This is a genomic window from Salirhabdus sp. Marseille-P4669, from assembly GCF_900240405.1.
Taxonomy (GTDB): domain Bacteria; phylum Bacillota; class Bacilli; order Bacillales; family Alkalibacillaceae; genus OEQK01.
On sequence record NZ_OEQK01000003.1, the window covers coordinates 57,672 to 115,342 of the forward strand.

A 57,671-nucleotide genomic window follows, 5' to 3' on the forward strand; every position below is an offset into this window, starting at 1 on the left:
ATAAATGCTATTTGCACCATTTACCATAATTTCAGATACATTGGGATCTTTTAAGAATGGTGTTATCGGCCCATAACCCGTTAATTCGTTTGCAATATCCTCAATAAATGATTTTTTTGTTTCAAACGTTAGACGTTCCCCTTCTTGATTTAAAAACGCAGTTGCTTCTTGTTGTAAGTAGTTCATTTGCTCATCATCATCAAGATGATTATTCTTTTTCAGCTCCGTAATTAAATGATCTCGAAGCAGTGTCTTTAACTCATGCTCTGGTTTACGTGTACTTTCCTTTTGATTAGAAGACCCTTTGGTATTCGATGCACTCATAGTATAATTTGAATTTTTGTCATTTAGCCTTTGTAGCAATGACATGAAGTACACCTTCTTTTCTATAATTTATTGTTTTTCTTTCGTCTAAAGGCAAATCGTTTTTTGTCTTTTTTCTTTTTTGGTTCCTTTTCTGTCATTAGTTGATTTATTAATTTTTCCACTCCTTTAGCGACAGCGGTTTTCGATGCTCCCAACACAAAGGGAACCCCTAAGTTAATTGAACTAATGACTGTTTTATAATCACTAGGAATACTTGCTTCCATTTTTTGTCCTAAAATGCTTTCAACTGTTTCAGCGTCCATTCCATCCATTGGAGTCTCTCGGTTTAATATAATTTTTACTTTATCTTTAAATTCGAGAAGCTTAAACGTATCCATTGCTAACTTCCCATTTTTAAGGGATGGTAAGTCTAAAGATGTAATGAGTAAAATATCATCGGCATTTTCTAGGGCAACTAGGCTTGTCTCTACAAATGATGGGGGTGTATCGACTATAATCACATCAAAGTCCTTTTGAAGTTGATTAAAAATGTTGGTAATGTGCTCGCCAGTAATTAATTCTGCAAACTCTGGTAATGTTGGTGCAGATAGGATGGTAATATTGGATTTTTTATCCGATGTTAAATAAGGAGTTACCTTACCATCTCCATTTTCATATGATTCTTTTAACCATTCATATATTGTTTGTTTTGGTTGAAGATCTAAAAGTAATGGCACATCGCCAAATTGTAAATCTAAGTCTACAATTACGACCTTTACATTTCTTTGTGCTAGTGAAACACCTAGATTTACGCTTAAGGTTGTTTTACCGATCCCGCCTTTTGTGCTTGCAACCGTAATGATGCGACCTTGCTTTTTATCACTCTTTTTTTCAAAGTCTTCCATTTTCATTTCAATAATACTTTCCGCTTTTACTAATGCTTGCTTCCATTCTTCTTCACTGAAGTCAACATTAATAATATCTGTAGCTCCTACATACATTGCCTTTTTATAATCAATGTTTTCTAATTTATCAATTAAGATCACTTTTAAGTTAGGGTATTCAAGAGATATGTCCCCACTTACTTCATATAAATCGTAACTGTTACTTTCCACAATATACAATACACCATAATCATCGACAGATATAAAATCCCGTAATTCTTCTATGTGATAAAAAGTTTTTGCGAATTTACGTTCATAATACAGTAATTTTTTGATGCTTTCCGTTACGTTTTGGTTCCCTGAAATAATAAAGTAGTTGATCAATTTGGAATCACTCCTTTATTTAAATTCTCTTTCGTTACATGAATATGAGGAGAATCGCCTTTATCCTCCTTATCCCTTAACATTAGTGTGTAATAGCCCGTGTTGGATGCATAGGCTAATGCTGCTCCTTCTTCTGGTAAAACCTCTAATGTAATTAATTGATACGTATTATTGGACACTGATTCCCCTGTAGAGTTTTGTATAGCGTTCCCTGTTGCTAATACTTTAATTTTTTGCATTAAAATTTGAGCATTTTCCACTTCCCCTTTAATAGGAGGAATTATTGCGACTATGTCCACGTAATCGCCTGGTCGAATATACCCACTTACATTTTGAATTTCGTTTACTGGAATGGACATCGCCCGTTTCCCTTCCTCTATTGAAAAATCGCTAGCATTAAGCTCGGAATTCCCTTGTCCTTCATTTGACTCACCTGGATTTAATCCTTCCTCGACAACTGGTTCTTCCGTTTTCGGTTTTGAACTCAAAACACTATCCGTTGGCGTATGATTAGAAGCTCTTTGTTCCGTATCCACTGATTGTTCTACCACATTGTTTCTAGGTTGTAATAGAACAAACATAAAAGTTGCCAATATAAAACCTAAGACCAAGGAGGTAATCCACAATTTTTTTACACTTTTCATCTTTCACCATCCGTTCTTTACTGAGTTAATTTGTATCCAAATGCTCCGTAACTTTTAAGATTACGGTTGATATCGCCTTTTTGCGTAGATTCAATAAACCGCCCTATTACAACAGAGTCGTCGTTTGGTGAGGTTCCTTCTAAAAAGAACGATGCAAAACCAACGACCTCCACTTTTGTAAGTTTATCTATACCAGTGTTAACAGGTTTATATACTGGAACCATCAATACACGAGCACAATCGGACTGATAATTTGTAAAGGTTGCTTCTGGGCAATGGGATACTCTGTAATCAACCGCTCTCTTTGTTGCCTGCGTCATTTTCCCTGTTTTTGTTTCCAATACGTCTCCAACTTCAAGAGTAAATTCATATCCATGCGTTAGATCTGTCTCAAAATCTTTAGCACCTGGCCCTGTTAAAATTAAAGCACCAAAATTCCCAATCGTTGCTTCCCCTACTTTTAGCTCCACAAGTTCTCCATGGACTATATCAGCTGAATATTCAACACCTAATGGGATAGCACCAGTAACCGAGCTTAAAGACAATAAGTCAACCTTTGCAATTGCTGTTATTGTTGGGTCCTTAAATCCCAATACATTTCCAAAGACAAGATTCACTTCTTTTTCAGCAAAAACCTGTAGGGAATGGTTTGCGTTATGAAACTCAATCGTTACATTCGAAAATGTCCCATTTTTGTTGGCTGTTGTTACGATAGCGTCATTAGCCCTTACCGGAAAAGAAGGTAAATCTTGAGCGCCAGCTAAAGCAGCAGCATCTGCTATCTTTTGCAGACGATTTTTCTCCAAATACAAGCTTCCACCATCGATAACTAATGCCATTAAAGCTAATAAACCAACCATAATAAAAGCAACCAATACCATTACAGAACCATCATCACGTTTTATCCATTCCTTCATCTTTACTCCACTCTCATTACCGTTTCTCCTTTAATTATAAAAGGTTGATTTACTAATTTTTCTAAAAATGGCGTAATCATCTCTATCGGATAGATTGCTGTTACTGTTACATAAGAACCTCTATCTCTATCGGCCTCGGGCGTTATTTGAATTTCTAACCGCTCCTTATCCAATGCATTCGCTACAAGATAGACATTTTGTAAAACCGTATTGTTATCGCCACCAACACTTGCAACTCTAGCTGCTTCTCGACTTGCATGCTCTAATGTCAAATAGGTGTGAAAAATTCGGCCAAAATCAATCATTCCAAAGACTAATAACAAAAGAATCGGTAACGCAAGAGCAAGCTCCACAATAGCTTGACCTCGCTCTGACTTAATCATTAGAAAAGTACCCCCATATTAAGAAATGTTCCAAAGACAATAGGAACACCGTACGGAAAGGCATGATGCATATCTTCCTTATAAACACCGTCTAATGTTTTCGTTTGTGCGGCAAATAACATTCTTCGAAATGATGAAAAAAGCTCTTTTTTCTTTGCTAATAAAATCACTGCGATGAGTCCACCAATTAGCGCTGTATAAATAAAGGCATAAAATACAAAAAGACTACCCATCAGTGCGCCAATTGCAGCAAGTAACTTCACATCTCCTGCACCCATCCCCCCCATAATAAAGGGAATTAGTAGTAAGCCAATTCCAACGAAAAAGCCACTAACACTAAAAAGTAATCCGTCTAATCCCGAACTAATAAAATGATAGCTAAAAGCAAACACTATAGTCGGTAGTGTTACGATATTCAAAATTCTTCTTTCTTTAATATCCGTAATTAAGGAAATTATTAAAATTAGAATTAGGATTGTTTCAACCATTCCTTATCCCTCCTAATTTAAAAACAACCCCACTTCTCAAAAATGATTGATTTAAGAAAAGAGGGGTTGTTGCTGTATTTATAAAGTATTTATAAAGTATTTATAAAGTATTTATGATTTTATTTATATTATTGTACTGTAGTTGTTGTTGCTGGATCTTCAGCAACTGGATTTCTAAAAGAAGTAATTACTTCGTTGAATTTGTTTTTAATTTCATCACCGAATACAACCATTACTCCAACAGCAGCTAAAGCGATAAGTCCAAGAATTAAACCATATTCTGTCATACCTTGTCCTTTTTCTTCTTTTACTAATTTTTTAAATAGATTTTTCATTCTATTTACCCCCATATATAATTTTTTTTATTTGTATTTACCAGGCTGGCTGTCTCCCGATTGGAGGATATTTGGTTTAGATTGAATGATTGCTTTGTTTTTCCTTTGCTTCGTTCAATCAGCCATTTTGCAACGTTTTCCTCGCTGCTTATGTATAATAGCATGGATTGCAAATAAAAAGCACTATGATGTTTTTGGTAGGATTGGAAGGTGTGTTAGTAGATGGATATTATTAGAAATGACCAGAGAATCTTCTTTCCTCTCGATATTTATCGATATGATACGTTTTTTAAACGTTTTAAGGGATTAATGTTTCGATTAAAGCCAATTACGAAAGAAGGAATCCTGTTAATCCCGTGTAATTCGATACATATGTTCTTTATGTTTTTTTCAATTGATGTTGTGTTTCTGAACAAAGACAATTCCGTCATTAAAATATACCCTTACGTAAAACCTTGGCGCGTTATCCCGCCGGTAAAAGGTGCAAATGCTGCAATTGAGTTACCAAAGGGAACAATAGACACCTACAATATAACAATTGGAGATCGTTTCATAATAGAAAAAAGCAAAAATTAGGGTTTGTCCCTAACTTCAGCTTTCCTTTAATTTATGAATAAGACAACCAGTAAACTGCATACATCTTTCCTATCTATTTTATAGGAGGTGTCTCAGTATGTTTAAAGGACTTGATATAAAAATGGTATCCTTTCTTGCAGTTTCCTTTTGGAACGATTATTGGTTTTTGTATAAAGTTCCGAGGATTGAATATTGGGAGTTAAACAAACCTTCCGAATAATGCTAAAGAATGTAATCTTCTACCTTTCCTAATTCCACATTACCACCAGACAACACGGATACAATTTGTTTGTTTTCAACCCCTAATTTTCTGTACATTGCCGCAGCTACAACAGTTGCACTGGATGGCTCGACGAGTTGCTTCATACGTTCCAAAATAAATGTAAACGCCCCACGAATCTCTTCTTCTGATACAACTACAATATCATCTACATACTTTTGAACAATTGGAAATGTAAGCTCTCCTGGTTGTGAAGTTCGTAATCCATCAGCAATGGTACTCGATCCTCCAATTGAGGTTATTTGTTTATTTTGTAGCGACAAGTATGTATCATTGGCGATTTCTGGTTCAACGGCAATTACTTTAACACAAGGCTTACTTTCTTTGATTGCTGTTAAGATACCGGAAATTAGACCTCCTCCTCCTACTGGTACTAAAACCATATCCACATGTTCCATTTGTTCTAAAATTTCAAGACCAATTGTGCCTTGGCCAGCCATTATGTAAGGGTCGTCATATGGTGGGATAAAGACACCGTTCTCTTTTTCCGCAATTTCTTTTGCTCTAGGGATTCTTTCAGTGGAAGTAGTTCCACATTTTTCAATAGATGCTCCATAAGCTCGAATGGCATGTATTTTTGGTAATGCAGCGTCTTCTGGAATCACAATTTTTGCTTTTATTCCTAGCTGCTGGGCTATATATGCTACTGCTTGACCATGGTTACCAGATGATGCAGCAGTTACATATTTAGCACCATGCCTTGCTTCATGCATAACCTTGTTCGCAGCTCCTCTAATCTTAAAGGAACCTGTTTTTTGTAAATGTTCACACTTCATAAAAATTTTATTCCCACATTTCTCTGATAATTGTTTCGATGTCATGAGAGGAGTTGTATGGATAGTATCTTGAATCGTCTCTCTCGCCTTTTGAATATCGAATAAGTTGATCAACTTTCTCCCCCTTTTCTAGCTATATCATACTTTATGGGCAATTTTAGGTAAAGCTAAACCACAGGATGAGGATTACAAAATTCCATAAAATAAAGGAGAAAGGGGTATGTAATCATATGAAGAAAAAATATAACATTCAGCAAAAGCTTGAGACAAATGCACCAAAGAAGTCAGAAATCTCTGTCCAGCCGTCCTTCGATGTTACAGCAGATCACCAAGAAACATTTCCTGGTGATTCAGTTGAAGAACATAAACGTCTAGAATCCGCTAATAAGCAAATTGGAAAAGATGAAATAGAACAGCAGCTGCATAATTTATAGATAATAAAAGTTCCGCCTACTATGTAGACGGAACTTTTTTAACCTCGTTCTGGTTTTGGTAAGACAATATGAAATTCAGTTCCCTTATTTTCAACACTTTCAACAAAGACGTTGCCTCGATGGCTTTCAACAATTTTAAAACTAGTCATCAACCCAAGTCCAGTCCCTGATGTTTTTGTCGTATAAAATGGTTCTCCAATTCGTTTTAGCTTTTCTGGTTTTATGCCTACACCTGTATCTTGAATTCGAATGTCTATTTGGTTCTCCTCTTCCGTAATATTAACAAAGAGGTCGCCACCATTTGGCATTGCCTCAATAGCATTTTTAACAAAATTTAAAAATACCTGTTTCATTCTATTTTCATCAATAACTGCATTTATTTCCTCGCGATTATATGTGAATTGTAAATTTATCTTCCCTTTTCTAGCCTCATAATCTAATAAGGAAAGGACATCTTTCATAACAGGGATAATATTTTGTATCTCCACTTTATCTACAGTTGGTTTTGCTAAAACCATAAAATCTTCAACGATGGTATCGACACGCTCAATTTCATCAAGAATAATTTCTAAATACTCTTTTCTTTCTTTATTGTCCTCATCCAATGTAAGAAATTCAGCATATCCCTTCATCGAAGTTAATGGATTTCGAATCTCATGTGCGACACCTGCAGCTAATTGACCAACAACTGCTAACTTATCGGATCGATGAATGAGCTCCTCTGTTTTTTTCTTTTCCGTTATATCATTCCGAATGGCCAAATATTGATAAGGTTTTCCTTTACTATTCATAAACGGAACAATTGTTGTATCTACCCAATAATAAGATCCGTCTTTTGCTCTGTTGCGAATTTCCCCTTTCCACACATGCCCAGTCCCAATTGTCTTCCATAGTTCTTTAAAAAAGGATTTCGGATGATAGCCTGAATTCAGGATTCGATGATTTTGCCCGATAATCTCTTCTTTACTATATTTAGATATTTCCACAAATTTATCATTTGCATACGTAATCCTACCTCTTGGATCTGTAATTGCTACAATGGAGGAAACATCGAGCGCAGCAGAAATATCTCGGATATAGGTGTCTCGTCTCTCTAATCGTTTGCTTATAAGTGTGTTGGTGAGTAATAATCCTCCTAGCATAAGTAAGGAAATAAACAATGCAATATATATGGCAATCGATTGTCCAGCAAAATTATTTTCTAACCCACTGTTATTCCCACTTTTGATCGTAGCTGCAACAGTTAAAGCGTAATATGCTTGTCCTGCGCCAATAGTAATCAGGATACTACTTAGAGGTCTTATCCATCCTTTTTTTGGACCTGTTGCTGTAGTGGAATACAGCAACCAAAAAGTAATTAGAAAAGATGCAAATACAATCGTTAACGATATGACGGTTACAATAAGATTGTATTGAATAGACAAGTGTAAGGAAAAAACACCAAATAAATGCGTGCTTACTACTGCTGTTGTCATAAATAAACTACCAAATAACAAATGAAACATATGGATACGTTTATTTAAAAATAGATAAAATGATGTATAAGTAAATGTAATCCCAATAATGAACGATAATATTGCTGATGGAATGTCATACGAAACAAACGCATTTTCATTGACCGATGACATGATTAAAAAGTTCATGATCCATAGCCCAATGGACATAGAAGCTATGCCACCTAAAAATAAAAATTGACTATTCCGTTCGGTAGATTTCACAAGGGATAATAAATCTACAGAAGTGTATGTCGCCATAATGGTTAATATTATCGCAGTAATAAATAATATCGGTTCTGGTGATGGATTTATCATGATTTTATATCCTTTCAACCTTTAATGTACTGCTTTATTGTAAATCAAATAGATCAAAATGAAAAGATTACCCCTCATCTCAAAAAAAATAACCTCGATTAATCGAGGTTATTTTTTTAAAGTTGCTAACTGTTTTTCTACATCTGGATTTTCTAAATACTCATCATAAGTCATCTCTTTATCCATCATACCATTTGGTGTAATTTCAATAATTCGGTTTGCTATGGTTTGAATAAACTGATGATCGTGGGAAGTGAAAATCACAGAACCTTTATAATTTATTAGACCATTGTTTAAAGCAGTAATGGATTCCAAATCTAAATGGTTCGTTGGTTCATCTAATAGTAATACATTTGCACCACTTAGCATCATTTTTGATAACATACAACGAACCTTTTCTCCTCCAGATAGAACGGAGGCCTTTTTCTTAACTTCCTCCCCAGAAAATAGCATTCTACCTAGAAAACTACGTAAAAATGTTTCTGTTTGATCGTTCGGTGAATATTGTCTGAGCCAATCAACTAAGTTCATTTCATTATTTTCGAAGTATTTGGCATTATCTTTTGGAAAATAACTTTGAGATGTTGTTACACCCCATTTATAAGTTCCCTCATCAGGTTCCATTTCGCCCATTAAAATCTTCAATAGGGTTGTGTTGGCAATTTCATTATCCCCAACAAGGGCTACTTTATCCCCTTTGTTTAGCGTAAAACGTACATTATTTAGTACCTTTTCACCATCAATTGTTTTGGACAAACCTTCCACTTGTAATAAATCATTACCAATTTCCCGATCTGGCTTGAAGGCAATATACGGGTATTTACGGGAAGACGGTTTAATATCATCCAATGTAATCTTGTCTAATAGTTTTTTACGTGATGTAGCCTGACGAGATTTTGATGCGTTGGCACTAAATCGTGCAATAAAGTTTTGTAGGTCCTTAATTTTGTCTTCTTTTTTCTTGTTTTCTTCTTGAGCCATTTTCAAAGCTAATTGACTGGATTCGTACCAGAAATCGTAGTTACCTACATAAAGCTGAATCTTACCAAAGTCAATATCCGCAATATGTGTACAAACCTTGTTAAGGAAATGACGATCGTGGGATACAACAATTACGGTGTTCTCAAAGTTGATCAGAAATTCCTCCAACCATTGAATCGCTTTAATATCTAAGTGGTTTGTTGGCTCATCTAATAGTAGAATATCTGGATTACCGAATAGTGCTTGAGCTAATAATACCTTCACTTTATCGGACCCTGATAGCTCTGCCATTTTCATATAATGTTGGTGTTTATCAATACCTAGGCCAATTAATAGTTTTTCCGCATCTGATTCTGCTTCCCAACCATTTAATTCCGCAAACTCCCCTTCAAGCTCAGCTGCTCGAATACCATCTTCGTCGGTAAAATCCTCTTTCATGTAAATCGCATTTTTCTCCTGGGTAATTTGATAAAGTCTCGCGTGACCCATAATAACCGTTTGAAGCACTTCATGCTCATCATATTCAAAGTGGTTTTGCTTTAATACTGCTAAGCGTTCACCAGGCGTTATGCTAACTTCACCTGTTTGGGATTCTAATTCACCAGATAAAATTTTTAAAAAAGTGGATTTCCCTGCACCATTAGCACCAATAAGGCCATAGCAGTTTCCAGGGGTAAATTTTATATTTACATCTTCAAAAAGCTTACGATCTCCATAACGCAAGCTTACATTATTAACTGTAATCATTCCAAAATCCTCCATTACTTGTCAAATGCTCTATAGAGTATAACATTTTTTGCTAGGAAAAGATAGTTATGAGAAGGTATACTCCCTTATGTAAGAAAAAAAGCTAATGATTGATAGGAGGAACCTTTAGGCTTCCAGCAATCATTAGCTTTCCTATTATTATTTGTTACGATTACGTTTATTATTGTTATTACGATCTTTATTATATCTTCCTTCTTTACCACGACGGTCTCTACGATCTCTACTCTTACGATCATAATTGCGGCGATCTCCTCGTCGATTGCGATTGCCATCATTCTTCGACTTTTTAGAACGAAGTGGCGCAACAGAAGTAAGATGTACTGGTGTTGTATCTGGTTCTTTGGTTAATAATTTTATAGCTGCGGATACAAGGGAGACCGAATCAATATCCTCTAATAAACCTTCAGCTAAAATTTTATATTCCTTTAAATCCCCACTCTCAGCAGTTTCCTTAAGCTGTTCTAATGCTGATTCTTTGTTTCCTGCAAGTACATCACTATATGTTGGGATCGACTTTCTCGCAATGCTCGTTTTCGTCACTTTTTCAATTGTACGTAAATGATCCATCTCACGTGGTGTTACAAAGGTTACAGATAAACCTTTATTTCCAGCACGACCAGTACGACCAATACGGTGTACATAGCTTTCTGGATCCTGTGGAATATCAAAGTTGTAAACATGTGTTACACCGGAAATATCTAAACCACGAGCAGCAACATCTGTTGCGACCATAATATCAATGGTTTGTTCTTTGAACAAGCGAATAACGTGATCTCGCTTCGCTTGTGATAAATCTCCGTGGATACCTTCTACAGAATATCCTCTCTTTTTCAATCCCTCTGTTAATTCATCTACACGTTTTTTCGTTCTACCAAAAACAATAGCGAGCTCTGGGGACTGAATATCAAGCAGTCTTGTTAATACGTCAAATTTTTGTTTCTCATTTACATCAATATAATGCTGCTCAATATTTTTAACAGTCATTTCCTTCGCTTTTACACGAATTAGCTCAGGGTCCTTCATAAATTTACGAGCTAATGCCTCAATTTTCGGAGGCATTGTTGCTGAGAACAACATTGTATGGTGCTCAGAAGTAATTTCCGATAAAATTTCTTCAATTTCATCAATGAATCCCATATTTAGCATTTCATCTGCTTCGTCAAGTACGACTGTATGAATATCATTAAGTCGAATGGTTTTTCGCTTAATATGGTCTATTAGACGACCAGGTGTTGCTGAAATTATTTGAGGACGTTTTTTCAATGCACGGATTTGTCGATTAATATCTTGTCCGCCATAAATTGGCAATGTAAATATGTTTTTCTTGCTTCCGATACGATTTAACTCTTCTGCCACTTGTACTGCAAGTTCACGGGTAGGAGCTAAAATAACCCCTTGAATATTTTTCTCGTCCTTTTTTAATTTCTCAATCATTGGAATACCAAAAGCAGTTGTTTTACCTGTACCTGTTTGGGCTTGACCAATTACATCTCTACCTGTTAAAGCAACCGGAATTGCCTGTGCCTGGATAGGAGATGGCGTTTCAAAACCCATCGCTGATAATGCACTTAATGTTTCTTCACTGATGTCAAAGTCTTTAAAATTCTTCAATATTTCTCAATCTCCTTACAAATTTGTTATTTCCTATTGGCCGTAAAATTATCTATCTCGTCAAGTATTATAACCTAATTGGTTACGTAAGCTTTGACAATTCATATGCGAATCATATACTACACTAAATTATTTAAGAGTTATCCATCTTTCTTTATCTCTTTTTATTTAAACGTTTACTACTGTTCATCATTTTCGATAATTCTACATCTTCAATAGGATTTCCAGTATTACGGAAGTCGAAAAGCCTCGTTATCCATTTATATGTTACCACTTATCGCAGGAACCATACGAAACGATTAAGGTATCATGACTATCCATTAAGTATGTAACAAATAACTGTATATCAAACTTACCATACTTTAGCAATTTTAAAGTAAAATAGGATAAAAATCTAGTATTGGACACTTTTCAAAGCAAAACACGGAACAAAAAAGTACCTGACACATACATCGTAAACAAGTGTCAGGTACTTTTTTCTAAATATCTGCTTGTTCTTTTATTTGTTCATAAATATACTTCAATTGCTCTATATTCACGTTATCTGATACGTTATATAGCAGCCCATCAAAATATTCAAATACCGATTTTTTCATTTTTTCTTTAACTCGCCTTTGTTCATTTTGACACTGTGGCAGGAAAAAGGCAACTAATTCTTGTTCTTTGTTCGTTAAAATGTTTTTTACAATCGGTTTCAGTAGCTTTTCGATTGCATCTTTCATCTGTTCTTTTTCGTTGGATTCAAAAAATGATTTTGTATTTTTAAAAAGACTTAATGCTTTGTCGTATTTTCCATCGTTTGTTGCTTGTAAATCAACAGAAACTTGTGGAGATTCCAATACTACCTCAAAATCGTCCGAAAAGGAGAAATCATATGCTTGCATTTCATCTTTTCTCTCTACTTCTTGCACCCAATCCACTATAGACTTCTTTATAAAGTTTTCAATACGAAGCGAGGTTGCTTGAAGCTCTTGGATAAGATCATGATTTAAATACGCTAAGAGTTCAGTAAATGCATGTTGGACCTCGATTTTCCCTTTTTTTCCGTTTGATTTTATAGTGGACGGATTAATGCTCTCCTTAAAGAAATCCGAAAACCTAAAAAATAACCTTTGATGGATATAGTAAATAAGCTCTTCAATCTCTTGTTTAATGGACTGCTCCATCCGATCTGTTCCATACTGATCAATGATTGATGCTAAGTGTTGTTGGTCCTGTTCATATTTTCCTTTTATATTTTCCTTTTCCGCTTTATCTAGTGATGCAGAATTGATGTATTTTCTTAACATTGTCGTTACACGTTTTAAGTCATGAAAAGCAGACTGAACAAAAAGATAGGTTAAATCCTTATCGATAAAAGCACTGAACTTTTCTTCAAAGGTTGAAATACCAGATGCTTTATCGGTTACGTTACCTTTCTTCTCCTCTATAGCGCGCTTACTGGATAGTGCGAACATCCTCGGACTACGAATACCATATTGACTCAGCTGTTCTTCCACATACGTACGGACGAGCTGTAATTCCTGTTCATCCTTCGCTAAATCTGCAGCATTTATAATAAAGAACATTTTATCTAAACTAAATACATCCTTTACCCTACCAAGTTGTATTAAAAATTCACGATCTGCTCTGGAAAATGCATGATTATAATAGGTTACAAACAATATAGCATCCGCATCTTTAATGTATTCAAACGCAACGTCTGTATGTCGTGCATTAACAGAATCTGCACCTGGCGTATCGACTAACGTAATGCTTTGGTCCGTAAAGGCACACTGATAAAATGTTTCCATCCATTCTACATAACAAGCAAACCTTTCCTCCGCTATAAAAGCCTTTGCTTCTTCTAATGGTATGGAGATTTGCTGTCCTATTTGGTCCTTCACGTTATCATAGCCCAGTACTAAGGCTTGTAGAAAGGATAGATTTTTTGTTCCTTCTTCATCTACCACCTTAGACAAATCCGTTGCATGTAGCCATTTTATTAATTCACCTAAAGAGTTGAAGGTTTGCTTTTGCTCACGAATGATTAGCTCTACATCCTGCAAAAGCTGACTTTCTTTCTTAAATTGGACCACAACCGTACCATGAGGATTTTCTTCTGTTGGTGGACTTATTTTATTAATCGTTGCAGTCGTTGGATTTGGTGAAACAGGAAGAATGGCATCTCCTAATAACGCATTTGCAAACGATGATTTTCCTGCGCTGAATGCACCAAATAAAGCAACCGTAAAATGACGATTTTTTAAACGTTTACTCTTTTTCTGTAAATCCTCTGATAATGTTGAAAATCCTTTCACTTTACTAATTAGTCTTACTGTATTATCTAGTATTTCTATCGTTTTATCTACATTTATCGAAACAGTTTTTTCCTTACTCCGTGAAGTCGTTTCTTGTTTTTCCTCGTTTTGCACAACATTTGCACTTAGATGCTCGATTGGCTCCACTTTTGCAAGCTCGTTTTGAATCGCTACATTGATTTGATCAACATAGTTCGTATTCGATTCACTTTTACCTTTTAAAATACGAATTAAAATTGTGTTCCTATTTTCTAACCTGTCATATATAGAATCTCGTTTTTGTTTTAAAATACTTACTTGTGCTTGTTGTTCTTGTAAAGCGTTTCTCTTTTGTTTCTTTTTGTCCGCTTCTTGTTTAATAAAAGCGAATATACGGTCCCAGATTGGAAAGGTCGCTTCTTTAACATATTTTTTAATATCTGCAGATACTTCTTCTGTGAATACAAGAACATAATTCCCAGTTACCTCTGCACCTGGTTTAACGATTGATAGTAATTGTTCCTTTTCATATGAAACCGTAAAGTTTTGGATCTGTTGCATTAAACCTTCATCGGAAATACGATATTCCTTTACAAATTTCATTAGTAAATCTCTTAAATGCATTTCCATTTGCCTTGAAGCAGTTTCAAGTAAAGATGTATAGAAATTGTTCAAACGCTCTTCTTTTACTTGTGCTGTTTTCTTTTTTGCAAATAGCATACCCGCTTTAAAGTCTCGTTGTTGAGATTCTATAAAATCTTTAGCCAATTCTCGATTTTCATATGGCATTAAATAGGCATTTTTTAATATACCATCCAAGCTTTCTCGGTAAGATTGTTCCGCATCACGTTCATCCTTTAATACATCTGCTTCTTCCTCACCAATAGTCAATTGTTCCAATTGGTCTGTCAATGTATCAATAGTGGATTGCTCCAAATCCGTTAAGTATGCAATGTGATCTTTAATGATTGTTTTCATCGAATGCTTAACGGTTTGTTCTACCATGCCTTCTATTTTCGAAGCATATTCGTTAAAACATTGCCTTACCTGATTAAATTCATTGTAGGGATGGGTTTGATTGCGCAACGAAGTATAATAGATATCATCCGGCTTAATTCCCCAATTCGTTAAAACGCTTTTTACGCTTTCTTGGAATGCTTGAAAGCTAAGCTCCTGTTCTTGATGCTTATCAATTTGATTAATTACGATATAAAACGTCTTCCCTCTCGCTTGCATTTCACGTAAAAAGGAAAGGTTTACCTCAGACTGAACATGATTGTAGTCCATAACGTAAAATAAGACATCGACAACATGCAAATTGGCTTCTGTCATAATACGGTCAGCATCATTGGATGAATCAATTCCTGGTGTATCCATAATGGCAACATGTTTAGGTAAACTAGATATTGATTTACTAATTTCGATTGCTTTTACCGTTTCACCGTCTTTGCTTAACGCTTTAATGGTATCTTTATCAAATGGTTTATTATATTGTACAGCTTTATCCTTATAAAAAATTCGAACATATTGGTTTCCATTCTTCACTTTAACGACATTGGCACTCGTTGGAATAGGAGACGAAGGTAAAATATCTTCCCCTACTAGTTCATTAATCATGGTTGATTTGCCGGCAGAAAAGTGTCCTGCAAATCCAATTATAAGCTCTTTCTTTTGTAGTTTTTGAGCTAAATCCCTTACTTTTTTAGCCTGTTGTGTATCCTGTTCTTTTTCCATCTCTACATACAACTCAGCAAGATTTGGTAGAAGATCTTGTTTGTTAATTCTCGTTTCTGTATATGAACTCATTTGGAATCCCCTTTTATACCTTTAGATGACGTCAATACCCATTTTACTGAAAAATCGATAATTTTGACAGTATGATTTTGGAATTCGCGGATTCCAAAATCTATCCCTCCCTAATGTCTTGATAGGAGAGGATAGATTGTACACTTTTTGCTTCTTTTACGGCATTTAATACGGCTTGCTCCACTACGTTTACAGCTAACATTCCAACTACATTTAATTCTGCATCCACTTTATTCGAGCTTAGAGTGAAAATTGTATCACCATCGACTAATGTATGGGATGGTCGCATCGTACGGGCAAAGCCATCATGTGCAATGGATGCAATTTTGTTTGCTTGCGGCTTAGTTAATTTCGCATTGGTAACAATTGTACCTATCGTCGTGTTTCCTTTAAAACGATTGGTTTTATCACTTTGCTGAGTTTGTTGAAGTAATATATCCTCGGTATGTAAAAACGTTCGATTAGAAGAATCAAATACACCAGCTATTACATCACCAGTCACAGGATCTACCACATCACCAAAACAATTCACCGCTACTATTGCTCCAATTTTTAAATCTCCTATCTGGACAGCATAAGTACCAAGGCCACCCTTCATTGCAAAATTTGGACCTAAGCATTTCCCAACGGTAGCACCTGTACCTGCACCAATACTGCCTTCTTTTAAAACGTCTTTATTAAAAGCATTTTGTGCCGCTTCATAGCCCATTTTTAAATCGGGACGTACGGTGGGATCCCCTGGATACAAGTCGAATAAAATGGCACCTGTAACGATAGGTACTTTGGCAACCTGAACATCAAAGCCAATATCTTGCTCCTCTAAAAATTTCATGACACCACTACCTACATCCAGTCCGTACGCGCTTCCACCGGACAAAAATACTGCATGTACTTCTTCTACAAGGTTTTGCGGATTTAGCAAGTCTGTTTCTCTAGTACCTGGAGAACCGCCACGGACATCTACACCACCAATCGCTCCGCCAGCATTTATGATAACTGTACATCCTGTTGCAGCTTTCATGTCTTGAGCATGACCAAACTGAAATTCCTCTATTTCGGTTATTGGTATTTTTTTCATGTATTACAGCTCCTTTATACGAAAAAAGACTGTTCCTTATGATTAGGAAACAGTCTGTAATCGATTGACAAGACATATCATCAAGACCCTCTGGACAAACATAATCCCTAGGCTCGTACTAATTTGTAAATAAACCAGTTAGGAGCCCTAAGAAAATTTGTTTATGCCATTTCTTCATAATTATGTCTGTATTAAAAAAACTTACTCTTGGAAAAACTTTCGGTTTAGTTCAATATATTCTGTCTCACCGTCTGGAACATCGTCCTCGTGATAAATAGCTTCTACCGGGCATACAGCTTCACAAGCTCCACAGTCAATACAAATATCAGGATCAATATAAAACATGTCCTTGCCCTCTTCAATACATTCAACAGGACAAACCTCTACACATTCAGCAGCCTTCTCATCCTTGCAAGGTGATGTAATAATGAATGCCATTATAAAGCCCCCCTTTTCCTCTAAGTTCTATCCTTTATTATAATATTAGTTAACCATCAATTAAAATCCTTTTTTTATAAAAAATTTTTATAATTCTTCTTAGCGTCCTTTTATTGCATATTTTAACGTGTTAAGAAATCAAACAAATAATCGGTAAATCCAATTCATATATTGTTTTTAGTATGAAAAGTTAGGAGGTCATCCATGAATATTACAGTTGCACCTGGAGATAGTCTTTGGGCATATATGCAAACCTTTCAAATTCCATTACAGCTCCTAATCGATTCGAATCCGAATATTAATCCTACTCAGCTTGTAGTTGGTCAAAATGTACAAATTCCAGGTTTCATATCAGAAACATATGAGGTTCAATCAGGAGACAATCTGTGGCTAATCTCCCAATATCAAAATGTTAATTTTCAGGCTCTTTTGATGATGAATCGAAACGTAAATCCTTCACAGTTATCGATAGGACAACGTATTATCCTACCCCGTAAAGTAACATGGAGAGTTGTACAAGGGAAACAAAATTATACGTATGAAGAATTCATTCTAAATATGCGTCAACTAAAATACATTTATCCCTTTCTCCGTGTTTTTGAAATCGGCCAATCGGTAATGGGAAAAGCAATTCCTGAAATCGTTGTGGGATCTGGTTCGAAGCGCGTGCACGTGAATGGCTCTTTTCATGCGAATGAATGGATCACCACACCAATTATTATGACCTTTTTAAATGATTATTTACTTGCTATAACAAATGAACAACCAATTCGAGGCTTTAATGTATTACCATACTATCAGCAAACCTTGTTCTCGCTTGTACCGATGGTAAATCCAGATGGTGTAAATTTAGTAATCAACGGACCTCCAAATGAACAACCGTTTCGAGATCAGGTGCTACAAATCAATAATGGGCGTACCAACTTTTCTAATTGGAAGGCGAATATCCGAGGAGTGGATCTAAATAATCAATTCCCTGCGAACTGGGAAATTGAGAGAGAAAGAAAAGAGCAACAGCCAGCACCAAGGGATTACCCTGGCAGAGCTCCATTAACGGAACCAGAAGCTGTAGCAATGGCAGAACTTACTGGCAACCGTATGTTTGAACGTGTTTTAGCCTTTCATACTCAAGGTGAAGTTATTTATTGGGGTTATGAAGACTTAGAACCTCCTGAAGCAGAAACGATTGTAAACGAATTTGCACGTGTAAGTGGATATAATCCAGTTCAAACTATTGATAGTCATGCAGGTTACAAAGATTGGTTTATTCAAACATGGAGGCGTCCCGGATATACGGTAGAGCTTGGTGAAGGAATAAACCCGTTACCAATCACTCAATTTGATGAAATTTATGAAGAGAGTTTGGGGATATTCTTAGCTAATTTATATTTATAACGGATTTAGTAACAAAAATGGAAAAAATCGTTATTAAACAAAAAGAAGCATCCACCCTACGTGTAATACGCATGGGTGATGCTTCTTTACAAGTCATACTTATAATCAAATTCCTTCGACTTATCATGACTTACTTTTTCATATTCTGTTTTAATAAATGGCTTAAAAGAAAGGTCGACTTTTGCAACAAATGGTAGCCCTTCTATTTGAGATTTAACTTCTTCTATACCTTCTTGATTTGTATATATTACAATATATTTTTGATTTTTCGATGCATAAATCATGTGACCATATTTTCGTAGTTTACGAACATATTTCATATTTTTGAGCCAAATAACCATGCCTTGTCTACTTGTCCACATTCGAAATCTCCATTCAACTTTTTTTAAAGTTTAGCAAAAATTATAAAAATCATCAATAGTCAACGTAAGCGTTTCAAAAAGTAAAAAACGTCTTATTTCGCATCGAAATAAGACGTTTATCTATCCTTTAAGCAGAGCATCCACAAGATCCGCCGCTTCCACATCCACAACCACTATCAGAGAATAGTGCACCATCTCTTGGCACTTTAATGGAGGGGCTAACCGTCTCTGCAATAGCTGCACTGACATCATCTAAAAGTGCTTGCAATTCCGTTTCAGCACGCTTGTAAGCAGCAACAGTCTCGTTTAGATCCATCTCCCGCTTAACTTCCCTAACTTCTTTCATGATTTTTGTATAGTCAGGATGATAACGACCAAATCGTTGTGCATCTTCATATTGTTCTTTTATACGTTGAAAAGCGATGATTCGCTTTTGAGCTTCTAAATCATTTTCCAATTTATGTTTTGCTTTTAAATAGTTTTCAAACGTTTCAGATTGTAAGATCATCTTACCTAACACTTCAGAGCGATCGAACAAATCAACAATATCTAATGTAGCAAGCATGTTTCCACCTCCAGATCTATCATACCAAAACTTGGAGATAAAAGGAAATGGTTAAACTTGTAAGGCTATACCAATTAGGTTTTGTAAGTGCTATTCCTGCTGTTCCTGCATTGCTTCTGCCATGGATAAAAGCATCATCAGCATATTTAAACGATCGTTTGCTTTACCAACTCGTTGATAAAACGTTTTTCCATAAAAATGCTTAGAGGAACTTTCTAACGCCTGAAACATTTCAGGATATCTTGTTAGCCTTCTATACCAAATTGGATTCATTCGAATAAAGTGAATTAAGTCCGGTCGATTTTGCAGCTGTCTGTAAACATTCCCATCCATATTAGCACCTAATCCTTTCCGAATTTAAAGGGATTTGGCCGGTTATTTTTTGATTGAAAGAAGGGCTGTTGTTGTTTATTTTGTTGATATTGCTGTAGTATGGATTGAACATTAGATAATACGCCATTTAACTGAGACATTTGCTCTTGTAATTTATTTAAGTCTAGATTATTTAACATTCCAGACACTTTTTGAAACATTTCAGCATATTGTTTTCCATTTCCATCGGTTTGTTTTTCGTTGCCTTGATCCGAAAATTGCTCCCAATACTCATCCTCCTCACCATAGTATAACCACTTCTCGTAATAAGGTTGCCAGCTTTCTTTATTAGACCGCACATGCTTTATAAGTTTGGGATGTTTTTCGATAAAAGCTTTAAATTCAGAAACTTTCGGATGAAGCTTACCCATTTTTTCACCTCACCTTTACACACCTTTTCTATCATAGCCTATGTATGAGATGAATAAATTGTGCGATGGAACTAAAATTTTTGCAAAAAGTTTTGAGTATAATAGTTTTTGTGCACTCCAGTTCCTAAGTGAGTGAATTGTTCATTTAACATAGCTTTACGGTGCCCTTCACTATTCAGCCATCCCTCTACTGCTGCTGGAGCATCCACATAAAGGGCTGCAATATTTTCGCCAGCAGATAAATACTTAATATCTTTGCGACCAAGACGTTCTTTTAAGCCATCTCCATTTAAAGACGTATGAGAAAAATAATTATGATTAGACATGTCTTCACTGTGTAAATATGCTACTTCAGAAACACTCTCATCCCATTCTAAGCCCTCCAATTGAAAGCGACTTCGTATCACATTTGTAATTGCAAATATTTGTTTTTCTCTAGCTTGTTGTATTGCATTCCATTCTTCATTAGTGAAGCTTTGTTCTTCAGGTAATGTTCCCCAATACTCAATGGCGTATGGTTTCATTCTTAAAAGTGTTTCCCCTGTAATTATCCGAATAGAAGAAAGGCTATTCGTAAATGTATCAAAATAAAATTGTGCAAATAAATCATCGTCCAGTTTAACAAGCGGATTTTGCTTTATATCTTCGTCGTTTATCTTGAACTGAAATTCCCCAGAATCATTTTGGTAGGAAACGGTTTGCTTGAATGGAAATTCCTTCATTACTTGATTGTAGTCATCTCCAATAGCTATGGGATTTAATTGTAAGCTACCACCTGTTGCAAAAATAGTAGTGGAGCGGCCATCTTCCATTCCAATTTGGATATATTGATCCTCTAAATTTTCATAGATATACCATTCATATCCGTATGCAGTAGGATCTTTTCGATCAGGCTCCCCTAGCGTCTTCACTAAATCCTCTTCGGAACGATTTAGTAAATCAAATGTGTTCCCTTCCAATTCCTGTGATGGCGATTCGGACTTTTGCTCCTCTCTTTCTTCCTGTTGTTGATGTATTTCTTGATTCTCTTCTTGAACGACTGGAGGTTCTTCCTCAATAATGATGTCTTCTTCTAAAAACACATATAAAATTAGGAAAAAGAAAAGCAATAATACAATCTTTTTCATAGAATCCAACTCCCTTACATATAACGATACCCTTTTTAACATCCTTTGTATTTCCATATAAACAAAAAGAAATGCCGCCAAAAAATACGGCGGCACGGTTGCAATATACGACTGTTTTTCTGACCACTTTTTTAATGTAGCTCGTTCGTATGTTCTGAAATCTCTTCAAGAGCTTGACCTGCAGCTTGATCGGAATACTTATCTAATGATAAATCACCCAAGGATACGATGCCTGTTAGTTTCCCATTTTCTACTACTGGAAGGCGCCTAATTTGTTTGTCTGCCATTAGCTTTGATGCTTCCTGTAAAGTCGCATCCGGGGAAACAGAATGTAAATGCTCACTCATCACTTCTTTTATATTTGTTGTTTCCGATTTTTTATTTGCATAGCCTCTTATAACGAGATCTCGGTCTGTAACCATTCCGAGTAGAGTTTTTTGGTCATCCACAATCGGGATAGCCCCTACGTTTAATTCTTTCATTTTTGATGCCGCATCAAAAATAGTATCTCCTGCATAGCAACAAGAAACATCATCTGTCATTATTTCGCGTACGCTTTTCATCTCTATTCCTCCTACATATATAGTAAATCAAAGGGAAATACAAGCATTTCCCTCTCATTATTGTGTCCAATTTGTTACATTCATTCCGTAAAATAAGTAGATTTATACAGAAAGATTGATTATTGTTCATTTTTTTACTATTATTATTTTAGATTATAAATGTGAGGTGGAAGAAATGAAATTTGAAGAAACAGGAATTGAAGGTGCAGTAGTAGACCTCCGTCCTCTAGATTATTTAATGAAAAAGGCTGGATTTGTAAGAGCTTCTGGCTGGGATTATGAACGTGTTACATATGATTATAAAATGAATACGTCTGTAAAGAACGAAACATATTATTTAAGAGTTCAAGGGCATGCTCTTGAAGGGAATGTCGATAAAGGAACTGCACTAATTGAATTATTAACTCCGGTTCTTGGGAAGCATTATTATCCACATGGTATTGAATATGATGAAGAATTTCCTAATAATATTGTCCAAAGATGTAATGGCATTTTAAACAATGTTAAAGAATTATTAGATACATACAAGGAAGAAAATAAATAATTAATCATTTTATACAGAAACCAGGTTATCCAAAGCCTGGTTTCTTACTTTTGTAAAATAACCTTCCCCATTTATGAATAATAGCCAATTATCATTGATGTCCTATTGTGATACAAAATGCTAATACCTATTGTATAAAGCTTTTATCTAGCACTTATGTTTACCGAAGTACTAAGTAAGCCACTTAAATATTCGTTTTCATTCATATGTTTAACTATATCTTCATAGATATAATAATAGATTCCCAAATTTACCAGTATTACATTTTTATTACAGAAGTAAATCTAAAGGTTTCTAATATTCAAACGGCATTCAATGTGCTATATTTTATTTAAGAATACTTTTTTATCCGGAAAGGAGCCACGTCATTACCTTGCTATCGAAAATCACAAAACGACAATGGTCTATAATCTTTTTGATTATTATTACACTTCTCATTTTTTATTTTATCATTCCTGTTTCTATTCCAATTATTTTGGCGATTTTAACCGCATTGATGTTAAACCCTCTCGTAAGATTATTAGGTAGAAAATTACGTTTAAAGCGGAATGTCAGCGTCATTTTAACCTTCATTTGTTTCTTACTCTTAATCAGCACGATAGGTACGTACGTAGCTACAAAATCAGTTACTCAATTAGTAAAATTAGCGGAGAATACTCCTGAATACGTTAGTGATATAACAAATATCGTAAATGATATGAAATCCGACTTAGATCGATTCACACAAGAAATGCCGGATGCTTTTATTGATGAAGTGGAGGCAACTATTGATACTACCTTTGATAGTATGAAAACCACGATACTTAATGTAGTAACCATAGAAAATGTTGCAAATTTCGCAGCAAAAATTCCAGAATTTCTAGTTAGCTTTATTGTTTATCTGATTGCACTCTTCTTATTTATGATTGAGCTACCAAAAATTAAACAAAGGACATTTGAACTAATGACAGAAGCGACAGCTAAAAAAGTAACCTTTATGGCTGCAAGATTTACTAGTGTCATAGCTGGATTCTTTAAAGCACAATTTTTAGTAAGTATTCTAATCTTTATTGTTAGCTTAATAGGTTTATTCATTATTGCACCAGATGTAGCACTAATTATGTCCATTATCATATGGATCATCGACTTAATACCTATTATTGGGTCAATCGTTATTTTAGGTCCTTGGTCTCTTTTTATGTACTTCTCAGGTGATGCCGTAATGGGTACAAAACTAGCAATTCTAGCTATTATTTTACTAGCCATTCGCCGTACCGTAGAACCGAAAGTAATGGGAACACATATGGGACTCTCGCCACTTGTTACCTTAATTGCCATGTTTTTAGGATTACAATTAATTGGCCTATTAGGTTTTATTGTCGGTCCCCTGGTTGTTATCGCGTATAACTCTGCAAAAGAAGCTGGTATTATTAATTGGAGAATAAAAATATAAAGGACTTAAAAGCCGAAAGTTCTCACTTTCGGCTTTTTTTACATCTCCCTTGTGCTTATTAAAAACGGCTTTCAAAATTAAATTTTCCTTGACCAGGACTACTCTCAATCTCTTTTCTTTATATAGGTCCTAACAAAATCATCTTCTTCTATTCGCTTGAAGCCTGTCTTCTGTAATACCCGTTGAGAAGGCAGATTCCCCTTCTTCGTTCTTGCATAAAGTACTCTTTGTTTAGACATTTCAAAAAACCAAGTAGATAATCGAGCAATTGCCTCTGTTGCATATCCTTTATTTCGTTTCGCAGGAGTAACAAAATATGCCATCTCAAATAAAGAATCGCTTCCTTCAAGGCATGTAACATTTTCGTTAAATGTTTTAACAGAAATGTCACCAATCAATTGATTTTGTTCAGTCACCATAACCCACGGACCAGTAAAGGCGTTTGGATTCTCTAGTAATAGTTCATGAAATAACGGTAAATAAGCTTTTAAACCATCATACGGCCAATCTCCATCTGTACGAATTATGGAATTTTTTTGAAAAAACAGCTCAGGCTGTTCCTGTAACAAGTGGACATCCTGAGCTGACAATTTCTTTAATTTGACCCCTTTAGATGAATGGAGCATGTTTTCATCACCTAAAATCCTAATATTGCTTTTATCATACTAGTTGTTTTTCCACCATCAAACAAAACATAAAGTAACAAGTAAACTGCTACTCCCGTTATTGCCGTAAAAAACCAAATGATACTTGTAACAGGTCCGATCTTCCGGTGCTTTGAAATTTTTCTTTTTAACGCTAAATAAAGCGTTACTAATCCAAAGATTGCCCCTGTAGTAGCTAAAACAATATGAAAGACTAAAAATATTGTATAGTAAATCTTTAAATTCTCAGGTCCCCCAAACGAGGTATTCCCCATAAAGATTGTCCTAGACATGTAAATAATGAAAAATAGTAAAGCAGAAATTGCTGCTGCAATCATTACTTTTTTATGAGCTTTCGGTTTATTCTTGACGATTAGTATCCAACCGATTGCCACTAAAATCGCACTAATTACAATAAATGCTGTACTAATTGTTGGTAAAATTGGCACTAACGATACCTCCGAACGACAAATTGTATTTTAAGATTGGTTTGGAATTGGATCTATATCACGGTTTTCTTTACGGTACCAACTAAAGAATACCTTACCTAGCACGATACCATAAATAATTTCTTGCATGACTTTCATTAAAATACCACCTGCTTGCTGGTCATGTAATAAAGACATATCTGTAAAAAATTCAGGACCATTAAACGCTGTTGTATTTAAACCAGATAAAACATCAAAAGGCACACATAAACTTAAAGCATTTGACCAAGCTTCCATATTCGAATACGTCTCATATAGAGATTCAGGCGCAAATATAATTAAACCACAAGCAGGAGTAATCAATACTCCATTAGCAAAAATGTAAAATATTTTAAATAATGGTTTAATTCGTTGTTGCTCTTCTAACGGTGTAATGAGTGGCCACCACATACAGAAGGCCGCAAATAATATTACGATAGAGATAATGGAATGTGCTGTGGCGCTTGTCTTTGAGAAGTCCAAAATATCAGGTAAATGGTAAATGGAAAATAAAAAGTTAAATAAAAATATCGCTATTAGTGGCTTTGTAAATAGATTTAATATTGGTTTCAATACTTTAATATTGAAGACTTTTCTCCAGATCCATCCAGGAATACCCCTTATGATGAGAATTGGGAAAAGTAAATAAAATAAAGCCATTTGGATCATGTGAGCTAATAAAGAAATATGAGAAAGTAAATCAACTGGTGCCCCTTTCACTAAGTAAAGAGTCAGCATTCCAAGGTAAAAGGAGAACTGTTGTTTCCCAGTAGGTACAGATTGGTTGCTTCCACCGAATTTATGTCTCAGTGGCCCTGTTATTAAGTAATATAGTAAACTAAGTGCTATTACAAACAACAAGAAATACGGACTCCAAAGTGCGCGGAACCCAAAAATTTGTAATTTTGTCCACATATTTATGTCACTCCAATATAGGTGTATATATCATTCCTATTATAACTGATTTCCACATTCGTTTCTAAGTAATCCTCTATTATTCATGAATTTGTCATAAATAGAACCTGGAGTCACTTCTTTTCTAATAGTATACCGTCTCCTGCATACCAATTAATAATCTATACAGATCCATTAGATAAATTACACACACATAAAAAAATCGGAGCGAATCGCTCCGATTTTCTAACTTAAATCCATGTAATAGTTGTTAAAGCTAAAATGGTTAGAATAGCAGCGAAAATACCGGAATAAATCATTAACGCTGGCATTTCATGACCTTTTTCACTCATATGCATGAAATAGTATAGCTGAAACATAACTTGTACTGCTGCTAATAACAGTAACACTGGGATAATAAATAATTTACTGAAGTCCCCTGCTACTAAAGCAAAAGCTACAATCGTAAAAATAATCATCAAGGCAAATGTAATAACTTGGTGTTTCATTTGCTCTTTATGCTTTACTTTATAAAACTCATCTGTATGACTGGATTTGGTGTTTTCTGCCATAATTTATCCCACCTTCCCCATCAAATAAACAACTGTAAAGATAAATACCCATACAACATCAATAAAGTGCCAGTATAGACTTGAAATATAAAACTTTGGTGCGTTGTAAAGGTTTAAACCACGTCTTGCGTTACGAACCATTAGAGCAACAATCCAGCATAATCCAAATACAACGTGCGCGCCGTGGAAGCCAACAAGTGCATAAAAGGCTGATCCAAAAGCAGATGATGTAAATGTATGGTGGAACTCATGATAATAATGTGTAAACTCATAAATTTCACAAGCTAAGAATGCAAGACCAAGTAATACAGTGATACCTAGCCATAGCATCATTTTCTTAAAATCATGATTTTTCATATGGTACATAGCATAAACACTGGTTAATGAGCTTGTTAATAAGAACATGGTCATAATAAACACAAGTTCTAGACCAAATAGCTCTTGAGAAGGTGTGGCATGCTCCGCATTTCCAAACGAGTTTTTCAATGCTAAATACGTACCGAATAAACTTGCAAATAATACAGTTTCACCACCAAGGAAGAACCAGAAACCTAAAAATTTATTTTTACCTTCAAGGGTAGCTTTCTCAGGTTCATGCGGTAGGTTTTCAGAACTCAATACATCTTCATGTGTACTCATTCTACCTCAGCCCCCTCTTTTTCAAGATCTTCTTTATGAATATGGTGCCCTAAATCGTCTTTAACTGAACGAACGAGCATACTTCCAAATGTTAGTACAAAACCAACAATGATTGCAATGTATGCAGCATTCGAATCAACACGATAGATAACGCCTAAACCTGCAATAAATAATCCTAAAGATATAACAAACGGTAAGATTGAGTTGTTAGGCATATGAATATCATCTACAGGTTCAGCTGGAATCATTTTCCCATTACCTTGTGTTTTCTCAATCCATAATGCGTCTAGTCCACGCACTAATGGTAATTGTTTAAAATTGTAATGCGGTGTTGGAATAGGTAAGCTCCATTCTAATGTACGACCATCCCATGGGTCACGTGTACATTTTTCACCACTAACAGACGTTTTAATAATGTTGTAAAGTAAAATTATTGTACCTACACCCATTAAGAAGGCGCCAATTGTACTTATAAAGTTTCCAGTTTCAAACTCTTGACCTTCTAGATATGTCCAATATCTACGAGGCATACCCATTAGACCTAAGAAATGTTGAATAAAGAATGTTAAATGGAAACCAGTAAAGAATGTCCAGAATGTCCATTTACTTAACTTTTCATCTAATACTTTACCAAACATTAATGGCCACCAATACGTAACACCTGCTAAGATACCAAACACGACCCCACCAACAATAACGTAGTGGAAGTGAGCGACTACGAAGTAAGAGTCATGATACTGGAAATCAGCTGGAGCTACAGCTAACATAACACCAGTTACCCCACCTAATAAGAAGGATGGAATAAATGCTGCTGACCAAAGCATCGGAGACGTTAGACGAATTTTACCGCCCCACATTGTTAGTAACCAGTTAAATATTTTAATACCTGTTGGAATCGCAATCGCCATTGTTGCAACTGCGAAAATGGAGTTCGCTACTGGACCCATACCTGTTGTAAACATGTGGTGAGCCCATACCATAAATCCTAAAAATGCGATTAATACTGTTGCAAATACCATTGATGAATATCCGAACAAACGCTTTTTAGAGAAGACTGGTATGATTTCACTGAATATACCAAACGCAGGAAGTATTAAAATATATACTTCTGGGTGTCCGAAAATCCAGAATAAGTGTTCCCAAATGATTTCATTACCACCCATTGTTGCCTCGAAGAATTGAGCACCAAATAGGCGATCGAATGTTAGTAAGAAAATACCAACTGTTAAAGCTGGGAATGCAAATAAAATTAATACACTAGCTACAAAAGTAGTCCATGTAAATAGTGGCATACGCATATATGTCATACCTGGAGCACGCATTGTAACAATGGTAACTAAGAAGTTAATACCACCCATTAACGTACCGAAACCAGAAATTTGTAGACCAATTGCGTAAAAGTCCACACCATGACCTGGTGAGTAAATAGACAATGGAGCATAAGAAGTCCATCCAGCATCAGGTGCGCCACCTAAAAACCAAGATAGGTTTAGTAAAATACCACCAAATAAGAATAACCAAAAACCTAATGCGTTAATAAATGGAAATGCAACATCACGAGCACCTATTTGTAATGGCATGACCGCATTCATTAAAGCAAACAATAGCGGCATTGCTGCCAAGAAAATCATGGTCGTACCGTGCATTGTAAACACTTCATTGTAAAATTGAGCCCCGATTAAAGCATTTTCGGGATACATAAGCTGTAAACGAATTAGCAAGGCTTCAAGACCACCAAGTAAGAAAAAGAATCCACCACCAATTAAATAGAGGCTAGCTATTTTCTTATGGTCTACTGTAGTTAAATAATCCCACAGTACAGAACCAAAGCCACGCTTCTTTGCAGTTGCTGTACTCACACTTTTTACCTCCCTTAGAACATCATCCTAAATATGAGCAACAAAAATTCTTTTATTGTTCGTTTGTTTCTTCTTCAGCAGATTCCTCTGTTGATTCTTCTTCTGTTGTATTCTCTTCACCTTCGCCTTCTTCTTCCTTAGGCTCGGCTTGAATATATTCATTATCGCGAGCATCGTCTGGACCAATTTCACTTGGTTGTAATGTCAACAAGTACTCCGCAATCTTACCTGCATCTTCTTTGCTTGGTACAACATAGTTACCAGTCATCTCGTTTCCAGGCTTGAAGCTTTCTGGATCTAAAATCCATTTCACGATGTTTTCTTTCGTATTTTCTTCAATACCTGCTAATGTTTCTCGAGTGCCAAAGCTAGTTAAGTTAGGTCCTACCCCAACAGCTGGTGATGCACCGATTGCGTGACATGCCATACAGCTTTGTTGGAATAATGCTTGACCTTCTGCTGCAACAGTGTCTGCTGGAGTATCCTCTGCAGATGCTTCTTGCATGTCAGAAATCCATTGATCAAATTCTCCTGGACTAACTGCAATAACTCTAAATTCCATTAAAGAGTGAGATGGTCCACAGAATTCTGCACAGTGTCCCCAATAGACCCCTTCTTCTGTTGCATTGATAAACATTTCATTTTCATTTTTACCTGGGTTTGTATCCATTTTACCAGAAATTGTTGGTACCCAGAAGGAGTGAATGACATCTCCTGAGGATAGTTTTACATAAACACGTTTATCTGTAGGAATATATAAATCCTGACTTGTCGTTACATTCAAATCACGGTAGCTAAAATTCCACCAAAACTGTTTCGCAGTTACATCAATCCATAATACATCTTCCGCTTCTTCAGCATCCTCTGCTTGTGCTTCAGGCTCTGTTTCTGCTAGAGCAAATGTGTATTGAACTGTTGGTACTGCTAGGATTAATAGCAAGATAATTGGAATGACTGTCCATATTGTTTCTAAAACATGGTTCCCTTCTACTTGCTTTGGTATGTAGTCCTCTTGCCCTTTTTTCTGGCGGAATCGGACCATAACAATGACAAAAATTGCAACTACAACAATAACTACTAATACCATAATTGCAAGACTAATAAGCATTAAATCATAGCTCATTTGTGCGCCTTCACCTTTAGGCTGCAGTGCACTTACATATGGGTTCCCACATCCTGAAAGAAATAGCGCTAAGGCTCCTAACAGGAAAAGCGTGCGAAACCGCCCCATCCATCCTTTCATGAATTATTACCCCTCTTTCTCTTTTATATATTTTTATTTATAGAATCAGAAAGAAAAGAATGATACTTTTCTGATTACACTAGAAGAATGATGGCAATGTAGCAACTACCATCGCAATAGATAAAATGGTTAAATAATTAATGGAGTAAATAAACATCCATTTTGCCCATTTCATATCATCTTTCATAAAAAATCCTCTTACTGATAGTACTACCCACCCTACATTTAATAATGTTGCCAAAATCATAAAAATAGTTCCTAATGAACTTAAGTAAAATGGCAGTGGTAGTAAACAAAGGATATATATTAAAATTTGTCTTTTTGTAATAGAGAAACCATGAACTACAGGTAACATAGGAATTCCTACTGCCTTATACTCCTTCACTTTCATCATAGCTAATGCTAAAAAGTGTGGTGTTTGCCATATAAACATAATTAAGAAAAAGACAAATGCTACTGGGTGAAATGTCGGATCAACTGCTAACCATCCAATTAATGGTGGCACAGCTCCGGAAAAGCTTCCTACTATCGTATTTAATGTGTAACGTCTTTTAGACCACATTGTATATAAAACTACATAAACAAACCATCCAAATATTCCTGTTACGGCTGCTGGTACATTTGTTAATAGAAGAAACATAGCACCCAATATAGAAAAACCAATGCCGATTCGTAACACTTGTGCATTTGATAAGGTTCCTGTAACAGTCGGACGTTTCTTTGTTCTAGACATTTTTTGATCGATGTCTCTATCATAGTAATTATTTAGGACACATCCACCTGCAATGACAAATCCTGTACCTAACAATACGAAAATTAAAGATTGCCAATGATCAAAAAATGTTGTATTTGAATAAAACAATGCTAGCCAAAAGCCAGCAAAGGTAGTCATTAAATTAGAATTTATAATACCTATTTTTATTAGTGCTAAAAAATCAGCCCATAAAGTTGTCTTCGTCTCAGTAGGTTGTTCTTTAGCAGGATCTAGTATTGAAGTTGTCTCTATAGCCTTCGGGTTATTCATCATAACCTTCCTCTCTATCCTACTTTACATTTTATTTTCATCCAAAATCACGATTATTATGAAGAAAGTTCCTTTATTTCGTAATTATAAATAACACTTGTTATATTGTATCACGTAAAGGTATTCACATCTATTTAATCACACAATTATTATGATTGTGTGACAAATTTATGAACTTTAACTAGCTATTTACATCAAAGCTCTTCTTATATATTAAATAAAACCAATAAATTTTAGCAAAACGCTTCTATTCCTATTTATGCCCTATTTATTTCTATCAAACAAATATAGAAACATCAAGACTTTATTTTTGTGAAAAAATATGATGTACACTGTTTTCTATAAAATACCACGAAATGAATATAGTAAAAAGATGAAAAACAACATTAAACATGATAGCATTTCTTTAGACACATTTCATTAAAAAAACTACGAATAAAGTACAAAACTTTCAAAGTTCAACAATTTGACAAAAAATCTTTTGTCATTAACTTTGTTTTGTATTAGTATTGATATGATTGACTTCAAGTAGACAGGCGGTATCATAATGATCAAAATATTAAAATGGCTATCAGTATTATCTACTATTGGAATGCTATTTGTGTTAATTGGTGGTGCACTTGTTACAAAAACCGAATCCGGATTAGGTTGTGGACAAAGCTGGCCATTATGTGACGGTGAAGTAATTCCAACCAATATAACTCCAGAACTAATAATTGAACTTAGTCACCGTTTAGCTACAGGTACAGTAGGTATATTAGTTTTAGCGCTTTCCATCTTAAGTTGGAAGTTTATTGGTCATATACGAGAAACAAAGTTTTTAGCTTTCATTTCGGTTTTCTTTCTAATATTACAATCCCTAATTGGGGCATCTAATGTACTTTGGCCACAGTCTGATTTTGCATTAGCACTACACTTTGGTATTTCGCTCATATCCTTTTCATCAGTCTTCTTACTTATGGTACTTATTTTCGAGATCGATAAAAAGTTTGATGCAGAATCTTTGTATATTGATAAGAAGTTACGTAGACAGTTTTATGGAATAACGATTTATACATTACTAGTTGTTTATACTGGTGCATTAGTACGGCATGCAAATGCTAGTTTAGTATGTAAAGATTGGCCACTATGCGATTCATCATTGGGTCTTTCTGATTTTAACCTTCAGCAATGGATTCAGATGGGGCATAGAATGTCTGTTGGTATTCTTATTATTTGGGTAATCTATTTATATATTCGGATTATAAGACAATACAAACATAGTAAGATTATGTTTAATGGGTGGACGATTGCAACTTCCTTCATTGCATTCCAAGTATTTTTAGGTGCATTGATTATCTTTACGGTTCTGAACTTGTTTATTGCATTGCTTCACGCCTTAATTGTATGTTGTTTTTTTGCCATTCTAACATACTATTTACTATTATCTTACAGAAGTTCAAAAATGAAAAAGTAAGCGTTCAAAAAGCTAGAGGTAACGACTATACCCTAGCTTTTTTTATGTAATAAAGCCCCCTACTCATGTAGAGGGCCAATGCTTATTCCATTTCGATTAATAAATCTCCTGTTCCAATTGTATCACCATTTGATACATGTACTTGCTTAACAATGCCATCGAAAGGAGCTTGAACAGTTGTTTCCATCTTCATTGCTTCTGTAATAATTAAATGATCACCTTTTTTAACTCGTTCACCTTTATCAACAACAACTTGTAATACTGTACCAGGCATAGAAGCACCGATATGCTTTTCATTACTCTTATCCGCTTTTGGTCTTTCTGCAATAACATTTCGGATACTCTCGTCCTTTACGATTACTTCACGTGGTTGACCATTTAATTCAAAGTAAACCACACGTGTGCCATTGCTTTGAGGCTCTCCAATGGATACCAATTTTACGATTAACGTTTTACCTTGTTCAATAACGACCTCTATCTCTTCCCCAAGTCGCATACCATAGAAAAAGGTTGGTGTATCCAATACGGAGATATCACCATATTCGTTATAAAACTTGTTATAATCCATAAATACTTTAGGATATAACGCATTAGCCAATAAGTCAAAGCTTGTAATTTCCCGGTTTAACGTATGGTACAACGTATCCCGCATTTCATTAAAATCGATATTTTCCATTAATTCTCCAGGTCTAACTTTAATTGGTTCTTTTCCTTTCAAAATAATACGCTGTAATTCTTGTGGAAACCCTTGATATGGCTGACCTAAATATCCTTGGAAAAACTGAACAACACTATCAGGAAAATCAAGTTTTTCTCCATTTTCGTATATATCGTCCTCTGTGAGATTATTTTGGACCATATATAACGCCATATCTCCAACAATCTTAGAAGATGGTGTAACTTTTACGATATCTCCAAATAAATCATTAACCCTTCGATACATACGCTTAACTTCATCCCAACGATCACCTAAACCAACCGCCTTTGCTTGTTGCTTTAGATTGCTGTATTGACCACCTGGCATTTCATGTTCATACACTTCTGAATGGGGCGCATTCATACCACTTTCAAATTCATGATAGTACTTTCGAATGTCCTCCCAATAATAGCCAAGCTGCTCATAGGACTTGATGTCAACATCAGGCTGACGGTTGTTTTCTGATAGTGCATAATATAAACTATTTGCGCTAGGTTGTGAGGTTAAGCCTGACATAGGGCCGCAAGCTACATCCACTACATCTACACCAGCATCTATTGCTTTTGCATAAGTGAAAATACCATTTCCACTCGTGTCATGTGTGTGCAAATGAATTGGAATATCAATCGTTTCTTTTAAAGTAGAAATCAGACGATACGCAGCTTCTGGCTTTAATAAGCCTGCCATATCTTTAATACCTAAAATATGTGCACCAGATGCTTCCAGTTCTTTCGCTAACTCTTTATAGTAATGTAAATCATATTTGCTTCGATTCGGATCTAAAATATCCCCGGTGTAACACATCGCTGCTTCTGCCACCTTATTCTGTGACAAAACTGCATCAATTGCAAGTGTCATTCCCTCGACCCAGTTGAGGCTATCAAAAATCCGGAACACATCAATTCCAGCGTTTGCGCTTTTTTCAACAAATTCCTTTATGACATTATCCGGATAATTTTTATATCCAACTGCATTGCTAGCTCTAAGTAACATTTGGAACAACAAATTCGGCATTTTTTGTCTCATTGCTAGCAATCGATCCCAAGGGTCTTCCTTTAAGAAACGATAGGCTACATCAAAGGTTGCTCCTCCCCACATTTCCACGGAGAAAAGGTTAGGTAAAAGGTTAGCAGTGGGCTCAGCAATTTCTAAAAGGTCCTTCGTGCGAAAACGTGTTGCTAAAAGCGATTGATGGGCATCGCGGAAGGTTGTATCAGTCAGTAAAACCTTTGATTGATCCTTCACCCACTTCGCTAAGCCTTCTGGACCTCTTTCATCTAAGATTTGTTTTGTACCAGATAAATTCGAGTCATTTATTTTAATATTCGGAATTCTAGGGGTATCAAAAACTGGTTTTTTCTTTTTACCAATCCCTTCAAACCCATTTACGGTTATATTCCCAATATAGGATAACATTTTCGTACCCCTATCCTTACGTTTCGGGAATACAAATAGCTCTGGCGATTGGTCAATAAATGATGTATTGTAAGATCCGGATAAAAATTTAGGATGCTGTATGACGTTTTCTAAAAACGGTATGTTGGTTTTAATTCCACGAATCCGAAACTCTTTTAGGTTTCGAACCATTTTATGTGCGGCTTTATCAAATGTCAATGCCCAAGTCGATACTTTTACAAGTAGAGAATCATAGTAAGGGGAAATTACCGCTCCTTGGAAACCGTTTCCTGCATCAAGCCGAACTCCAAAGCCCCCACCAGAGCGATATGCCATAATTTTTCCTGTATCCGGCATAAAGTTATTTAATGGGTCTTCTGTAGTCACTCGTGATTGAATCGCATATCCATTTGTTTTAATTTCGTTTTGTTTTGGTATGCCAACCGTTTCGCTATTTAATTCATAACCAGCAGCAATTAAAATTTGGGTCTGTACGATATCAATACCAGTTATTAATTCAGTAATTGTATGTTCCACTTGTACACGAGGGTTCACTTCAATAAAGTAAAATTCATCATTTGATACTAAAAATTCAACAGTCCCCGCATTCACATATTGAACATTATTCATTAGCTTTACTGCTGCTTGGCAAATATCTTCACGCAATTGCTCTGATAGAGATACACTTGGCGCTACTTCTACTACTTTCTGGTGCCTTCTTTGAACAGAGCAATCCCTTTCATATAGATGAACAATATTACCAGCATGATCGCCAATAATTTGGACCTCAATATGTTTCGGATCTTCTACAAATTTCTCTATATATACTTCATCATTACCAAATGCAGCTTTAGCTTCTGACTTTGCTCTTTCAAAGGAATCTTTTAAGGAATCGCGACTACGTACGATTCGCATACCACGTCCCCCACCACCTAGTGCAGCTTTAATGATAATTGGGAACCCGTGCTTCTCCCCAAACGCATATGCTTCCTCTACACTTTCGATTGGCCCATCGGTACCTGGAATCACCGGGATATTCGCTTCAATCGCTTGATGACGTGCCTTTACTTTATCCCCAAACATATCTAAATGCTTTACATTCGGTCCGATAAAAAGAATCCCTTCTTCTTGACATCTTCTAGCAAAATGGATGTTTTCAGATAAGAATCCATAACCTGGATGAATAGCATCTACCCCAACATTTTTGGCAATTTCAATAATACCTTCTATATCTAGGTATGCATCAATAGGTTTTTTTCCTTTTCCAACTAAATAGGCTTCATCCGCTTTATATCTATGATAGGATCCAGTATCTTCCTGAGAATAAATAGCAACCGTAGAAATGTTTAGCTCTGTACAAGCACGAAATACCCGTATTGCTATTTCCCCCCGGTTTGCAACTAGTACTTTTTTGATTTCCCTTATTTGTTTCTCCATCTTATCCCCACTTTCCTATTGTCCAACTGAACGAAGTCTTGGTTCTGTAGGAATCGCCTCTTTCCTTTTACGAATAGGCGTCTCTTGACTCCGAACTTGCATAGCAATGTTATTTAAAACTCCCATTGATACCATTAATACTAAAAGGGAGCTTCCACCATAACTTAAAAATGGTAACGTGACACCTGTAATAGGCAAAAGTCCACTCACAGCACCAATATTAATAAATGCTTGTATCCCAATCATGGAAGATATTCCAATAGCAAGTAAAGAACCAAAGGCGTCTTCACATTTTTTTGCTATATATAAACCTCGTATGACAATCAATGCTAATAAACCAATAGACACTATGACTCCAACTAAACCTAATTCTTCCGCCACTATTGCTAGTATAAAATCTGTATGTGCGTGATCTAAATATCCTAATTTCTGAACGGAGTTTCCAAGTCCTACTCCGGTTAATCCACCAGTTCCAATTGCTACATAAGATTGAATTAATTGATAGCCACTGTCTAAATGATCTTCAAAAGGCTCGTATGCACCAGTAAAGCGTTCTGAACGCTCATCTGTCACTAAATGTGGTACTACTGCTATTAATAATAAAACACCAACACCTATCAGTGCAGCTAAATGTCGAAAACGTATTCCAGAAGATAAAATGACACTCAATGAAATTAAAAAGATAATCGATGCTGTTCCAATATCCGGTTGAAGAATAACTAAACCTAATACAATCGAAGTTATCACGAGTGGTGGCACAACTGCTTTCGAAAAATTATCAATGTAACTAATTTTTTTCGAAAAGACTGCTGCTAAATACATAATGAGCCCTAGTTTAGCAACCTCAGCTGGTTGGAAGCTTAGCACTTTTAAATCGTACCAGGACTTCGCATAGTTTACCTCTTTCCCAAAAATAAGTACGCCAATTAATAAAAGAATAATTCCAAAGGTTATCATTTTTATGATTCTTTTATACTTTTGATATGGAATAAACAGAGTAAAGAAAAATAAAAAACTTCCCATTAGTACCCATTGAATTTGTTTTACTAAAAAGTATGTACTAGACTCAAATTCCATGACTCCATATAACATACTCGCACTATATATCATGACAATTCCGAATCCTGCTAAGGCAAGAGGTGAGAACGTCAGAGCAAAATCTAAGTTTTTCCATCGTTTTTTCATATGTAGTCATCCTTATGCTGTTAATTTGATTAGAAAAACTTGGCATGTCGCTAACACATTACGCGATAGCCTTCGTTTTTCATATACTTTTACCTGTTAAATAATACGTGTTTTGGTAGAGTATAAACGTAAGCTTAGTCATGATCTATAAATGTTTTTTTACTAGCGTATATACGGGGTTTACCATTAGATGTAACTGACAAAGCCTTTGTTTTACTTTTATTCATTAAACTTGTCTATTCATTAATTTTACTACAAACAGGATGAAAACTCCTGCATATTTAGTAGGATAATTAAAAAAATCTATCGGATTTATCATTTTGCCAAAAATAAAAAGCTCAAATTACAACCAACGTTGTAATTTGAGCTTTATTTATTTTGAGCCGCTTCATGAAGACCACTTAGCTGTTTTTCTAAGTTTTCCATTATTTCCTTACCAGTTTCTTCACTAATTAACTGTAAACGGACTGCAAAGTTTATTTCCCTTGAAAGCCCAAACATTTGTGTATCTAAAACCTCTTCGTATAGAGGACATTGGGGCATTGTCAGGTTATCCATTTGCACTTTTATTAGCTGCAAGATTTTCTCCGCATCTTCTTTCAAAATGGCTAACGCTTGTTTTTGATCCGTAATAATTTCAGATGACACGGATAATTCCCCCTCTGCTCATTAACACCTACAATTTATCAAAAAGGTATAGTTTGAAAGCTAATAAACTATAAAATTCTGTAGATTAAAATATTGGTACTTCTAATACATTATATTACCGTTTCCACTTGAAAAATGCAAGATTTCGCTAATATACTTTTACAATTATGAAATTAAAAAATAGACCATTCGTAATGAGCAGACATTTTTTCTAATAGTTTTAATCCAATAACACTATTACCTTTTTCATCTAAGGAAGGACCAAAAACAGCAACTCCACCTAAGTTTTTTACAACTCCTAATATCACGCCAGATACTCCACTTTTGGCTGGAATCCCTACCTTTGTAGCAAATTCTCCAGAAGCATTATACATACCGCAAGTGACCATAAAGGTTTTACAGATTCTTGAATAAAAAGATGGAATAATCTCTTCACCAGTATCTAAGCTTTTTCCGTCATTAGCAAATAATGCCCCTATTTTAGCTAATTGTTCCACATTCATACTTATTGCACATTGCTTCGTGTATGTATCGAGTAATTCTTCCACACTTCCGGTAATTACCCCATTTTGCTTCATGAAGTAGCATAATGAGCGATTTAGAAACGCTGTCTCGAATTCAGATTTCGCCACTTCCTCGTCGTAGTAAATCGTATCATCACCAGTTATACGGTGGATGAGGGATAATATGGTACGTACCCTATCCTCCGAATTACCACCACAAAGCATATTCGTAATTGCTAATGCCCCCGCATTAATCATTGGGTTTAAGGGCTTAGAAGGCTTCCCAACCTCTAACGTTGAAATGGAGTAAAAAGGGTCGCTTGTAGGCTCTAAACCTACTCTTGAAAACACAGCCTCCACACCATGCTCCATTAAAGCGATTGCTAAGGATAAGACCTTTGAAACACTTTGGATTGTAAAATTGTAATCAACTTGTCCAGTACTTACACATTCCCCGTTAATATGTTGAAAAGCAACTGCATGCATTTCTGGGCGTTGTTTTTTTAGTGCAGGAATATAATCTGCTACTTTACCGTTATTCGCATATACACGTACATGCTCCATCATTTTTACTAAATCTTCTTGGTTAACATTTTGCATAAATATTGTCCTCCTTAATGCATATCTAACTAAAGTCCGTTATACTAAAAAGAGCAAGCTTATGTAATTTCTAATAGAGGTGAAAAAATGATAGTAATGTTAAATGGTAATGTTAACTTTCCTATTACACTAGACGTTGGTGTATGGATGTTTGATGATCGTAAAATGGAGTTTGAACAATTATTTACTACGAATAATGATGCGTTATTCACGAGCGACGAAGATGAAAACAAAAAGGCTTCCGAAAGATGGGACCGTGAATTACGTCAAGATGAACCTTTAAGTAAACCAGTAGATACGAATAACAATAAAATGTTAACACGCAAGGAACGAAATAAAATTTTAGAATCTACATATGCCATTTCCATTAAACCGTTCCTTAAGAATGCAGAGCCAAAAAAGAATGCATCGAAAGCTTTGCTTCTAACGAATAATGGTGAACATGAAATATCTTTAGACGATTTAGAAAATGGTTTTTTCCTTTTTGCAAAAGATGGTAAACCATTACAAGACGGTCCACTCTATTTCTATTTTGGCGATGGATCCAATAAAGATACGCCGATTAAAGAAATAAAAGAAATAAAAATTGCGTAGCTTTGATATTGTTAGAATAATTGCATACAATTTTGAAAGACCATAGCGTTTTCCATTATATAAAAATCCGCCGCTTCTAAGGACAATGATTAAAACCATTAGGTGGATCTAAATCAGCTATTTAACCAAAAAACTTCAAAAAAAAGAAAATCCAACCGTATACAGAATACATGCAAGCATTCTGTATGTTAAGTTGGATTTTCTTTTTGCAGTTACACACGCATTTCCCTGGCTTCATTTATATCATAAAAGGTCGGCCGCTAGCTGTGCTAATGACGATCTTTCTCCTTTTAATAATTTTACATGTCCACTAAGCGGATCCGTTTTAAATTTTTCCACAACATGTACTAAACCATTGTTATATTCATCTAAATACGGATGATCAATCTGTTGTGGGTCTCCGATTAATATAACTTTACTTCCCTCCCCTACTCTAGTTAAAATCGTTTTCACTTCATGCTTTGTTAAGTTTTGTGCCTCGTCAATTAGAATCAATTGCTCCGGAATACTTCTCCCTCTTATGTACGTTAATGCCTCCACTTGAATAGAGCCGATACCAGATAGTATCCGATCAAGGTCTTCTGACTTCTTTACATCAAATAAAAATTCTAAATTATCATATATCGGTTGCATCCAAGGTTTTAATTTTTCTTCCTTTTCACCTGGTAAATAACCAATATCTTTTCCTAAAGGCACAACTGGTCTTGCTACAAGCATTTTTTTATACAATCCTAAATCTTCTACCTGCATTAAACCTGTAGCAAGTGCTAATAATGTTTTTCCAGTACCCGCCTTTCCAATCATCGTAATAAGCTCAATATCTTTTCGGAATAACAATTCAAATGCCATTACTTGCTGGACATTACGAGGGGTTACTCCCCAAGCATTTTCTGTTTGAAACAAACATTTTTCAATCACTTGTTTACTTTGTCTTACAATCCCAACTGCGGATTGGGATCGATTTAATACATTTTTCATTACAATAAACTCATTAGAATATACATACTCTTGTTTCTCTTTCGGAATAGCGACCTTTCCATCTTGGTAAAAAGCATCTAGAACGTCAGCATCTACTAGCCATTCTTGGTAACCGTCATAAATTGTGTCTTCCTTTACAGCTCGTTCATTAAGAAAATCTTCCGCCTTGATTCCTAATGCATCTGCTTTAATCCGCATTAGAATGTCCTTCGAAACAAGAACTACTTCCCTATCTAAATGCTTCTCCTTCATTTCTAACTGTAAATTTAAGGCTACCGCTAGTATGCGATTATCATTCGTTCTTTCTAAAAAAATATCCTCCAATTTTGAAAATGATCGATGGTTTAGTTCAATTCGAAACAATCCACCTCTTGGTAAATCTACACCTTTATAAAGCTCGCCATTTTCGCGGAATCGCTCAATAATTCGTGACGTTTCACGAGCGTTACGACCCAATTCATCCATGTTCCGCTTTTTTGAATCCACTTCCTCTAAAACAATGGCTGGAATTACCACTTCATGCTCCTCAAAAGAAAAGATTGCTTGAGGATCCTGTAGTAACACATTGGTATCTAATACATATGTCCTCATCAAAAAAGCAGTCCTCCTAATATTTTGTTCTACGTAAGTAAAGTACTAAAAATAGCTAAAGCTAATTCAAAAATGCTACTTTCATCAAAAGGGCGCTTTCTAAACCATTAATTTCTAAAGAAAGGTTTGGTAAGTATTCCGTAATTTAATATATGATTTGAATCATAAAGTTAGACGAATCGGTGGAGAATATATTACAAAAGGAGTGACTTATGGATGCGAACGTCTTTTGTAAAAATGTTCTTTATGTTACTTATTTGTATAGGGTTAGCTGCGTGTAATGACGATAACAGCGCAAGGGAAAACAACAATCAGAATTTAATTAAGGTCAAAAACTCTGAAATAAGTGATGGCAATGAAAATAAAAATGCATCAAACACAGAAATGGCAAAACAAATTGCTCATTTAGCAGCAAGCATTCCTGGTGTGCAGGATGCAACGGCAATAGTGCTAGGACCGTATTCTATAGTAGGAATTGATGTAGATAAGGATTTAGATCGAACTCGAGTAGGTTCTATAAAATACTCTGTTGCAGAGGCGATAAAACAAGAAATGAATGGAAACAATACGATGGTTGTTGCGGATGGTGACGTAACCGAACGATTAAGAAGAATGTCCTATAAGCTACAGCAAGGACACCCAGAAGACGCAATTCTAGATGAATTAGGTGCTCTTATTGGCCGATATATGCCAGAAGTTCCCCCTAAACAAAATCAACCTTCTGAACCAGACACGAATAAACAAATGTTAGACAAACAAAAAGAACAACAATTAGAAAACACAAAAGATGATCAATCAAATAACAATTTATAAACACAATTGGGAGGTCTCGTTTTTATAACGGACCTCCCAATTGTTTCAAAAGTATGATAACTCATGTTATACTTTGTGTATTCGGTAATATAAGAGGTGACGAAATGAAAATAAAATGTATTTTATGTGATCGCATTGATTCCATTGACAGTGGAACATTATTAGCAAAAAATTTAAGAAAGAAACGCGTCATGTCTTATATGTGTGACGATTGTAATAAACGTATAAAAGAAAAAACAGAACAGCGTATTGCTACGGGAAACTTTAGAGTGTATCGCGAAAAGAAGAAAGATACGTATATTTAGATTTTAAACGAAAAACACAAAAACAGGGTTGGAAAATTCCAACCCTGTTTTCAAATAGGATAATTTTGATATCTCTCTGGATTTTGTTCCATCTGATCATAAATACAATCAATTAATTCGGTCGGGAAACGATAATTTCTTTCACCCTTTTCAAGCTTACACGTAACAAAGTACATCTCTTCTTTACGGTGCACGTGAATATCGATTACGTTATGTTCTTCCGTTAGCAATTCACGAAAAAAGGTTGTCGTATCTAAGGCTGCTTGATCTTCAGGTCGATTGTCTGCAACTAACTTTATGGTTAGCCAATTGTATACAGCATCCTGTAAAGATCTCACTAACTTACTCCACTCCTTTCGACGTGTCCTCCCTATTTTTTCGTTCTCTGTGTAAACGAAAACGGTAAATACCTAAAACAAGAATACTAATAACCAATACTTCTGCAATTGGATATTTAAATCCGAAGAACCATAATATAAAACAACCAATTACTAGTAATATATATACGACTAACGATTTTAATAACGGTAATTTTTTAGCAAAGCCCAATTTATATGTAATAATCGTTAATATGACGATTACAAGGTACAGTAAAAAGTAACCTGTTTTGTCTCCCATTTCAATTAGAAAATACTCAGATATTGGTCGAAAACCACTACTAGGTATCGTATCTGGTAAGTTGTTATCCATCAAACGTGTGCCTCCTTAAGCTTGTCTACTTAACAATCATACTAAATCTTCATTATTTTGACTACTAAAATATCAGAATAGAATAACTTGAGAAGCACAAACATCTTCATGTACACTAATAGAGTGAGGTGAAAAAAATGAATCCGAAAATGATCATGATGATTATGACAATACTAGTTGTCCTTTCCTTCTGCTCTGTAGGTATTACTATTGGACTTCGTAATTACTGGTTATCTGGAATCTTATTCATATTAGGCTTTATATTAATGGGACTAGGCTTACGTATTAAAAAGAAAATTCTCTAAAAACAAAGGCTATCCTTGAAAATTGTAAAGGATAGCCTTCTAATTATTTAACCTGGACATATTTCGTAATGATTTCATTATGTATGGAACGATTACACGTTAATATTGTATTTGTTTCCAGCATATTTAAAGGACCGCCTTCTACATTTGTGGTTACTCCGCCTACTTCATTAACGATAATAACACCTGCAGCAATATCCCACGGTGATAAACGCATCGTAAAGTAACCATCAATAATACCTTCTGCTACAAAAGCAAATTCCAATGCTGCAGAGCCATAGGAACGTGTACCACGCACTCGACGTATTAAGTTTTGGATTCCTTCCTCTTCTACACGGCGATTCGGAATTCCCCAAAATGAATTGATTCCTAAAATGGAATCTTCTAGTGTTGTTTCCGTATGCATCGGTAGCTTTTCATCATTTTTAAAAGCACCTTCCCCTTTTATAGCATAATAAAGGACATCTTCCATTACATTATAAATGAAACCGATCATCCCAACGCCATCTTTATAAATACCTATCGAGATAGCGAAATTACGTTTTTGGTGGACAAAGTTCATCGTTCCATCTATCGGATCAATAATCCATACCCAACCATCCAAGGATGTTAGAGTATCCCCAAACCCTTCTTCCCCTAATACTTTATGGTCTGGATAAGCACTCTTGATTTTTTGAATAAAGTATTTCTCTGTTTCTTCATCTACTTCTGTAACAAGATCTTTATAATCCTTCTTTAAATTAATGGTATGTGGTTTATGTACACTTTCTCTAATTTCCTTGCCGACTTCTAGAATCCAGTCTTTTACTTGCTCGTACATACTATGGATATTGATTGATTTCATTAGAAGAAACCCCTTTTTTTAGAATAATCTTGTTTAATCGTACCAAATATTAAGAAAAAAATCACCTTTCAGACGACCTATTATCATTGGGTTTTTCTTGCAAGCTGTGATAAACTATAACAAGTTATAGCTATTCTTTTTTAATAATAATTAAAATGTGTGATAGAAAGGAATGTCTAAAAGAATGACTTCATTTACCGGTTTTACACAAGATGACTTTGATGTATTTACGATTCCAGGTTTAGAAAATCGCATGGAGGCATTACGTGGAAATGTTTCTCCAAAACTAGAAGCTATTGCAACAGAATTGGCACCTACTTTAACAGCTTTGACTGGTGATGAAATGTTTGTGCATGTAGCGAAGCATGCACGAAGAACCATAAATCCACCTAAAGATACTTGGGCTGCTCTAGCAAACAACAAAAGAGGCTATAAGCAGTACCCTCATTTTCAGATTGGCCTTTGGGAAAGTCATTTATTTATTTGGTTTGCTGTAATATATGAAAGTCCAATTAAGCAATCCTACGCAAAAATTTTGCAAAAACATAAAAATAAAATCGAAAAAGAAATACCTAAATCATTTGTGTGGTCAAAAGATCATATGCAACCAGACGTTATTCCACACGAAGAGGCTGACTTAGACTCTTTATTTACTCGATTAGAAAATGTAAAGAAGGCAGAAATACTATGTGGGTTAACCTTTGACCGAAACGATCCCTTATTAAAAGACGGACAGGCTTTTCTAGTGAAATGTGAGGAAACCTTCCAAAAGCTACACTATTTATATCAATTAACAAAGGAAGTATAAGGACAAAGCTATATCCCCTAAAAGCCAAGAAAAAAGTAACAAAACCTTCCCTTCTATTTTCTCGGGGAGGGTTTTGTTCGTTTCCTTACATACGCAGTTTACTGTCACGCTCTAATTCTCTCGCTTTTTTCACTGTGCGATAAGGTGAATAGCCAGAGCTTTTTTCAAATGTTCCACACAATTTTTTCTCTTCACTTTTAGATGGGACTATTTGTTTGAACTTTGTATACGTAATTAAAAGATCGTCTCGATTTACTCCAGATTCATAAGCTTTCTCAACCATTTGAAAAAAATTAATAACATCTACGATTTCTTCTGTTGACCAAGTTTCATCTAATGGATATTGATAGTTCATTAGTTCTTCTCCTATTCTTTTTTCAGCTATAAAGACCACTTTTTACGAATTGCATCTGCTTCTTTTCTAATCTTATTAAATAGTTCTTCCACACTAGGAATATCCTTTATTCGAGCTGCGACCTGACCAGCCCATCCATAGCCTTCTCTCTTATTCCCATCATGAATATAGCGTTTGTTCGCTTCTCCATCGATATACGGTTTTAATTTATCAAAACCAGGCTGTTCGGCTTCTAAATCCAAAATTTGCTTTGTCCACTCACTCTTTAACGCTCTAGCAGGGGCACCCAAAGAACGTTTAATCACAACTGTAGAGGTTTCATCCGCTTCAATAAGGGCATTTTTATATACCTCATGGGCATGAACACACTCTTTTGTTGCAATAAATCGTGTACCCATTTCGATCCCTTCTGCACCTAAAGCTAAGGCTGCCATTAATCCTTTCCCATCCCCTATTCCTCCTGATGCGATAACCGGAATGGATACGCTATCTACTACTTGAGGAGTTAACACAAACGTACCTACATCATCTCTACCTAGATGGCCTCCTCCCTCTTGACCAACGACCATTACTGCATCTGCTCCTAATTTCTCCGCTTTTATTGCTTGGCGTCTCGCAGCAACGAGAACTAAAGTTTTAATTTCATGCCCTTTTACCATATTCAGGACTGGTTCAGGATTCCCACCTGTAATGGAGATAACGGGTACCTTCTCGTCTATAGCAACCTGTACCATATGTTCGAATGCTCTCCCATGTTGACCAATAGCAAAGTTAACACCAAAAGGTTTATTCGTTAATTTTCTTACTTTCGTTATTTCCTCATGTAGAGCTTCCGGATTTGGAAGACTCATAGCTGTTATTTGTCCTAATCCACCCGCATTGGAAACTGCTGCTGCTAAATTCGCATAGGCAAGGTGTGCGAGCCCCCCTTGTATAATAGGAAATTCAATATGTAATATATCCGTTACTCTCGTATGGTATGACACCATTTCCAACCCCCTTCCTAATTATTTGTATTATTTTATATGTTAACACATGTGTATTCCTAGAAAATAGAGAAAAGCTAGTATTTGAGAATAGTTTTTGCTATAATCTTTTTTGTTTTATTTAAAATTAAATATCGGAAATGTTTACATAATGTTTTCAACATTTGAAAGGTGTGTTATATAGATGAATCAAGAAGAAACTCCCTTGTTTACAGGGTTGTTAGAGCACGTTAAGAAAAAGCCTGTTCAGTTCCATATTCCTGGTCATAAGAAGGGTTCAGGAATGAATGCGGATTTTAGACAATTTATTGGTGATAATGCGTTGTCCATTGATTTAATAAATATTGGACCATTAGATGACCTGCATCATCCTCATGGTATAATAAAAGAAGCTCAGACATTAGCAGCTGAAGCATTTGGAGCAGACTATACGTATTTTTCTGTACAAGGAACAAGTGGTGCGATTATGACAATGATTATGGCGGTTTGTAATCCTGGTGATAAAATTATCGTACCACGTAACGTACATAAGTCTGTTACTTCTGCTATTATTTTTTCAGGTGCAACTCCAGTTTTTATCCATCCTGAACTCGATAAAGACCTGGGAATTTCTCATGGTATTACTCCGGCATCTGTTCAAAAAGCGTTAACAGCGCATCCAGATGCAAAAGGCGTATTAGTGATTAATCCAACATACTTTGGTATAGCAGCAGATTTAAAGAAAATCGTTGATATTGCGCATTCTTATGACGTTCCAGTTCTAGTGGATGAAGCACATGGTGTTCATATACACTTTCACGACCGACTTCCTTTATCAGCGATGCAAGCAGGTGCAGATTTAGCTGCAACAAGTGTTCATAAATTAGGAGGGTCCTTAACACAAAGTTCTGTGTTAAATGTGAAAAGTAAATATGTTTCTCATGAACGAGTTCAATCGATCTTTTCGATGCTAACAACTACATCCACATCTTACCTATTATTAGCTTCTTTAGATGTGGCGAGAAAACAATTAGTGTTGAATGGACATCAGTTAATTGACAAGGCTTTACTGTTAGCAGATGAAACACGAAAGCAAATTAATGAAATTCCACATTTGTATTGTGTAGGTAAAGAAATTTTAGGCAGTGAGGCTACGTTTGATTACGACCCGACAAAACTGATCATCTCTGTCAAGGATTTAGGTATTACCGGCTATGATGCGGAGGTTTGGTTAAGAGAAAAGTATCAAATTGAAGTAGAGCTATCGGATCTATACAATATTTTATGTATTATCACACATGGCGATAGCGAACGAGAAACAGGTCTTCTAATAAAGGCTTTAACAGAGCTTTCGATGGTTTGTGAGAAAAATGAGAAAAGCAAGCATCATATCCAAGTCGATATTCCTGAAATTCCATTACTTGCTCTCTCCCCTAGGGATGCCTTTTACTCAGAAACAGAAGTCATTCCTTTAAAATATGCAGCTGGAAGAATAAGTGCAGAATTTGTCATGGTTTATCCTCCTGGAATACCTATTTTTATGCCTGGTGAAATCATTACAGAGGATAATATTGATTACATTCATATTAATATGGAGGCTGGCTTACCGGTTCAAGGTCCAGAAGATGAATCCATTCAAAATATTCGAGTAATTAAAGAATACAAGGCTTTTAAGTAAACCTGTATTCAACATATTTTCCAATCCAATTTAACACTTAAAAACGTTTGAAACAAATTCAAGCGTTTTTTTGTTGTTCTTCTCTCTTCTATTTTTTAAATGTGTTTGTATTCCCTTTTATTTAGTAAAAACGGTTAAATAGAAAATAAAAATAGCATACCAATGCCAGTCAAAATGTGCATTGGTATGCTTGTGCCTTTGGTTATTTTCGTTTTCTCAAATTAAGTTCCCTATTCCTCGGAGCAGCAGCTACATCCTTTACCATAAAGCGTCGTAACCTTTTCATCTTCAAAATGGGCGATAATTTGTTGGCAGTCTTGACATACAATAGTACCCATCTAGATTCATCTCCTTATTTAAAACGTCTACATTTCGTATCATCATTTTAATATGTCATATTTAAAATTTCAACCCTAAATAGTATAACATATTAAAATCTTTTCTTTATAATATGTTATCTTAAACAAGATGATATTCATTTTTATAATTTTCTGTAATCTATTTCATATACATGCTATCATATAAATAAATAGTTAATGGGGGTGAAAATGTGAGTCAAAGCAGTTTTATTACTGTTGCGTCTAAAACAGAAATCACACTTCAAGACATAAAGGAAGTTCTTATTTATTATAAAGAGATTACCTCCAAAACAGGAGAACAGCTTGATTGGAATTATGATTCTTATGCATTCCCATATGTTATAGAAGAAAAAGAAGAAGATTTCGGTGCATACATCGTATTAAGAGGAAATCTAGATCGATATAATACTATCTTAATTGGTGTTTTGGAAAAGGATGAACAAACCCATATTCAGATTACCCTTCCTAATAGTTCTACCCACGGAGATAAGAACAAGGCAAATGAATTCGCTAGATTTTTAACTAAAAAAGTAAAGGGTACGTTAACTTTATTTAACGGTCGTGTGTATCAATAAAATAACCCTCCCATTATATTGGGAGGGTTATTTATGGTGTTTTGATTAAATGTGGGTCCATTATTTCATATCCTTGGCCACGTAATCCTTTTACAATTTCCGCAAGCGCTTCTGCCGTCCATTCACGATCATGCATTAATAAGTTGGCCCCAGACTTTAACAAGGAATATGGGACATCTACTTCTGGACCTTCTCCAGTTATCATAGCAGTCGCTAATTTATCAGCGTCCATGTACGGTTTAAAATAGTCGTATCCGTAAGTCCAATTCATTAGTACCATACCTTCTTCTTCAACGATTCCATTAGCATAGTCGGTATTGGAACCATTAGGTGCTCTAAAAAATTTAGGACGTTCTCCTAAGATGTCCTCGATTTTATTATTTAAAGAAACGATTTCTTCCTTTTGTTTCGTTTGATCATTTTCAATCGATTGTAAATTCGTATGATTGTACGTATGATTACCAATGGCAAAACCCATATTATAGATTTCTTTTAAACGTTCTTGCTCTTCCTCGCTATCTATAAAATGTCCATTAACAAAGAAGATGGCAGGGGCATCTAATTCCTTTAGCGTTTTTGCCATTTCCACAGCGTGTTGATCCGGGGCATCATCAATGGTAAGTAACACTACCTTCTCATTAATCCCCTCTTGTAAAGGAACAACACTCCAATCTTCTGCGATTTCATAAAGTGGTTCTGTTGGTACTTTCATTTCCTCTTCCTCAACAGTAGTATCCTCTTCCTCATCTATATCGGATTCACCCGTCGATTGTCCACCATTATTTAAATCCGCTTCTTTCTTTTCACTCTCTTGTTGTTCCGCTGTTTTATTTTGTTCTGGATGTTGATTTTCCTGCTCGTTGTTTGACTCCTCGTTATTTTTACATCCAACCAAAAGTAGTCCCACAATCACGATCATTACGAAGCTTAATTTCTTCACATGTTGTCCCCCCAAAGTAAGTAATTTATCTACTATTACTAGTTCCATTATACAGGAATCGACAATATATTTGAGCCTATTCTAATGTTTGATTAAGAATTTTTTTCATAAATGAGGAAACATTAAAAACGGAACCATCTATCCTTCAACAGTTTTTACAAAGAGCGAAAAATTTATGATAGGTAAGGAGTTATCATTTATGTTGCAACATGTATCAAAAGTGTTTTATATTTCTTTGGTTTTCTCCTTGTTATTTATCATTTGGGGAATTATACCGAAGGATGTTTTACCAGACGGGAATTTAAATACCGTTACATCTAATGTACAGGGGTTTATTGTTCAAAAATTTGGTTGGTTTTATTTATTATCAGCCACCGCTTTTCTAATTTTTGCTATTTTCTTAATCGTATCGAAATACGGGAACATTGTTTTAGGTAAGGATAATGATAAGCCTGAATATTCCTATATTACTTGGTTTGGTATGCTTTTTAGTGCTGGCATGGGAATTGGATTAGTATTCTGGGGAGTTGCCGAACCCATTTCTCATTTTCATAATCCTCCTAACCCTGAATTACAAGGCGCGGACGCTGCCAAAATAGCCTTACGCTACAGTTTTTTTCATTGGGGACTACATCCTTGGGCGATTTATGCAGTATTAGGACTTGCTTTAGCCTATTTTCAGTTTCGAAAAGAGTCCCCTGGCTTAATCAGTTCTATATTAACACCGCTATTCGGAGATCGAATGAAAGGTGGATTCGGAACATTAGTTGATTTCATCGCCGTATTTGCAACGATATTTGGAGTAGCAACATCTCTCGGTTTAGGGGCACAACAAATTAGTGGAGGACTCGGCTTCTTATTTGACGGTCTAACGAAAGGATTCACATTACAGATCATCATCATCCTAATTGTTACTGTATTATTCTTACTCTCAGCCATGACCGGACTTAACAAAGGAATTAAATATCTCAGCAATACAAATATCGTGTTAGCTATTGTATTAATGTTCTTCGTCCTTTTTGTAGGTCCTACTAATTTTATAATGGATTTATTCACAACCACATTGGGCAGTTATTTACAAAACCTACCATCCATGAGTTTTCGTATGACTCCTTTTGATACAAATAGCACTTGGGTACAAGACTGGACCATTTTCTACTGGGCATGGTGGATTGCTTGGGCACCTTTTGTAGGTACATTTATTGCAAGGGTTTCTCGTGGTCGGACAGTACGTGAATTTACAATTGGCGTATTAGTAGTTCCAACCATTTTCGGAGCTCTATGGTTCTCCGTATTTGGAGGAGCAGGGATTTGGTTAGAATTTGTTCAAGGAATTGACATAATGACACTGATTAGCAACCAAGGAAATGAGGTGGCATTATTTACAATGCTAGACCAATATCCTTTAGGTCTCATCTCATCACTGCTCGCCATTTTGCTTATTAGTACGTTTTTTATTACCTCAGCAGACTCAGCAACTTTTGTTTTGGGAATGCAGACTACACATGGAAGTTTAAATCCAGCTAATCCTGTAAAATTTCTATGGGGAATTGTACAATCGGGTGCAGCCGCTGTACTATTATGGCAAGGTGGACTGAATGCACTCCAAACTGCGTCCATAATCGCGGCCTTCCCTTTTACATTTGTCATGATTCTAATTGTATTTTCCTTAATGAAGTCCTTTCAAGAGGAAGCAAAACATTACGTATTAACGAGGAGAAAGCCTAACCCTACACAAGGGAAAAACGAAGCCTAAATTTGTACAAGCCGAAAACGGGCGCGTATTTTCCGTTTTCGGCTTGTATTATTATAGTTTCAACTCGTAAAGCTTAGTCATAGACGAGTATTTTCCAGGTTGACGCGTATTTTCCGAAAATAGGCGAGTATTTTCCCCCGTTTAAAGCGTAAAAAGGGAAATAGACGAGTATGCAGGATTTGGACAAATAAAAACGTAAAACAGACGTGTAAAATTATAGAATAGAAGAATATTCTCCATGGAATGACGAATATTTATCCATTTTCGGTATTTTCCCCGGATTTCCGTTAGGATAAAGCTAAGAATTGGAAGACTCAACTAAGTGTTTGCTCCGGAAATACACTCCGCGAGCCTTAGGGCAGTCGCTAAAGTCTCTTAGAGCTTTTAAAAACATGAAGAACCTTTCATCTAATGTTATCGCTTTGTCCTCATCCTCTCCTTATCCGTTAAGAAAAAAATGAAATACTACTTGACCACCTTTTATAACGAGAAACATGGAAAATATATAAAGAATTCGTTTACGGTTTTGAATCGTGAAAAATGACCCAAGCTTGAAACAAAGTCCAAAAATACCGATAAAAAAGAAAACATGGAAAATAAAATGATCCCCTATTGATAAATGCAAGGTTAATAAATAAAAACTCCAACAAATGATTAACACGAGTATATACTCCCATTTATTCATGACCGATCATTCCTCTTAATCCTTATTTTAACTCTTATATTAAATCTATTTTTCAATTCCTTAACAAATTACTGCTTTTACAATTTAGAGAATACTATTTTGATACAATTAGATTATTAACGAAAGTATACTGTACAGGATGTAAAATCGAATAAAGCAGGTGATTCCGATTAACTTTTGGAAAGTAGCTTCCTTACTGACGATAGTTTTGTTTATTTGTGCTTGTTCTAAGGAAACAACGGAAAATATAAATATCGTTAAATATAAACCACTTGATTTTGAAATCTTTTTTGTTTCCAATGATTCTAATACAGAGGTTGAAAGGGTTTATATAGATGCCCTGCTTTCCTTACAACGAGAATTTGCTTCTAATCAAATGACGTGGGACCGAGAAATTATAAACAACAAAGAAACAATAGAAACTATTACAATTGATCAGTATCCATCTTTAATAATAGTCAAAAATGGACAAGTAATGAAAAAAATCTCGGATAACGTATCAAAGGAAGAAATCATGACAAATGTAAAGCATATTATCACGAATGACTAAAAAGACTCTTTGAGCAATTTTCAAAGAGTCTTTTTGATATAGTTGAAACTTATTATTTTGCGATATGGATTGGCATGCCAAGTGCTACTTCAGCTGCTTCCATTGTAATCTCACCTAATGTTGGGTGAGCGTGGATTGTTAGAGCTAGATCTTCTGCAGTCATGCCAGCTTCAATTGCGAGTCCAAGCTCAGCAATTACATCACTCGCGTTTGCACCAGCCACTTGAGCACCGATTACAAGACCATCTTCCTTACGCGTAACTAACTTAACAAAACCGTCTGTATCATTTAATGATAATGCACGACCGTTTGCAGCATAAGGGAATTTAGCAGCCTTCACATCGTAGCCAGCATCCTTTGCTTGTTGTTCACTGAATCCAACGCTAGCAAGCTCAGGATCTGTAAAGGCAACTGCAGGAATTCCAAGATAATCAATCTCAGACTTTTCTCCACTAATTGCTTCTGCAGCAATTTTACCTTCATAGGATGCTTTATGTGCAAGTGGAGGTCCTTCTACAATGTCACCAATTGCATAAATATTACTTACATTCGTGCGACATTGCTTATCAATTTTAATTAAACCACGATCTGTTAACTCAATACCAGCTTGCTCAAGACCTAATTCATCTGTATTTGGACGACGACCAACTGTTACAAGCACATAATCAGCTTCTACTGTTTCTTCTTTTCCTTTAACCTCATAAGTAACAGTAACGCCTGATTCTGTTTCTTTAACTCCTTGTGCCATCGCATTTGTTACGATGTTAACGCCTTTCTTTTTAAGACGCTTCTTAACGATGGACGTCATTTGTTTTTCAAATCCACCAAGAATATCATCCGTACCTTCAAGGATTGTTACTTCTGTTCCAAAATTAGCATATGCAGTACCTAATTCAGATCCAATATAGCCCCCACCGATTACAACAAGCTTGTTAGGAATTTCTTTTAAGCTTAATGCTCCAGTAGAATCTAAAACACGGTCTGAATAAGGGAATGTTTTTAGTTCAATTGGACGAGAACCTGTTGCAATAATACAGTTGTTAAATTTATATGTTTGAGATTTTTTCTCATCCATAATACGAACTGTATGTGTATCCACAAAGTATGCTTCTCCTTGAACTACATCTACTTTGTTGGACTTAAGAAGACCAGCAACTCCGCCTGTAAGTTTACCAACTACACCTTGTTTCCATTCTTGAACTTTTGTGAAATCAACTGTAACGTTCTCTGCAGTGATCCCTAGATCATCTGAATGTTTTGCATTTTCATAACGGTGTGCAGCATTGATTAAAGCTTTTGATGGAATACAACCAACGTTTAAGCAAACTCCACCTAGTTCTCCTTTTTCAACAACCGTTACTTTTTGACCCATTTGTGCTGCACGGATTGCAGCCACATATCCCCCAGGTCCAGCTCCAATTACTAAAGTATCTACTTCGATTGGAAAATCTCCTACTACCATTTTTTACGCCTCCATCATGATAAGTTGTGGATCATTCAACAAACGCTTAATATGGTTCATCGCGTTTTGAGCAGTTGCACCGTCAATCATACGGTGGTCAAAGCTTAATGATAATGCTAGCACTGGTGCAATAACAACTTCACCATCACGTACAACTGGTTTTTCAGCAATCCGACCTATACCTAAGATTGCAACTTCTGGATGGTTAATTACTGGAGTAAACCACTGTCCACCAGCAGAACCGATGTTGGAAATTGTGCAAGAAGCACCTCTCATTTCATCTGGAGCTAATTTACCATCTCGAGCTTTAACCGCTAATTCATTAATTTCTTGAGAAATTTCGAAGATTGATTTACGATCCGCATCTTTTACAACTGGTACAAGCAGTCCTTTATCAGTATCTGCAGCAATACCGATGTTGTAGTAATGCTTATGAACGATTTCTTCTGTATTGTCATCATAAGAAACATTAAGCATTGGGTATTTCTTAAGTGCTGATACAAGAGCACGAACAACATATGGTAAATAAGTAAGCTTAATACCTTGGTCAATCGCCACTTGCTTAAATTTCTTACGATGATTTACTAATTCTGTAACATCGATATCATCCATTAATGTAACGTGCGGTGCAGTCTGTTTTGATTTTACCATAGCTTTTGCAATTGCACGACGAATTCCACTTATTTTTTCACGAGTTTCTGGATATTGCCCTGTTGGTACTGCTTGTTTCGCAGGAGCTTGTTCTGCATCAGTTTTCGTTTGTTCTACTTTAGCTTCTGTTTGTGCTCCTCCGTTTAAGTAAGTATCAATATCTTCTTTTAATACACGATTATTTTTACCAGAACCAGCAACGAGTTGAATGTTAACACCTTTTTCACGTGCATATTTACGAACAGAAGGCATTGCAATAACACGTTCTCCAGTTACTACTTCCTCTTTTTGATCAGCAGTTTTATCTGCTGCAGCTGGCATAGTATCAGCTTCCGTAGCATTTCCAGCAGTCTCTTCTTTCGTTGCTTCCTGTGGCGTATCATCTGTAGATTCATAACCCTCTGCATCAAATGTGATTAATGTATCACCTACTACAGCTACTTCTCCTTCAGCAACATTAATTTCTAATACTGTTCCATCAACTGGAGATGGAATTTCTACAACTGCTTTATCGTTCTGTACTTCACAAATTACGTCATCTTCTTTAACTTCATCGCCAGCTTTTACGAACCACTTAACGATTTCACCTTCGTGAATACCTTCACCTATATCTGGAAGTTTAAATTCAAAGGCCACAACATTTCCCTCCTAATTAAAAGTTAATAGCTTGTTTTGCTTTGTCCATAATATCTTGATGATTTGGTAGCCAAACTTCTTCAGCTGCTGTAAACGGATAAACCGTATCAGGAGCAGTTACTCTTAGTACAGGAGCTTCTAAGTGTAAGATGGCCCGTTCTTGTATTTCTGATACAACATTTGCAGCCACACCAGCTTGACGCTGTGCTTCTTGAATAACAACCGCACGGTTCGTCTTTTTCACAGATGCTAAAATGGTTTCATAATCAATTGGGCTTACTGTACGTAAATCGATTACTTCTGCACTGATTCCTTCTTTTTCAAGTTCGTCGGCAGCTTTTAATGCTGAATGAACCATCGCGCCATAGGAAACAAATGTGATATCTTTTCCTTCTCGTTTTACTGCAGCTTTACCTAATTCCAATGTATATTCTTCCTCAGGAACTTCTTCACGGAAGGAACGATACAATTTCATATGCTCAAGGAAAACAACTGGATCGTTATCTCGAATAGAAGAAATTAATAATCCTTTTGCATCGTATGGAGACGAAGGTATTACAACTTTTAAACCAGGTTGTTGAGCAACTAAACCTTCTAAACTATCCGCATGTAATTCAGGTGTATGTACACCACCACCAAATGGAGAACGAATGGTAATTGGTGCATTTTTAGTTCCTCCACTACGGAAACGCATACGAGCAGCCTGACCGCTAATCGCATCCATTGCTTCATAAACAAATCCAAAGAATTGGATTTCCGGAACAGGACGGAAGCCTTGTGTAGATAAACCAACAGCAAGACCCATTATTCCAGATTCTGCAAGAGGAGTATCGAATACACGATCTTCACCAAATTCCTTTTGTAATCCTTCAGTTGCACGGAATACACCGCCGTTTTGACCAACGTCTTCACCAAAGACTAAAACATTTTCATCGTTTTTTAGTTCAATGCGTAAAGCGTCCGTAATCGCTTGAATCATTGTCATTTGTGCCATGGTTTACTTCGACTCCTTTGCTTGATATTCTTCCATTTGTTCTTGTAAATTAGCTGGAAGTTCTTCATACATAATGGAAATTAAATCTGTAACTTTTTGTTTATCAACACCATCAGCTTCTTTAATCGCTGCTTTAATTTCTTCTTTTGCTTGATCAATCACCTTGTTTTCTTCTTCCTCAGACCAAAGACCTTTATTTTCTAAGTATTTACGGAAACGAATTAGTGGATCTTTCTTTGCCCATTCGTTATCCAAGTCCTCAGAACGATAACGAGTAGGATCGTCACCAGCTAATGTATGTGGACCATATCGGTATGTTACTGTTTCAACTAGAGAAGGACCTTCCCCATTTACTGCGCGATCACGTGCATCACGAACAGCCTTATAAACTGCTAAAACATCCATTCCATCAACACGTACTCCAGGAATACCTGCAGCAACAGCTTTTTGTGCTACTGTTTTCGCAGCAGATTGCTTCTCTACAGGAACTGAAATGGCAAAATGGTTGTTTTGCACAACGAATACAGCTGGTGCTTTATATGCTCCAGCAAAGTTCATTCCTTCATAGAAGTCCCCTTGAGATGCACCACCATCACCAGTATATGTTAATGCAATCGTTTTTTGTCCACGCTTCTTCATTCCAAGCGCAACACCTGCTGCTTGAATGATTTGAGCACCAATAATGATTTGTGGGCTTAATGCATTTACTCCCTCAGGCATTTGATTTCCAACATAATGTCCTCTTGAAAATAAAAATGCCTTCGTAAGTGGTAAGCCATGCCAAATTAATTGAGGCACATCACGATAAGCTGGTAATAAGAAATCTTCTTTTTCCATTGCAAATTGGCTTCCTAATTGTGATGCTTCCTGTCCTGCAGTCGGCGCATAAAAACCAAGGCGTCCTTGACGATTTAGTGCAATGGAGCGTTGGTCAAGAACTCTTGTATATACCATTCGACGCATT

At 35.7% G+C, this 57,671-nt stretch carries 60 protein-coding genes (2 of these 60 cut by a window edge); 16 read left to right on the plus strand and 44 right to left on the minus strand.

Features of this window, described 5'->3' with window-relative positions; genetic code table 11:
• The 7 genes from C1A05_RS06750 to C1A05_RS06780 all read right to left on the minus strand — a co-directional run.
• A protein-coding gene (locus C1A05_RS06750; protein WP_102027446.1) for a CpaF family protein crosses the window boundary here: on the minus strand, positions 1-369 show its start. The gene continues 984 nt to the left of window position 1, outside the view; 369 of the gene's 1,353 nt are visible here — the first part of the coding sequence; its start codon is at positions 367-369; the stop codon falls past the left edge of the window.
• A 17-nt stretch (positions 370-386) separates the two neighbouring features.
• Entirely contained in the window at positions 387-1,574 is a 1,188-nt protein-coding gene (locus C1A05_RS06755; RefSeq protein ID WP_102027447.1) for an AAA family ATPase, read from the minus strand.
• A complete protein-coding gene (gene cpaB, locus C1A05_RS06760; RefSeq protein ID WP_102027448.1) occupies positions 1,571-2,218 on the minus strand; it encodes a Flp pilus assembly protein CpaB in 648 nt (215 codons plus the stop codon). The genes C1A05_RS06755 and cpaB overlap by 4 nt, the downstream gene beginning before the upstream one ends.
• A 17-nt stretch (positions 2,219-2,235) precedes the next feature.
• Complete coding sequence (locus tag C1A05_RS06765; RefSeq protein WP_102027449.1) at positions 2,236-3,135, minus strand: pilus assembly protein TadG-related protein; 900 nt, start codon at positions 3,133-3,135, stop codon at positions 2,236-2,238.
• A gap of 2 nt (positions 3,136-3,137) precedes the next feature.
• The gene (locus tag C1A05_RS06770) at positions 3,138-3,518 is read right to left on the minus strand and encodes a TadE/TadG family type IV pilus assembly protein (RefSeq protein ID WP_102027450.1); all 381 of its coding nucleotides are present in this window, start codon (positions 3,516-3,518) and stop codon (positions 3,138-3,140) included.
• A complete protein-coding gene (locus C1A05_RS06775; RefSeq protein ID WP_102027451.1) occupies positions 3,518-4,006 on the minus strand; it encodes an A24 family peptidase in 489 nt (162 codons plus the stop codon). The genes C1A05_RS06770 and C1A05_RS06775 overlap by 1 nt, the downstream gene beginning before the upstream one ends.
• Before the next feature lie 128 nt (positions 4,007-4,134).
• Positions 4,135-4,341 carry a Flp family type IVb pilin gene (locus C1A05_RS06780; RefSeq protein ID WP_102027452.1) on the minus strand — a complete coding sequence of 69 codons (207 nt, stop codon included), beginning with the start codon at positions 4,339-4,341 and terminating at the stop codon, positions 4,135-4,137.
• Positions 4,342-4,563: 222 nt separating this feature from the next.
• Here C1A05_RS06780 and C1A05_RS06785 point away from each other — a divergent pair, with 222 nt between their 5' ends.
• Both C1A05_RS06785 and C1A05_RS18410 read left to right on the plus strand, forming a co-directional pair.
• A complete protein-coding gene (locus C1A05_RS06785; RefSeq protein ID WP_102027453.1) occupies positions 4,564-4,917 on the plus strand; it encodes a DUF192 domain-containing protein in 354 nt (117 codons plus the stop codon).
• Positions 4,918-5,014: 97 nt separating this feature from the next.
• Positions 5,015-5,137 (plus strand): hypothetical protein, encoded by a 123-nt coding sequence (locus C1A05_RS18410; protein ID WP_255398291.1) that lies wholly within the window; start codon positions 5,015-5,017, stop codon positions 5,135-5,137.
• Positions 5,138-5,139: 2 nt separating this feature from the next.
• Here C1A05_RS18410 and C1A05_RS06790 read toward each other — a convergent pair whose 3' ends face one another.
• On the minus strand, positions 5,140-6,087 hold the full coding sequence (locus C1A05_RS06790; protein WP_102027454.1) for a threonine ammonia-lyase: 948 nt from the start codon (positions 6,085-6,087) through the stop codon (positions 5,140-5,142).
• A 116-nt stretch (positions 6,088-6,203) separates the two neighbouring features.
• On the opposite strand from C1A05_RS06790, the gene C1A05_RS06795 reads away from it, so the two are divergent.
• The gene (locus C1A05_RS06795; protein WP_102027455.1) at positions 6,204-6,407 is read left to right on the plus strand and encodes a hypothetical protein; all 204 of its coding nucleotides are present in this window, start codon (positions 6,204-6,206) and stop codon (positions 6,405-6,407) included.
• Between the two features lie 38 nt (positions 6,408-6,445).
• Here the strand turns inward: C1A05_RS06795 and C1A05_RS06800 are convergent, their stop codons facing one another.
• From C1A05_RS06800 to C1A05_RS06825, 6 genes are all read right to left on the minus strand, one after another.
• Entirely contained in the window at positions 6,446-8,218 is a 1,773-nt protein-coding gene (locus C1A05_RS06800) for an ATP-binding protein (protein ID WP_102027456.1), read from the minus strand.
• A 108-nt stretch (positions 8,219-8,326) separates the two neighbouring features.
• The gene (locus tag C1A05_RS06805; protein ID WP_102027457.1) at positions 8,327-9,946 is read right to left on the minus strand and encodes an ABC-F family ATP-binding cassette domain-containing protein; all 1,620 of its coding nucleotides are present in this window, start codon (positions 9,944-9,946) and stop codon (positions 8,327-8,329) included.
• 159 nt (positions 9,947-10,105) lie between these two features.
• The gene (locus C1A05_RS06810; RefSeq protein ID WP_304528546.1) at positions 10,106-11,578 is read right to left on the minus strand and encodes a DEAD/DEAH box helicase; all 1,473 of its coding nucleotides are present in this window, start codon (positions 11,576-11,578) and stop codon (positions 10,106-10,108) included.
• Positions 11,579-12,057: 479 nt separating this feature from the next.
• On the minus strand, positions 12,058-15,663 hold the full coding sequence (locus C1A05_RS06815; RefSeq protein WP_102027458.1) for a dynamin family protein: 3,606 nt from the start codon (positions 15,661-15,663) through the stop codon (positions 12,058-12,060).
• Positions 15,664-15,763: 100 nt separating this feature from the next.
• Positions 15,764-16,741 carry a P1 family peptidase gene (locus tag C1A05_RS06820; protein ID WP_102027459.1) on the minus strand — a complete coding sequence of 326 codons (978 nt, stop codon included), beginning with the start codon at positions 16,739-16,741 and terminating at the stop codon, positions 15,764-15,766.
• 201 nt (positions 16,742-16,942) lie between these two features.
• Positions 16,943-17,179, minus strand: a complete 237-nt coding sequence (locus C1A05_RS06825) for an indolepyruvate ferredoxin oxidoreductase subunit alpha (protein ID WP_102027460.1) — start codon at positions 17,177-17,179, stop codon at positions 16,943-16,945.
• A gap of 204 nt (positions 17,180-17,383) precedes the next feature.
• On the opposite strand from C1A05_RS06825, the gene C1A05_RS06830 reads away from it, so the two are divergent.
• Entirely contained in the window at positions 17,384-18,574 is a 1,191-nt protein-coding gene (locus tag C1A05_RS06830) for a M14 family metallopeptidase (RefSeq protein ID WP_102027461.1), read from the plus strand.
• Between the two features lie 86 nt (positions 18,575-18,660).
• Here C1A05_RS06830 and C1A05_RS06835 read toward each other — a convergent pair whose 3' ends face one another.
• The 6 genes from C1A05_RS06835 to C1A05_RS06860 form a co-directional block, all read right to left on the minus strand.
• On the minus strand, positions 18,661-18,936 hold the full coding sequence (locus tag C1A05_RS06835; protein WP_102027462.1) for a YlbG family protein: 276 nt from the start codon (positions 18,934-18,936) through the stop codon (positions 18,661-18,663).
• A gap of 127 nt (positions 18,937-19,063) precedes the next feature.
• Entirely contained in the window at positions 19,064-19,501 is a 438-nt protein-coding gene (locus C1A05_RS06840) for a YlbF family regulator (protein WP_102027463.1), read from the minus strand.
• 90 nt (positions 19,502-19,591) lie between these two features.
• The gene (locus C1A05_RS06845; protein WP_102027464.1) at positions 19,592-19,834 is read right to left on the minus strand and encodes a YlbE-like family protein; all 243 of its coding nucleotides are present in this window, start codon (positions 19,832-19,834) and stop codon (positions 19,592-19,594) included.
• An 8-nt stretch (positions 19,835-19,842) separates the two neighbouring features.
• Entirely contained in the window at positions 19,843-20,244 is a 402-nt protein-coding gene (ylbD, locus tag C1A05_RS06850) for a spore coat protein YlbD (protein WP_102027465.1), read from the minus strand.
• Between the two features lie 71 nt (positions 20,245-20,315).
• Positions 20,316-21,371: a CAP domain-containing protein gene (locus tag C1A05_RS06855; RefSeq protein ID WP_159462014.1), complete on the minus strand. Its 1,056-nt coding sequence runs from the start codon at positions 21,369-21,371 to the stop codon at positions 20,316-20,318.
• A 131-nt stretch (positions 21,372-21,502) separates the two neighbouring features.
• Entirely contained in the window at positions 21,503-21,934 is a 432-nt protein-coding gene (locus C1A05_RS06860) for a CBS domain-containing protein (protein ID WP_102027467.1), read from the minus strand.
• Positions 21,935-22,109: 175 nt separating this feature from the next.
• Between C1A05_RS06860 and C1A05_RS06865 the strand changes: the two genes are divergently transcribed.
• Together C1A05_RS06865 and ytvI are read left to right on the plus strand one after the other, a co-directional pair.
• The gene (locus C1A05_RS06865; RefSeq protein WP_102027468.1) at positions 22,110-22,478 is read left to right on the plus strand and encodes a YugN family protein; all 369 of its coding nucleotides are present in this window, start codon (positions 22,110-22,112) and stop codon (positions 22,476-22,478) included.
• A gap of 373 nt (positions 22,479-22,851) precedes the next feature.
• Positions 22,852-23,910: a sporulation integral membrane protein YtvI gene (gene ytvI / locus C1A05_RS06870; protein WP_102027469.1), complete on the plus strand. Its 1,059-nt coding sequence runs from the start codon at positions 22,852-22,854 to the stop codon at positions 23,908-23,910.
• Positions 23,911-24,014: 104 nt separating this feature from the next.
• On the opposite strand, the gene C1A05_RS06875 is transcribed toward ytvI, so the two are convergent.
• From C1A05_RS06875 to cyoE, 8 genes are all read right to left on the minus strand, one after another.
• The gene (locus C1A05_RS06875; RefSeq protein WP_102027470.1) at positions 24,015-24,536 is read right to left on the minus strand and encodes a GNAT family N-acetyltransferase; all 522 of its coding nucleotides are present in this window, start codon (positions 24,534-24,536) and stop codon (positions 24,015-24,017) included.
• Positions 24,537-24,547: 11 nt separating this feature from the next.
• Positions 24,548-25,003, minus strand: a complete 456-nt coding sequence (locus C1A05_RS06880; RefSeq protein WP_102027471.1) for a DUF420 domain-containing protein — start codon at positions 25,001-25,003, stop codon at positions 24,548-24,550.
• Between the two features lie 30 nt (positions 25,004-25,033).
• Complete coding sequence (gene ctaG, locus C1A05_RS06885) at positions 25,034-25,936, minus strand: cytochrome c oxidase assembly factor CtaG (protein ID WP_102027472.1); 903 nt, start codon at positions 25,934-25,936, stop codon at positions 25,034-25,036.
• A 230-nt stretch (positions 25,937-26,166) separates the two neighbouring features.
• Positions 26,167-26,487: a cytochrome c oxidase subunit IVB gene (ctaF, locus tag C1A05_RS06890; RefSeq protein ID WP_102027473.1), complete on the minus strand. Its 321-nt coding sequence runs from the start codon at positions 26,485-26,487 to the stop codon at positions 26,167-26,169.
• A 3-nt stretch (positions 26,488-26,490) separates the two neighbouring features.
• Positions 26,491-27,126: a cytochrome (ubi)quinol oxidase subunit III gene (locus tag C1A05_RS06895; RefSeq protein WP_102027474.1), complete on the minus strand. Its 636-nt coding sequence runs from the start codon at positions 27,124-27,126 to the stop codon at positions 26,491-26,493.
• Complete coding sequence (ctaD, locus tag C1A05_RS06900; protein WP_102027475.1) at positions 27,123-28,985, minus strand: cytochrome c oxidase subunit I; 1,863 nt, start codon at positions 28,983-28,985, stop codon at positions 27,123-27,125. Before ctaD ends, C1A05_RS06895 begins: the two co-directional genes overlap by 4 nt.
• Before the next feature lie 52 nt (positions 28,986-29,037).
• The gene (coxB, locus tag C1A05_RS06905) at positions 29,038-30,228 is read right to left on the minus strand and encodes a cytochrome c oxidase subunit II (RefSeq protein WP_102027476.1); all 1,191 of its coding nucleotides are present in this window, start codon (positions 30,226-30,228) and stop codon (positions 29,038-29,040) included.
• A 79-nt stretch (positions 30,229-30,307) separates the two neighbouring features.
• Positions 30,308-31,252, minus strand: coding sequence for a heme o synthase (gene cyoE, locus C1A05_RS06910; RefSeq protein WP_102027477.1), 945 nt, complete (start codon positions 31,250-31,252; stop codon positions 30,308-30,310).
• A 547-nt stretch (positions 31,253-31,799) separates the two neighbouring features.
• On the opposite strand from cyoE, the gene C1A05_RS06915 reads away from it, so the two are divergent.
• Positions 31,800-32,708, plus strand: a complete 909-nt coding sequence (locus C1A05_RS06915; protein WP_102027478.1) for a COX15/CtaA family protein — start codon at positions 31,800-31,802, stop codon at positions 32,706-32,708.
• Positions 32,709-32,790: 82 nt separating this feature from the next.
• Here C1A05_RS06915 and pyc read toward each other — a convergent pair whose 3' ends face one another.
• The 4 genes from pyc to glsA form a co-directional block, all read right to left on the minus strand.
• On the minus strand, positions 32,791-36,237 hold the full coding sequence (gene pyc / locus C1A05_RS06920) for a pyruvate carboxylase (protein ID WP_102027479.1): 3,447 nt from the start codon (positions 36,235-36,237) through the stop codon (positions 32,791-32,793).
• Between the two features lie 15 nt (positions 36,238-36,252).
• Positions 36,253-37,422 (minus strand): putative lipid II flippase FtsW, encoded by a 1,170-nt coding sequence (gene ftsW / locus C1A05_RS06925; protein WP_102027480.1) that lies wholly within the window; start codon positions 37,420-37,422, stop codon positions 36,253-36,255.
• A gap of 369 nt (positions 37,423-37,791) precedes the next feature.
• Positions 37,792-38,070, minus strand: a complete 279-nt coding sequence (locus C1A05_RS06930; protein ID WP_102027481.1) for a YlaN family protein — start codon at positions 38,068-38,070, stop codon at positions 37,792-37,794.
• A 173-nt stretch (positions 38,071-38,243) separates the two neighbouring features.
• Positions 38,244-39,173 carry a glutaminase A gene (gene glsA / locus C1A05_RS06935; protein ID WP_102027482.1) on the minus strand — a complete coding sequence of 310 codons (930 nt, stop codon included), beginning with the start codon at positions 39,171-39,173 and terminating at the stop codon, positions 38,244-38,246.
• A gap of 87 nt (positions 39,174-39,260) precedes the next feature.
• Between glsA and C1A05_RS06940 the strand changes: the two genes are divergently transcribed.
• The gene (locus C1A05_RS06940; protein WP_102027483.1) at positions 39,261-39,767 is read left to right on the plus strand and encodes a hypothetical protein; all 507 of its coding nucleotides are present in this window, start codon (positions 39,261-39,263) and stop codon (positions 39,765-39,767) included.
• Between the two features lie 243 nt (positions 39,768-40,010).
• Here C1A05_RS06940 and C1A05_RS06945 read toward each other — a convergent pair whose 3' ends face one another.
• Complete coding sequence (locus tag C1A05_RS06945) at positions 40,011-41,339, minus strand: PhoH family protein (protein WP_102027484.1); 1,329 nt, start codon at positions 41,337-41,339, stop codon at positions 40,011-40,013.
• Positions 41,340-41,552: 213 nt separating this feature from the next.
• On the opposite strand from C1A05_RS06945, the gene C1A05_RS06950 reads away from it, so the two are divergent.
• Together C1A05_RS06950 and C1A05_RS06955 are read left to right on the plus strand one after the other, a co-directional pair.
• Positions 41,553-42,149 carry a YhcN/YlaJ family sporulation lipoprotein gene (locus C1A05_RS06950; protein WP_102027485.1) on the plus strand — a complete coding sequence of 199 codons (597 nt, stop codon included), beginning with the start codon at positions 41,553-41,555 and terminating at the stop codon, positions 42,147-42,149.
• Positions 42,150-42,253: 104 nt separating this feature from the next.
• Positions 42,254-42,454, plus strand: a complete 201-nt coding sequence (locus tag C1A05_RS06955) for a YlaI family protein (protein ID WP_102027486.1) — start codon at positions 42,254-42,256, stop codon at positions 42,452-42,454.
• Between the two features lie 50 nt (positions 42,455-42,504).
• Here the strand turns inward: C1A05_RS06955 and C1A05_RS06960 are convergent, their stop codons facing one another.
• Positions 42,505-42,792: a hypothetical protein gene (locus tag C1A05_RS06960; RefSeq protein ID WP_102027487.1), complete on the minus strand. Its 288-nt coding sequence runs from the start codon at positions 42,790-42,792 to the stop codon at positions 42,505-42,507.
• A 4-nt stretch (positions 42,793-42,796) separates the two neighbouring features.
• The gene (locus tag C1A05_RS06965) at positions 42,797-43,144 is read right to left on the minus strand and encodes a YlaH-like family protein (protein WP_234998388.1); all 348 of its coding nucleotides are present in this window, start codon (positions 43,142-43,144) and stop codon (positions 42,797-42,799) included.
• 137 nt (positions 43,145-43,281) lie between these two features.
• Here C1A05_RS06965 and C1A05_RS17980 point away from each other — a divergent pair, with 137 nt between their 5' ends.
• Positions 43,282-43,449 carry a DUF5325 family protein gene (locus C1A05_RS17980; protein WP_159462015.1) on the plus strand — a complete coding sequence of 56 codons (168 nt, stop codon included), beginning with the start codon at positions 43,282-43,284 and terminating at the stop codon, positions 43,447-43,449.
• Positions 43,450-43,492: 43 nt separating this feature from the next.
• On the opposite strand, the gene C1A05_RS06970 is transcribed toward C1A05_RS17980, so the two are convergent.
• On the minus strand, positions 43,493-44,293 hold the full coding sequence (locus tag C1A05_RS06970; protein WP_102027488.1) for an inositol monophosphatase family protein: 801 nt from the start codon (positions 44,291-44,293) through the stop codon (positions 43,493-43,495).
• 172 nt (positions 44,294-44,465) lie between these two features.
• Here C1A05_RS06970 and C1A05_RS06975 point away from each other — a divergent pair, with 172 nt between their 5' ends.
• Positions 44,466-45,101, plus strand: a complete 636-nt coding sequence (locus C1A05_RS06975; protein ID WP_234998389.1) for a YktB family protein — start codon at positions 44,466-44,468, stop codon at positions 45,099-45,101.
• A gap of 85 nt (positions 45,102-45,186) precedes the next feature.
• On the opposite strand, the gene C1A05_RS06980 is transcribed toward C1A05_RS06975, so the two are convergent.
• Positions 45,187-45,456, minus strand: coding sequence for a UPF0223 family protein (locus C1A05_RS06980; RefSeq protein WP_102027490.1), 270 nt, complete (start codon positions 45,454-45,456; stop codon positions 45,187-45,189).
• Positions 45,457-45,482: 26 nt separating this feature from the next.
• A complete protein-coding gene (locus C1A05_RS06985; protein WP_102027860.1) occupies positions 45,483-46,442 on the minus strand; it encodes an NAD(P)H-dependent flavin oxidoreductase in 960 nt (319 codons plus the stop codon).
• A gap of 184 nt (positions 46,443-46,626) precedes the next feature.
• Here C1A05_RS06985 and C1A05_RS06990 point away from each other — a divergent pair, with 184 nt between their 5' ends.
• Positions 46,627-48,099: an aminotransferase class I/II-fold pyridoxal phosphate-dependent enzyme gene (locus C1A05_RS06990; protein WP_102027491.1), complete on the plus strand. Its 1,473-nt coding sequence runs from the start codon at positions 46,627-46,629 to the stop codon at positions 48,097-48,099.
• 230 nt (positions 48,100-48,329) lie between these two features.
• Here the strand turns inward: C1A05_RS06990 and C1A05_RS06995 are convergent, their stop codons facing one another.
• Positions 48,330-48,437, minus strand: coding sequence for a GapA-binding peptide SR1P (locus C1A05_RS06995; RefSeq protein ID WP_102027492.1), 108 nt, complete (start codon positions 48,435-48,437; stop codon positions 48,330-48,332).
• A gap of 212 nt (positions 48,438-48,649) precedes the next feature.
• Here C1A05_RS06995 and C1A05_RS07000 point away from each other — a divergent pair, with 212 nt between their 5' ends.
• Positions 48,650-49,033, plus strand: a complete 384-nt coding sequence (locus C1A05_RS07000; RefSeq protein WP_102027493.1) for a DUF1885 family protein — start codon at positions 48,650-48,652, stop codon at positions 49,031-49,033.
• 31 nt (positions 49,034-49,064) lie between these two features.
• Here the strand turns inward: C1A05_RS07000 and C1A05_RS07005 are convergent, their stop codons facing one another.
• On the minus strand, positions 49,065-49,973 hold the full coding sequence (locus tag C1A05_RS07005; RefSeq protein ID WP_234998390.1) for a polysaccharide deacetylase family protein: 909 nt from the start codon (positions 49,971-49,973) through the stop codon (positions 49,065-49,067).
• 202 nt (positions 49,974-50,175) lie between these two features.
• Between C1A05_RS07005 and C1A05_RS07010 the strand changes: the two genes are divergently transcribed.
• Together C1A05_RS07010 and C1A05_RS07020 are read left to right on the plus strand one after the other, a co-directional pair.
• Positions 50,176-51,729 (plus strand): glycine betaine uptake BCCT transporter, encoded by a 1,554-nt coding sequence (locus tag C1A05_RS07010; RefSeq protein ID WP_102027862.1) that lies wholly within the window; start codon positions 50,176-50,178, stop codon positions 51,727-51,729.
• A gap of 845 nt (positions 51,730-52,574) precedes the next feature.
• On the plus strand, positions 52,575-52,964 hold the full coding sequence (locus C1A05_RS07020; protein WP_102027495.1) for a hypothetical protein: 390 nt from the start codon (positions 52,575-52,577) through the stop codon (positions 52,962-52,964).
• 52 nt (positions 52,965-53,016) lie between these two features.
• On the opposite strand, the gene lpdA is transcribed toward C1A05_RS07020, so the two are convergent.
• The 4 genes in view from lpdA to pdhA are tightly spaced (at most 16 nt apart) and all read right to left on the minus strand, a layout consistent with a single transcriptional unit that may run on beyond the window.
• The gene (lpdA, locus tag C1A05_RS07025) at positions 53,017-54,426 is read right to left on the minus strand and encodes a dihydrolipoyl dehydrogenase (RefSeq protein WP_102027496.1); all 1,410 of its coding nucleotides are present in this window, start codon (positions 54,424-54,426) and stop codon (positions 53,017-53,019) included.
• A 3-nt stretch (positions 54,427-54,429) separates the two neighbouring features.
• The gene (locus C1A05_RS07030; protein WP_102027497.1) at positions 54,430-55,713 is read right to left on the minus strand and encodes a dihydrolipoamide acetyltransferase family protein; all 1,284 of its coding nucleotides are present in this window, start codon (positions 55,711-55,713) and stop codon (positions 54,430-54,432) included.
• A 16-nt stretch (positions 55,714-55,729) separates the two neighbouring features.
• Complete coding sequence (locus C1A05_RS07035) at positions 55,730-56,707, minus strand: alpha-ketoacid dehydrogenase subunit beta (protein WP_102027498.1); 978 nt, start codon at positions 56,705-56,707, stop codon at positions 55,730-55,732.
• Between the two features lie 3 nt (positions 56,708-56,710).
• On the minus strand, positions 56,711-57,671 hold the 3' portion of the coding sequence (pdhA, locus tag C1A05_RS07040; RefSeq protein ID WP_102027499.1) for a pyruvate dehydrogenase (acetyl-transferring) E1 component subunit alpha. 122 nt of this gene lie beyond the right edge of the window; the window shows 961 of its 1,083 coding nt (coding positions 123-1,083); the start codon falls outside the window, past its right edge — the gene reads right to left on this strand; it ends in the stop codon at positions 56,711-56,713.

Coding starts and splice junctions, on each gene's coding strand:
- C1A05_RS06840 (WP_102027463.1), bottom strand. CDS start 19,501: ATGCTTGCTACATTAGATATTGTTGATTTGTTCGATCGCTCTGAAGTG.
- C1A05_RS06785 (WP_102027453.1), top strand. CDS start 4,564: ATGGATATTATTAGAAATGACCAGAGAATCTTCTTTCCTCTCGATATT.
- ctaF (WP_102027473.1), bottom strand. CDS start 26,487: ATGGCAGAAAACACCAAATCCAGTCATACAGATGAGTTTTATAAAGTA.
- cpaB (WP_102027448.1), bottom strand. CDS start 2,218: ATGAAAAGTGTAAAAAAATTGTGGATTACCTCCTTGGTCTTAGGTTTT.
- C1A05_RS06970 (WP_102027488.1), bottom strand. CDS start 44,293: ATGAAATCAATCAATATCCATAGTATGTACGAGCAAGTAAAAGACTGG.
- C1A05_RS06855 (WP_159462014.1), bottom strand. CDS start 21,371: ATGAAAAAGATTGTATTATTGCTTTTCTTTTTCCTAATTTTATATGTG.
- C1A05_RS17980 (WP_159462015.1), top strand. CDS start 43,282: ATGAATCCGAAAATGATCATGATGATTATGACAATACTAGTTGTCCTT.
- ylbD (WP_102027465.1), bottom strand. CDS start 20,244: ATGGGTAAGCTTCATCCGAAAGTTTCTGAATTTAAAGCTTTTATCGAA.
- C1A05_RS06860 (WP_102027467.1), bottom strand. CDS start 21,934: ATGAAAAGCGTACGCGAAATAATGACAGATGATGTTTCTTGTTGCTAT.
- C1A05_RS06820 (WP_102027459.1), bottom strand. CDS start 16,741: ATGAAAAAAATACCAATAACCGAAATAGAGGAATTTCAGTTTGGTCAT.
- C1A05_RS06965 (WP_234998388.1), bottom strand. CDS start 43,144: ATGGATAACAACTTACCAGATACGATACCTAGTAGTGGTTTTCGACCA.
- C1A05_RS06815 (WP_102027458.1), bottom strand. CDS start 15,663: ATGAGTTCATATACAGAAACGAGAATTAACAAACAAGATCTTCTACCA.
- lpdA (WP_102027496.1), bottom strand. CDS start 54,426: ATGGTAGTAGGAGATTTTCCAATCGAAGTAGATACTTTAGTAATTGGA.
- C1A05_RS06950 (WP_102027485.1), top strand. CDS start 41,553: ATGCGAACGTCTTTTGTAAAAATGTTCTTTATGTTACTTATTTGTATA.
- glsA (WP_102027482.1), bottom strand. CDS start 39,173: ATGCAAAATGTTAACCAAGAAGATTTAGTAAAAATGATGGAGCATGTA.
- cyoE (WP_102027477.1), bottom strand. CDS start 31,252: ATGAATAACCCGAAGGCTATAGAGACAACTTCAATACTAGATCCTGCT.
- C1A05_RS06940 (WP_102027483.1), top strand. CDS start 39,261: ATGATAGTAATGTTAAATGGTAATGTTAACTTTCCTATTACACTAGAC.
- C1A05_RS06830 (WP_102027461.1), top strand. CDS start 17,384: ATGAATATTACAGTTGCACCTGGAGATAGTCTTTGGGCATATATGCAA.
- pyc (WP_102027479.1), bottom strand. CDS start 36,237: ATGGAGAAACAAATAAGGGAAATCAAAAAAGTACTAGTTGCAAACCGG.
- ctaG (WP_102027472.1), bottom strand. CDS start 25,936: ATGTGGACAAAATTACAAATTTTTGGGTTCCGCGCACTTTGGAGTCCG.
- C1A05_RS18410 (WP_255398291.1), top strand. CDS start 5,015: ATGTTTAAAGGACTTGATATAAAAATGGTATCCTTTCTTGCAGTTTCC.
- ftsW (WP_102027480.1), bottom strand. CDS start 37,422: ATGAAAAAACGATGGAAAAACTTAGATTTTGCTCTGACGTTCTCACCT.
- C1A05_RS06980 (WP_102027490.1), bottom strand. CDS start 45,456: ATGAACTATCAATATCCATTAGATGAAACTTGGTCAACAGAAGAAATC.
- C1A05_RS07035 (WP_102027498.1), bottom strand. CDS start 56,707: ATGGCACAAATGACAATGATTCAAGCGATTACGGACGCTTTACGCATT.
- C1A05_RS06990 (WP_102027491.1), top strand. CDS start 46,627: ATGAATCAAGAAGAAACTCCCTTGTTTACAGGGTTGTTAGAGCACGTT.
- C1A05_RS06835 (WP_102027462.1), bottom strand. CDS start 18,936: ATGTGGACAAGTAGACAAGGCATGGTTATTTGGCTCAAAAATATGAAA.
- C1A05_RS06770 (WP_102027450.1), bottom strand. CDS start 3,518: ATGATTAAGTCAGAGCGAGGTCAAGCTATTGTGGAGCTTGCTCTTGCG.
- C1A05_RS06805 (WP_102027457.1), bottom strand. CDS start 9,946: ATGATTACAGTTAATAATGTAAGCTTGCGTTATGGAGATCGTAAGCTT.
- C1A05_RS06825 (WP_102027460.1), bottom strand. CDS start 17,179: ATGGCATTCATTATTACATCACCTTGCAAGGATGAGAAGGCTGCTGAA.
- C1A05_RS06845 (WP_102027464.1), bottom strand. CDS start 19,834: ATGGATGGGAATGTTTACAGACAGCTGCAAAATCGACCGGACTTAATT.
- C1A05_RS06780 (WP_102027452.1), bottom strand. CDS start 4,341: ATGAAAAATCTATTTAAAAAATTAGTAAAAGAAGAAAAAGGACAAGGT.
- C1A05_RS06995 (WP_102027492.1), bottom strand. CDS start 48,437: ATGGGTACTATTGTATGTCAAGACTGCCAACAAATTATCGCCCATTTT.
- C1A05_RS06800 (WP_102027456.1), bottom strand. CDS start 8,218: ATGATAAATCCATCACCAGAACCGATATTATTTATTACTGCGATAATA.
- C1A05_RS06955 (WP_102027486.1), top strand. CDS start 42,254: ATGAAAATAAAATGTATTTTATGTGATCGCATTGATTCCATTGACAGT.
- C1A05_RS06795 (WP_102027455.1), top strand. CDS start 6,204: ATGAAGAAAAAATATAACATTCAGCAAAAGCTTGAGACAAATGCACCA.
- C1A05_RS06865 (WP_102027468.1), top strand. CDS start 22,110: ATGAAATTTGAAGAAACAGGAATTGAAGGTGCAGTAGTAGACCTCCGT.
- C1A05_RS06775 (WP_102027451.1), bottom strand. CDS start 4,006: ATGGTTGAAACAATCCTAATTCTAATTTTAATAATTTCCTTAATTACG.
- C1A05_RS06975 (WP_234998389.1), top strand. CDS start 44,466: ATGTCTAAAAGAATGACTTCATTTACCGGTTTTACACAAGATGACTTT.
- C1A05_RS06895 (WP_102027474.1), bottom strand. CDS start 27,126: ATGAGTACACATGAAGATGTATTGAGTTCTGAAAACCTACCGCATGAA.
- C1A05_RS06915 (WP_102027478.1), top strand. CDS start 31,800: ATGATCAAAATATTAAAATGGCTATCAGTATTATCTACTATTGGAATG.
- C1A05_RS06875 (WP_102027470.1), bottom strand. CDS start 24,536: ATGCTCCATTCATCTAAAGGGGTCAAATTAAAGAAATTGTCAGCTCAG.
- C1A05_RS06765 (WP_102027449.1), bottom strand. CDS start 3,135: ATGAAGGAATGGATAAAACGTGATGATGGTTCTGTAATGGTATTGGTT.
- coxB (WP_102027476.1), bottom strand. CDS start 30,228: ATGAAAGGATGGATGGGGCGGTTTCGCACGCTTTTCCTGTTAGGAGCC.